The sequence below is a fragment of the Sphingomonas sp. CFBP 13706 genome (assembly GCF_014842355.1).
Lineage (GTDB): Bacteria > Pseudomonadota > Alphaproteobacteria > Sphingomonadales > Sphingomonadaceae > Sphingomonas > Sphingomonas aerolata.
The window spans coordinates 283,843-340,143 of record NZ_JACYVM010000002.1 but is presented as its reverse complement, the minus strand read 5'-3'; the positions used below and the strand labels follow the sequence as shown (position 1 = coordinate 340,143).

Genomic DNA, 56,301 nt, shown 5'->3' with positions numbered 1-56,301 from the left:
CCCGGTCATGAAACGGCTCGCGGATGCGGCGAGAAACACCACCGCGCCCGCGATTTCCTCGGGTTCGCCGATGCGTCGCAGCGGCACGCGGGTATTCGCCGCCGCGATCCGCTCGGGATCCTCCCAGAGCACGCGCGCGAAATCGGTGCGGATCAGTCCTGGCGCGATACAGTTCACGCGGACGCCCGACGGGCCGAACTCGACCGCGAGATTGCGTGCCAGCTGCATGTCGGCGGCCTTGCTGATGCAATAGGCGCCGATGACCGGCGATCCGCGAAGCCCGCCGATCGAGGAGATGATGATGATGCTGCCGTCGCGCTGCTCCGTCATGCCGGGGGCGACCATCTGGATCAGCCAGTGGTTGGAGACGATATTGTTGTCGAGGATCTTGCGGAACTGGTCGTCGCCGATCCCCGCCTGGGGTCCGTAATAGGGGTTGGAGGCGGCGTTGCAGACCAGCACGTCGATACGGCCGAACGCGCTGCGGGTCGTGTCGACGAGATGCTGGAGCGCCACCTTGTCGGCAATGTTCGCCGCGACCGCGATCGCGCGGCCCTCGCCGTAGCGCGCGTTGATCTCCGCCGCGACGGCATCGCACGCCTCCTGTTTCCGGCTGGAGATCACCACCCTCGCGCCATGTGCCGCCAGCTCGAAAGCGCTCGCCTTGCCGATCCCGCGCGACGATCCGGTGATGATCGCGACCTTCCCGCTCAGGTCGAACTGCGTCATGCCCTGCCTCTCCCCTTCCGCCTGCGGGACATGCGTCACGCGCCCGCCTTCACCGCAAACCCCCACGCCGCATCCGCCAGCGCATGGACCTTGGCGACAGTCGCCTCGGCCTGCGCGCTCGACGCGGTGCCGTCGATGATCCGCTTCTTGATTCCCTGGACGATCCCAGTGAGACGGAAGAGGTTATAGGCGAAATACCAGTTCAGATCCGGCACGCCGTCTCGCCCGGTCGCGGCGCAATAGCGCGCGACGACCTGCTCGATCGTCGGAATCCCGGTCTCCGGACCGGTCAGGCCGAGCACCCCCGACCGGCCTTCGGGCTCGGTCACCCAGCTCATCAGCATGTAGGAAAAGTCGGCGAGCGGATCGCCGAGCGTCGACAATTCCCAGTCGAGCACCGCGATCACCTTCGCGCCCGCGCCGTCCGTAGAGTGAGCGAAGATCATGTTGTCGATGCGATAGTCACCGTGGACGATCGACGTCCGCGTCTGGTCGGGCAAGGTGCGCGGCAACCAGTCGATCAGCCGCTCGACCGACTCCATCCGCTCGGTCTCCGCCGCGCGATATTGCTTGGTCCAGCGCCCCACCTGCCGCTCAAAATAATTGCCGGGCTTGCCATAGGATGCGAGCCCCGCCGCCGCGTAATCGGTGTTGTGGAGCGCGGCGAGCGCGTCGATCATCGCGTCATAATGTGCGCGGCGCTCGGCGGGCGTCGCACCCGGCATCGCGCCGTCCCAGATCGTCCGCCCTTCGACCATTTCCATCACATAGAATGGCGCGCCGATGACGTCGGGATCCTCGCACAGCCCGTACGGCCGGGGCACCGGAAAACCCGTCGGATGAAGCCCGGCGATCACCGCATATTCGCGCTCGACCGCATGTGCGGAGGGCAGGATTGGCCCGAACGGCTTGCGGCGCAGGACATAGGCGCGCGCTGGCGTATCGAGCCGATAGGTCGGATTCGACTGGCCGCCGGCAAATTTGGCGTAGCGCAGCGGCCCGGCAAAGCCTTCGACCGACTCCGTCATCCATGCCGTCAAACGGTCGAGATCGAGCCGGTCCCGCTCGCCGACCGGGATCGTACCGACCATCGTGCTGGCTGCGTCGCTGCTCATGCGAAGGTGATCACGCTGCGCGTCGTGTCGCCGCGGCGCAATTCGTCGAACGCGTCGTTGATTCGTTCGAGCGGCATGCGGTCCGCGATGATCGTGTCGAGATCGAGCAGCCCGCGCATGTAGAAATCGACGAGCCGCGGGATGTCGACCGGAAACCGGTTCGACCCCATGAACCCGCCCTGCAGGCGCTTGCCCGACAGCAGGTCCATCGCCGACAGCCCGACCTTCTCGCCGAGCGGCATCATCCCCAGGATCGTCGCGGTCCCGCCGCGCCGCAGCACCTTGACCGCGGTCGCCGCCGACTGCGTCCGGCCGACCGCCTCGATCGCATGGTGGACGCCGCCCTTGGTCAGCGCGACAACCTCGTCCGCGGCGGTCTCGGACAGCGCGTCGAAGCTGTGCGTGGCGCCAAGCTTCTCCGCCATCGCGCGCTTCTCCGGCACCGGATCGAGCGCGATGATCTTGCCCGCACCCGCGATCTTCGCCGCGTTCACTGCCGCCAGCCCGATCCCGCCGCACCCGACCACGCACACCGTCTCGCCCGGCGTCACGTCGGTCGTGTTGAACACCGCGCCCGCCCCGGTCGTGATCGCACAGCCGAGCAGCGCCGCACGGTCCATCGGCATGTCGCGGTCGATCGCGACGCAGGCATGTTCGTGCACCAGCATCATCTCGGCATAGGCGCTCAGGTTGAGCATCTGCGCGATCGGTCGGTCACCCAGCATCAGCCGCGGCGGCGCACCCTTGGGACGTCGCACCGAGCTGTCGACGCAGAGCGCCATGCGGCCGGTCACGCAGAATTCGCAGTGGCCGCAAAACGCCGAGAGGCAGGTGACGACATGATCGCCCACCTTGACCATGGCGACCTCGTCACCGACCGCCTCGACCACGCCGCACGCCTCGTGCCCCGGAATGGTCGGCATCGCATGCGGATAGGCGCCGTCGACGAAGTGCAGGTCGGAGCGGCACACCCCGACCGCGACGGTGCGGATCAACACCTCGCGCGGACCGGGCTTCGAGACGGTAACGTCCTCGATGCTGAGCGGCGTATTGGCTTCGAAAAGGACTGCGGCTTTCATGGGTGGTCTGGCTCCAGATTTGGCGGGCGCGCAATCAAAAATGCCGTTCGTCCTGAGCGAAGTCGAAGGACTGGCTCGTTCGGGGCATGTCCTTCGACTGCGCTCAGGACGAACGGGACAGGGTTAGCGGCTCACCCCGACATCCCCGCTCGACACGCCGCCTTTGCGAAAATCCCCGTATTTGCCGAATTCGTTGCGCGCGATCGACCGGTTGTGGACCTCGTCGGGACCATCGGCGAAGCGCAGCGTCCGCATTGCCGCCCAGTCGTGCGCGAGCCGGAAATCGTCCGACACGCCACCACCACCATGCGCCTGGATCGCATCGTCGAGGATCCGCAGCGCCATGTTCGGCGCGGCGACCTTGATCATCGAGATCTCGATCTGCGCGGATTTGTTGCCGGCCTTGTCCATCATGTCCGCGGCCTTGAGGCAGAGCAGCCGCGTCATCTCGATATCGATCCGCGCGGTCGCGATCCGCTCCTCCCAGACCGAGAAGTCGGCGATCCGCTTGCCGAACGCGACACGGCTCAGCAGCCGCTTCGCCATCGCCTCGATCGCGGTCTCCGCGACGCCGATCGTCCGCATGCAATGGTGGATGCGGCCCGGCCCGAGCCGCCCCTGCGCGATCTCGAACCCGCGTCCTTCGCCCAGCAGCACGTTCTCGACCGGCACGCGGACATTCTCGAGCACGACCTCGCCATGCCCGTGCGGCGCGTGATCATAGCCATAGACGGACAGCATCCGCTTGATCGTCACGCCGGGCGTGTCCATCGGCACCAGGATCTGGCTTTGCTGCTGGTGCCGCGATCCCTCGAAGCTCGTCTTGCCCATGACGATCGCGATCTTGCAGCGCGGATCGCCGACCCCCGACGACCACCATTTCGTCCCGTTGATCACGTAATGATCGCCGTCGCGGACCATCGACGTCTCGATATTGGTCGCATCCGACGACGCCACCGCAGGCTCGGTCATCAAAAAGGCGGACCGGACCTCGCCACGCATCAGCGGGCCGAGCCACGCCTCTTTCTGCTCACGCGTTCCATAGCGATGGAATACCTCCATATTGCCTGTATCGGGCGCCGAGCAGTTGAAACATTCGCTCGCCCAGCTGACCTTGCCCATCTCCTCGGCGCATAACGCATATTCAAGATTGGTCAGCTGCGTCCCCTCGAACACGAAGCTGTCATCGACGTGAGTCTGCCCGGAATGGGGGGGCATGAAGAAATTCCACAGCCCTGCGGCCTTGGCCTTTTCCTTCATCTCCTCGATCACCGGAATCACCTTCCAGCGCTCGCCGTGGTGGGCCTGCGCGTCGTAATCGGCCTGACGCGGGCGGATATTCTGATCGATGAAGTCGCGCACGCGATCTCGGAAATAGGTCTCTCGGTCGCTGAAGCTGAAATCCATGCGGGCTCTCCATCGGTCCACGGTCTGGCGGTCGATTAGACCATACCGCGTATTCGGTAAAGCATCCCGGAGCCTGCCGAAAGCCGGTTTTCCACTCGGCCACGAAAGCGCCTAAAAAGCACTGTAACTTCAAATCGAAGCTGTTAGGGTATTTTGATGAAGGTTCCGGCAGAGGCGATCGAAGACGGCGAACAGGGCACGAAGCGCTTCCGTGCCAAGCGTGACGCCATCCTCGCCGCAGCCGCAGAGGCGATCAACGAACAAAGCGCCAAGGGCATGACCTTCGCAGACGTCGCGCGGCGCGTCGGGCTCAACACGACGAGCGTTACCTATTACTTCAAGCGTAAGGAAGACCTTGCTGCTGCCGCGTTCGAGAACACGCTCGATTATCTGCTACGGATGCTCGACGAGGCGATGGTCGAACCGACCCCGCAGGCGCGCGTCGCCCGTTATCTCGCGCTCAACATGGCGCGGCTTGGCCGGATCCAGCGCGGCGAGGAGAAGGCGTTCGCGGTCCTGTCCGATCTGCGCGCCACTGAGGATCCGATCCGCAGCCGGCTGATGAACGGCTGGCGCGAGGTTTTCCGCCGCACCCGCCTTCTCTGGGGCCCGTCGACCGGCCGCGCACAGACCGACATTCAGAGCGCGCGCGCCCACGTCCTGCTCGAAAATACCTTCTGGCTGCCGATCTGGCTGACGCGCTACGAGCCTGACCAATATGCCCGTGTCGAGGCGCGGTTGATGGACGTGTTCGCGCACGGCATCGCCGGGCCCGGTGCGCGCTGGGCGCCGACGCTGCTCGATCTCAGCCATGACGATGCCGAGCCGGGGCGCGAGGCGTTCCTGCTGGCGGCGACGCGGCTAATCAACGAACTCGGCTATCGCGGCGCATCGGTGCAGAAGATCGCGTCCGAACTGAACGTCACCAAGGGCAGCTTCTACCACCATCTCGATGCGAAGGACGATCTGGTCATCGCCTGCTATCGCCGCAGCTTCGACACGATCGCCGATGCGCAGGGCCGCGGTGAGGCCGAGGGCGGCAGCTATTGGCACAAGCTGTCGAGCACCGTCGCGACTTTGCTCGACGTCCAGTTCGCCGAGCGCGGTCCGCTGCTCCGCACGACCGCGCTCAGCGGCCTGCCGCCAAGCGTCCGCGACGCGATGGTCGAGCGCTCGAACGGGATCGCGCGGCGCTATGCGGGGATGATGATGGACGGGATCGGCGAAGGCTCGATCCGCGCGGTCGATGCGCTGATCGCCGCACAGGCGCTGATGGCGGTCCAGAATGCCGCCTTCGACATGCGCAAATGGGCGTCGACCATGCCGCGCGAACGGGCCGTGGCGATGTATGCCTCGACGCTGATGTACGGCCTGTTCGACGATTGATCGGCAGAGGGGCGGCGGGGACCGGCACAGGCTGCGTGCCGCGCCGGTCCCCGCCCCCCCACGCCTCACGCCGCCGCGAGCGCGGCCTGATCCTCGGCGCGCTTGAGCAGCACGCCCGCACGCCAATAATGATAGAGCGCCCAGGGCGTCATCATCACGATGATGACCAGCGCATAGCGTAGTGATTCCTCGCCAAAGGTCGGCTTCAACAGGTCGCTCAGCCACCCGACCATCGTCGGGCCGAGGCCAAGGCCGACCAGGTTGATGACCAGCAGCGTGATCGCCGCCCACATCGCACGGGTCTTCAGCGGTGCGAGATGCTGGATCAGCGCGAAGCTCGGCCCCAGATAGGAGTTGGCGAAGATCAGGTAGATGAAATAGCTGCCGATCGCGATTACCGGCACGTCGATCAGGTAGAAGGCCAGCGCGAAGGGCAGCGACAGCCCCTTCATGACGAGCACGACCCGGCTCTGCACGTGAAGGCCGTGGCGCTTGGCGAGGACATCGGCGATCTTGCCGCCGGCAAGCGCCGAGATTGCCCCGAACAGGGCACCCGGCAGCGCGATATAGCGCGATACGTCGAGCATCGAGATACCCAGCGATCGCTGCATGAAGCTCGGCCCCCACCCCGTCAGCGCGTACCCGATCATCGAGGTCAGGGTCACGCCGACGACGAGATGCCGCGCGGGCGCGCTCGCCCACATCGAGGCAAAGCCCTGCGCGACGCTCGGCATCGGCGCTGGCGCAGCGACCGGACCGGCGTCCGAAAGGCCGCGACGCGGTTCGACCATGAACAGCCGGACGAGCACCGCCAGCGCGATACCGGGCAGTCCGACGGTCATCATCGCCACCCGCCAGCCATAGCTGTGCGCAACGACGCCGCCGATCAGCGTCCCGAATCCCGCCCCCAGCACCACGCCGAGCGAATAGACCGCCATCGCGCCCGCACGCTTTTCGGGGGGATAGAGATCGGCGATGATCGAATGGCTGGGCGGGCTGGACCCGGCCTCGCCGATCCCGACGCCGATGCGGAACAGCATGAGTTGCGTGAAGTTTTGCGCCAGACCGCACATCGCGGTCATCGCGCTCCAGATCGTCAGGCTCACCGCGATGATGTTGCGGCGGCTCGTCCGGTCGGCCAGTCGCGCCACCGGGATGCCGAGCGTGGCGTAGAAGATAGCGAACACCAGTCCCGAGAGCAGCCCGAGCTGCGTGTCGGTCAGCACCAGGTCCGCCTTGATGCGTTCGAGCAGGATCGCGAGGATCTGCCGATCCATATAGCTGAAGAAATAGGTGAGCGTGAGCAGGGTGAGCGTCAGGCCGCGGCGCTTCATGGCCAGGGAATCGGCGATGTCGGAATGCGTCTTCAACGCTGTCGCCATGGTCATCCTCTCGTATCGTTGCTGGCCTTGCGACCTTGTTGGGACCGTACCCAATCGTTGAAAGCAAGGCCAGCGCCGAGAGCAATCAGAATTTTTGCGACAAACCGAGTTTTGCGGTGAACCCGAGCGGCGAGGCGGTGAACGGATCGTAATTCTGGTCCAGCCGCGCGAAGGGCGGTGCGCGATCGAAGATGTTGAGCGCGGACAGCGACACCGTCGATCCGGTCGGCAACGCGATCCTCAACGTGGCATCCATCGTCTTGAACGCGCCGATCTCCTTGCCGCCCGTCACCGATCCGCCGGCCAGCGCACCGAAGTTCGGCCCGAAGATCGCCGCGCCGCGCTGATCGGTATAGCCATCGATATAGTTGAACTGCACGCGCAGGCTGGCGACGTCGTAATCACCCTGCACATACCAGTTGCCCTTGATTTCGGGCACCGGATAGGCGGTCGTCTGGTAGTTGAGCAGGCCGACACCGTCGAATGCGGGCTGCACGACGATCCCCTCGACCGTCACGTCCTTGGTCTTGTAGTCGATGACATAGGTGCCGGTCGCGCCCACCGTGACGGTCGCCAGCCCGAGTTCGCCGCGAAAGCTTGCCTGGACGTCGAGACCCGAGGTCGTGACATTGGCGCTGTTGACATAGACGGTGCGCAACCGCTGGACATTGCCGACGCCGCAGCCCGCACCGGTGAAGGTGAAGCGCTGCTGGAGCGCGGCAAAGGCGGCATTGCCGCAATTCGCCGCGCCGCTCGCACCGAACAATGCGTTGACGATGCCCTGTGTCGGCTCCTGCTCGATCGGCCCCTTCAGATCGTACCGGAAATAGTCGACGCTCGCATTGAACCCGCCCGCGTCGAGGATCACGCCGCCGCTATAGGTCGTCGCCTTTTCAGGCTCGAGGTCCGGATTGCCGTTGATGTCGACCGCGCGGAACGAGGTGCCGATGATCTGCAGCGCGGTCAGATTGCCTTCGAGCTGCTGCGCGGGCGGTCCGCGGAACGTCGTCCCGGCCCCGCCGCGCAACGCAAGCCACGGCGCCACCTGGATGCGCAACCGCCCCTGCGGATTGAAGGTCGATCCGACATTGCCACCATAATCCTCGTACCGCGCGGACAGCTGGGCGTTGATCGCCTCGAGGATCGGCAGCTGCAGCTCGGCGAACAGCGCCTTCACGTCGCCCACCGAGGACGCGTTCCGGTTGGTGCCGAGGAAGCCCAGCGCACCCGTCTGGGGCGTACAGGTCGCGCGCGGATTGAGCGGGGTCCCCGGGCAGGGATTCACCGCCAGATTGCTGTCGGCATTATAGTTCACGGCATAATAATTGCGCCGATACTGGCCGCCGATCGCAAAGCCGACATCACCACCGGGCAGTCGCAGCCCGGTCCGCCCGCCAAGCACGAGGTCGCCGACGAACAATTGCGTGTTGTAGACGGTGCGCGTCGTCCGGAAGAAATTGTCGACCGTCGCAATGTCGTTGACCAGCCCCGCACCGGGCGCGGTGCTGAGCCCGTTGGTGCCGCGCGACCCGGCGTAATTGGGGTTCACCTGACCCGTGACCGGATTGGCCGCCACCGCGGTCGAGAACGGGTTGAAGAAGGTGCAGCCGTTCGTTCCGGCAAGCGAAGCGATCTGCGCAGCGGTCAGCCCGGCGCGCGACGCGGTGGTCGCATAGGCGCAATTGGGGCCACCAAAGCCCGCGATCGCGTTCTGCAGCAGGTCACCGAACGTGTCGGTCCCCTCATTCTCGCGGACATATTGTGAATAGGTCCCGCTCGCGGTCAGGTTGATCCGGTCGGTGACCTCCCACGACAGGTCCGCGGTAAAGCGCATTTCCTCGGACTGGCGCTTCGAGAATGCCGATCCGCGGTCATTGTCCCCGCCCCGCATGACCGGATTGCCACCGAGCAGTGCCGGACGGAACAGCACGGGGAAGGCGAGCGCGGGTGCGAGCGGCGTGCCGTTCGCAGTTAGGCAGCCCGCGGCCGCACCATAGACCTGGCAATAGTCGCGCAGTGCCGGTGCATAGGTCGGCACCTGGAAGAAGCCCGCACCGCCGCCCGCCGCATTCGCCGATGGCGGCAGCGTCGGCAGATAGGTCGGCGACGTCGTGATCCGCGTCGAGGTCGCTCCATAGAGCGCGGTCGCGGTGAACTGCAGCGAACTGGTGAGGTCGATCGCGACCTCGGCATAGGCCTGATACCGGTCCTCCGGCTCGACGAGATTGCCGAACTGGCCGTAATTGTTGAAGCATCGATCGGTCGGCACCGCGATCGTCCCGACCGCGGTCGGCGTCGGTGTGGTCGAGCCCGCGACGCTGCGGAATCCGCCAAGCGATTCACACCCCAGATCGCGAACGAAATTCACCCCGTTCGACACGCCGTTCGCGCCATAGCCGGTGAACAGACGCCCGCTGACCGGGTCGAGAAAGGGGACGGTCGCGTTGAAATCGAGGTTGCCGGGATTGCCGCCGCCGGTCCAGCCGCCTTGGGGATTGTTGGCATAGGGCTGAATGGTGAAGTCCCGATCGGTCGTACGGAGCTCCGACCGATGCTGATAGCCAAACGACGCCAGCATCCGCACGCCGTTACCGCTGTGGCCATAGCTCATGGCCGTGCCGTAATCGCCCTTCGACCCGTCGATATAGCGGTAGTCGCCCGACACCAGGAAACCCTGCTGGTCGGTCCGTGTGATGAAATTGACCACGCCCGCGATCGCGTCCGAGCCATAGGTGGCGGCGGCGCCGTCCTTGAGCACCTCGACACGACCGATCGCGGCCGACGGGATCAGGTTGATGTCGACGATCGGAATACCGCCGCCGACCGGCACCAGCCGCTTGCCGTTGAGCAGCACCAGCGTACGTTGCGGCCCCAGTCCGCGCAGATTGACCGACGCGACGCCCTCATTGCCCTGACTGCGGCTGTCGAACTGGTTCGCGTCGCCGGTCACGCCGTTCGAGGTCGGCAGGTTCTTGAGCAGCTCGACCGCAGTCGGCGCGCCCTGTTTCGCGAGTTCATCACCCGAAATCACGTCGACGGGTGCGGCGGCATCCTCGGACGACCCGCGGATCAGCGAGCCGGTGACGATAATGTCGGCATTCTCGGACTGGGCGACGGGAGACTGCGCGGGGTTCGCCGTGACCTGCCCTGCTCCCGTCGTTCCCAGTGGTTGTGGATCACCCCCGATTTGCGCTGCCGCCGGAACGGCAAGGGCCCATGCAAGTACGAAAAACGCGGACGCGACGAAATAGCGCTGCTTGGCCACATCACTCTCCCCTGTTCGGCCGAAGCACTTTGGCCCGTACCGCATCATCGAATAGATTCTTCTACGCCTTACGCGTCAAGCGGGAAAATCGTAGCATATTACCACTAATCCCTGCCAATACTGTCATGTAGACGGCTTTCGCCAGTTCCGGATCGGCCAGAACCATTTTTCGATCTTGCGATAATGTGGCCCCGGGGAGAGGGCCTTTGCCGCAGCGGTCCGGCCCTAAGGAAACCAGCCGCCGCCGGCCTTCAAGCGCCGAAGTCAGGTGACGCCAGAAATGACGCAAAACGGAACAGCGCACGCGGCGTCAGGCCGGGTCGCACAACGCTCGCTGATGCTGGGGTTTCAGGAAGGACGGCGGAAGGTACGGCCTTGCCGTCCTTCCGCCTTATCCCCTCTCCAAACTCGTCAAGGCGGCGACCTGTTGGACTGCCTGCCTGTCGATACCGAGCACTGCGAGAGTGCTTCAAGGCTCAACCACCCTAAGTCCGTCTCTTTCCGAAACTGAACATCAGGTATGGGCAGCTCTTGGCATGATTCGCCGGGGGATGCAAAGGGAAGTTCGGGCGCCGTCGCGGATGCCGGACTAAAGTCCGGGATGCCGGCCTGAGAGCCCTCCGACCACGTCCGGCCGGTCCGGAGCACGAGGCCGGGGCCAGGACCCGGGACGCCAGCGGCGCCAGGCCTGAGCGCTAGGCCTGAGCGCTGGGGCGGCCCGACGCGCGGTCGTGCCAGGCCCTGAGATGCGTCAGCTCGTCCGGGATGGGAATGCCGACGAACCCGGCGAAGTCGATCGTCGTCAGCAGGACGATGTCGGCAATGGTATAGCGCACCCCGTCGAGCCAATCGATGCCCGCCAGCGCCGCGTCGAACTCGGCCATGGCCGACCGGACACGCGGCCGCTGGGTTTCGCCGAATTCGGTATATTGCGGCTTCACGATCCGCGCCGTCCAGGGATGCGTATGCTGCCACACCAGCGACAGCGGCGTCATCAGCCGCAGCTCGACCCGTCGCGTCCACATGTCCACCTCGGCGATATTGTGCGCGCCGTGCCCGAACAGCGGCGGCTCCGGATGCAGTGCCTCGAAATATCGACAGATCGCGACGCTCTCGGTCAGCACGCGGCCATCGTCGAACGCCAGTGCAGGCGTCTGGCCATAGGGGTTCACCGCGAGGAACGGCGCCGCCTTATGCTCCGCCTTAGGTATCGACACCTGCACCATCGGGATGCGCACCTGCTTTTCGGCGAGGAATATCCGGACGCGGCGCGGGTTGGGCGCCGGCGAGGCACTGTCGTAGAACAACATCGGCTGATCCTTTTGCGAGTCGCCTTTTCGAATATCGCGTATGGCATTCGACGCGCACTTCGCCTAGCCACGCGGATATGACGATCGCCTCCGATTTGCTCGCTACCGACTTCGCGACCCTGCCGGATCTGATCCGCGCGCATGCCCGTGAACGGGGATCATCGACCGCCATCGCGGACTCGCAGGGCAATGTCGACTATGCGAGGCTCGATCGGACGATGGACCGCGTCGCGGCGGCGCTGCAACGCGACGGCATCGCCGCGGGACAGGCGATCGCGATCGTCGCCGCGCCGTCGACCAGCTATCTTTCCGTTTTCCTTGGCGCGGTACGGGCCGGCTGTGTCGCGACGCCAATCGCGCCGTCGGCAACCCCCGCGGCGATCGCGGCGATGATCGCGGACAGCCGCGCGCCGATCGTCGTTCTCGACGAGGCCATGGCGCAGGCTCTGGCGGACGAACGCATCACCGCGCGGATCCTGCTCCTGTCGGACGCCGACCTGCCGCCTGAGGGGCCGTCCAGCGACGCCGAGCTGTTGGAGCGCTGGCTCGCGCCCGATGGCGCACGCCCCACGCCCGTGGCGATCGCGCCTGGCGATGCGTTCAACATCATCTACTCGTCGGGCACGACCGGCACGCCCAAGGGGATCGTCCAGAGCCATGCGATGCGCTGGGCACATATCGCGCGCAACAGCGCCGCAGGGTTCGACACCGCGGTCACGATGATCGCGACGCCGCTCTATTCGAACACCACGCTCGTCAGCGTCCTGCCGACGCTCGGCTGGGGCGGCAGCGTCGTGCTGATGGGCAAGTTCGACGCGCGCGGCTATCTGACGCTCGCCGAGCGCTACCGCGCGACGCACACGATGCTCGTCCCCGTCCAGTATCAGCGGATCATGGCGCTCCCCGATTTCGACGCGTTCGACCTGTCGGCCTTCCGCTTCAAGACGAGCACAAGCGCGCCCTTCTCCGCCGCGCTCAAGGCCGACGTCGTCGCGCGCTGGCCAGGGTTGCTCGTCGAGTTCTACGGCATGACCGAAGGCGGGGCGAGCTGCGCGCTCAACGCGACCGCGCATCCGACCAAGCTGCATAGCGTGGGTCAGCCGATGCCGGGACATGAGATCCGGCTGATCGACGATGACGGTGTCGAGGTGCCGCCGGGCGAAATGGGCGAGGTCGTCGGCCGCTCGCCCGCGATGATGAACGGCTATCACGGTCGCAGCGACGCGACGCGCGACGCCGAATGGTATGACGCCGAGGGTAACCGCTATATCCGCCACGGCGATGTCGGTCGGTTCGACGAAGACGGCTTCCTGATCCTGATGGACCGCAAGAAGGACCTGATCATCTCGGGCGGGTTCAACATCTACCCCTCCGACCTCGAGGCGGTGCTTGGGCAGCATCCCGACGTCGCCGACTGCGCGGTCATCGGCATGCCATCCGAGGCGTGGGGCGAGACGCCGGTCGCGGTCATCGTCCCTCGCTCGCCCGAAGCTAACCCGGCGGAAATTCTGGCGTGGACCAACGCGCAGCTCGGCAAGACCCAGCGCCTGTCGGGCATCCATCCGGTGAGCGAGCTCCCGCGCAGCGCGATCGGCAAGGTGCTCAAACGCGAGCTGCGCGATTCCCTGACGGGCACGCCGGCATGACCAGTCTGCGACAGGCGATCGACGCGCTGCAACCGACCGAGGGCGGCTGGCGCGGGACCGTGCCGGACAATTGGCTGCAGGGGCGCACCGCCTATGGCGGGTTCTCGGCCGCGCTCGCGCTGCATGCGGCGCAAATGTCGGACACCGACCTGCCACCGCTCCGCTCGGCGCAGGTCGCGTTCATCGGCCCGCTCTCGGGCGACATAACGATCCGCGCGACGCGGTTGCGACGCGGCCGCAATGCAGCGTTCGTCCAGGCGGACGTCGAAAGCGCGGCGGGACTCGGGCTGCGCGCGACCTTCGTCTTCATGGGGCCGATCGCCTCGCGCGTCGACCACCACACCGGCACCGCGCCCGCCTTCGCGGTACCCGACGCCGACACCGCGACCTATCGCGGCCACAGCGCAGTCGCCTTCTCGCGCAATTTCGATCTGCTCGACCGGCGCGACGACAGCGTCGGCCCCGCCGAATGGCTGCGCTGGGTCCGGCTGGCGGATCGCGAGGGGCTCGATCCGATGGTCGAGCTGATCGCGGTCGCCGACTGCCTGCCACCCTCCGCGCTCAAGCTGCTCGGCGGGCCGGCACCGCTCAGCTCGATGACCTGGCTGCTCAACATCCTCGGCCCGCAGCCGGTGACGCAGGATGGATGGTGGCTGCTGCGCGCGACGACCGACTATGTCCGCGACGGCAGTTCGAGCCAGTCGATGGCGATCTGGAACGCGCAAGGCCTACCAATCGCCGAACAGATGCAGAGCGTCGCGATCTTCGCCTGACCGCCACGTCAGGTCGGCCGCGCGCGAATGTGACGTGCACGATACAGATTGCGACAGTTTATCCGTCACCTGACAAAGCGTCGCGACAGCCGATCGTCATAACCGGGACATTCGATGGGGATCAGCCCCGTCCGACCGGAGATACGCGATGCGCAAGACCCTGCTCACGCTGGCGCTGACCGCCAGCAGCTTTGCCGCCACGGCCTGCGGCGCACAATCCGCCCCCGCCGACCGCGCCGACGCCGCCGCCACCAGCGCCGCCAATCGCGCCGCGCTGCAGACGACCATCGCCGGCCAGGCGCAGGCGGCGCCCGAAGTTGCCCCCCGCGGTCCCGGCCCGCAGCGCGCTGGCCGGATGCGCGGCGGGCCGATGATGCAGGCCGACACCGATCGCGACGGCGTCCTCACCCGCGCCGAAGTCGTCGCGCAGGCCGAGGCCCAGTTCGCCCGATTGGACGGCGACGGCGACGGCATCGTGACGGCGGCGGAACGCCAGGCGACACGCGAAGCGATGCGCGACCGTCGCGAGGCCCGGATGGCGGCACGCGGCAAGACGCTTCCGCCCGAGCGCGCAGGCATGGCGGACGGCAGGAAGGGCCAGATGATGCGCGGCAGGCGCGGCGGCGGTGACGGCGTGCTCACGCGGGCCGAATTCATCGACCGTGCCGGGCAGCGTTTCGACCGGATGGACGCCAATCATGACGGACGGCTCGACGCGAGCGAGCGGCCCGATCGCCGTGCGATGCGCCATGGTCGCGGGCACCGGATGGACCGGCCGGGCGGCGACACCGATCAGTAATCTGCTCCCCTGCCCCTGCGCGCCGGACGGTCTGCGATCGTCCGGCGCTTCCTTTGGACACGCACCATGCTAGACGTCGCCCCCATGGGAGACATGCCGCATCTGTTGCTCGTCGATGACGAGCGTTCGATCCGCGAGCCGCTGGCCGCCTATCTGACCAAGCAGGGATTTCGCGTCACGCAGGCGGGCGACGCGGAGGCCGCGCGGACGCGGCTGACCGCCTATGCGATCGACCTCGTCATCCTCGACATCATGATGCCGGGCGAGGACGGGCTGAGCCTGTGCCGCCACATCGCCGCGACCAGCGACGTGCCGGTCATCCTGCTGACCGCGCGCGCGGAGGAAACCGATCGGATCGTCGGGCTGGAAATGGGCGCCGACGACTATGTCGTGAAGCCTTTCTCGCCGCGCGAACTCGCGACGCGGGTGAAGGTCGTCCTGCGCCGCGCCACCGCGGGCGGCGCACGTCAGCATGCGCCCGAGGCCAATTCCTACGCCTTTGCCGGCTGGGTTCTGAAATCGGGCGAACGCGCGCTGGTCGACCGCGAAGGCGTGTCGGTGCCGTTGTCGACCGGCGAGTACAACCTGCTGCTCGCGCTGGTCACGCGACCGCGTCAGGTCCTGACCCGCGACCAGCTGCTCGATTTGACCCAGGGGCGCGAAGCCGCTGCGTTCGATCGCGCGATCGACAACCAGGTCAGCCGGCTGCGCCGCAAGATCGAGGCGGATGCCAAGACGCCCGAACTGATCAAGACGGTCTGGGGCGGCGGCTATACGCTGGCGGCCGAGGTCATCCGTCTGTGATCCCGCACCCGTGACGGCGTCCCGGCCCTGGCCGCGCAGTCTGGCAGGGCAGATGGCGCTGCTGATTGCGCTCGCCCTGTTCGTCGCGCAGGCGATCAATTTCGGGCTCATCCTTCGCGACCGGACCGAATTTCGTCTCGCCCAGGCGACGCGACCGGTGGCGACGCGGATTGCCGACGCGCTCGAACGCGAGGCGCATGCCGGGCGACCGCTGACCGCCGACCGCGGCCGGGTCCGTCGCCTCACCACCAATCCGCTCGCCCCCTTCGCCTATCAGCGGCATCCGGAGGTCGCGGCGGAACTCCGTCGCCAGCTTGCCGACCAAGGGCTGACGGTGGGCCGGATCGATACCGGTCTGCGCCCGGTTTCTGACGACGATGCCGGGTCCCGGCGGCGGGAGGGTCGTCGCAACGCCGACCGGCGGGGCGACCTGCAGGGCCCCACGCTGATGATCGCGGTCGAACAGCCGGGCCGCGGGTGGCTGGCGATCACCGCGCCGTGGCCGCAGCCGGGCTGGCGGCTGCTGTTCGCACTGTTGAGCCAGACCGCAATCCTGTACGTCATCGTTCTGTTGCCGGTGCTGTGGATCGTCCGGCGGATGTCGCGCCCCTTGCGCGATCTGCGCGCTGCGGCAGAGGCGTTCCGGCCGGGCGAGCCGGGTATCGCACTGTCGGTTCGCGGCCCCGACGACGTCGCCGCGCTGGTCGCCGCGTTCAACGCGTTGCGGCTGCGCGTCACCGCGATGCTCGACGAGAAGGATCGGATGCTCGGTGCGATCGGCCATGACCTGCGCACGCCGCTGGCAGCACTGCGTGTCCGTATCGAATCGGTCGAGGACGAGACCGATCGCACCCGGATGGCGGACACGATTGCCGAGATGAACCGCACGCTCGATGACATCCTGTCGCTTGCCCGGCTCGGCCGTCCGAGCGAGCCGCCGACCGATGTCGATCTGGCGGCGCTGGTCGACGCGGTGGTCGAGGATTTCCGCGATATCGGTGACAATGTGACGTTCGTCGAGGCGGGCCGGCTGCGGATGCACCTGCGCCCGTCGCTGATCCGGCGAGCGGTGCGCAACCTGATCGAGAATGCGGTCAAATATGGTGTTTCGGCAGAGGTCCGCGTCGAGGCCGACGCGCGCCGCGTCGCGATCGTCGTCGCCGATCAGGGACCCGGGATCCCCGAGGATCGCATGGGCGACGTGTTCGACGCGTTCACCCGGCTGGAAACGTCGCGCAATCGCGAAACCGGGGGCATCGGGCTGGGCCTTGCGCTCGCCCGCGCCATCATCCGCGAGGCCGGCGGCGAGATCCGCCTCGTCAACCGCACGGGCGGCGGCCTCGACGCGATCATCGAACTCCCGCGCTGAGGCGTAGTCGGGCGCACACGTCCACCCAAACCCCATCATCCTGGGCTCGACCCAGGATCCAGAGCCACGCATGCTACGACATTGGGCTCTGGATCCTGACTTTCGTCAGGATGACGGAGGTTCTGGGGCGAGCGGGCCGAAGCCCCTAGTCCTCGACGATCTGGCTGTTGGTCCGCGTATCCTTCATCCGCAGATACACGATCAGCGACACCGCGATCATGCCGGTCACATACCAGTAGAAGCCGCGCTCGAACCCGGAATCCTTGAACTTGAGCGCGACATATTCGGCGGTCCCGCCGAACAGCGTGTTGGCGAGCGCATAGGGCAAGGCCACACCCAGCGCACGGATATGCGCAGGGAATAACTCAGCCTTCACGACTGCGTTGATCGAGGTGTAGCCCGTCACGATCAGCAGCGCCGCCATCACGAGCAACCCGGCATAGACCGGGTTGGTCGCCGTCTCGAGCGCGGTGAAGATCGGATAGGTGAACAGCACGCCTGCAATGCCGAACGCGATCATCAGCGGCTTGCGGCCGACCCGATCCGACAACCCGCCCGCGATCGGCTGGAGCAGCATGAACACGAACAGCGTCGCGGCATTGATCTGGCTCGCCACTTCGCGGCTGAAACCGCTCGTGTTCACCAGGAACTTCTGCATGTAGATCGAGTAGGCATAGAAGGCGAGCGTACCGCCTGCGGTCAGAAGCATCACCGTCATCGTCTCGCGCGGATGCTTGGTGATCAGCTGGAGGAAGCCCGACTTGGGCTTGCCGTCGCCCGCCTCGGACTTGGCATTCTCGAAGCTCTGCGTTTCGGCCAGCCCGCGACGGATGTAGAACACGACCACGGCCAGGACCGCACCGATCGCGAACGGAATGCGCCAGCCCCAGGAATCGAGTGCCGCCTCGCTCATCGTCGACTGGAGCACCAGCAGGACGCAGATCGCGAGCAGCTGGCCCGAGATCAGCGTGACATACTGGAACGACGAGAAGAACCCGCGGCGATCCTTGCCTGCCATCTCGGTCAGATACGTCGCCGACGCGCCATATTCACCGCCGACCGACAGCCCCTGCATGAGGCGCGCGATCACCAGCATGATCGGCGCGAACACGCCGATCGTCTCGTATCCCGGCGTGCATGCGATGATCAGCGAGCCTGCGCACATCAGCGTGACCGCGACCGTCAGCCCCGCCTTGCGGCCGTGGCGATCCGAATAGACTCCCATGATCCACGCGCCGATCGGCCGCATCAGGAAGCCGACGGCGAAAATCGCCGCCGCGCTCAGCAGCTGCGCGGTGCGATCCGTTGACGGGAAGAAATGCGGTGCGAAGTAGAGCGTGAAGGCGGAATAGACGTACCAGTCGAACCACTCGACGAGATTGCCGGTCGATCCGCCGATGATCGCCTTCAGGCGCGTTTTCTGATCGGGGGCCATTATTTCGCGTCCTGTGCGGCTTGAGTTGGGGCAAAGCCGCGCTTCTTGAGCAACGCGTTCACATCCGGGTCGCGACCGCGAAAGGCGCGGTACGCCTCGGCACGATCGGTCTCGTTACCCGTCGACAGCAGGAGCCTTGCGAACTTGTCCGCGGTCGGCTTGTCCCAGGGGCTGCCCGCCTCCTCGAACGCAGCGAACGTGTCCGCGTCCATCGTCTCGGACCAGAGATAGCTGTAATAGCCCGCCGAATAGCTGTCGGACGAGAACAGATGCTGGAACTGCGGCACGCGGTGCCGCATCACCAGCTGCTTGGGCATGCCGATTTCGGCGAGCGTCGCCGCCTCGAACTTGTCCGGGTCGATCACGCCATTGGCCACGGTGTGGATCTTCATGTCGACGATCGCCGACGACAGATATTCCGCGGTGGCAAAGCCCTGGTTGAACGTCCGCGACTTCTCGATCTTGTCGAGCAGGTCCTGCGGCATCGCCGCCTTGGTCTGGTAATGCCGCGCATATTTGTCGAGCACGTCACGGGTGAGCAGCCAATGTTCGTTCACCTGGCTCGGATATTCGACGAAGTCGCGCGGTGTGCCGGCAAGGCCCGGATACTGGACGTCCTGCAGCATCGCGTGGATCGCATGGCCGAATTCGTGGAACAGCGTCTGCGCATCGTCAAGGCTGATCAGGATCGGCTCGCCGGGTGCGCCCTTGGCGAAATTATTGTTGTTCGACGACAGCACCAGCTGCGCCGGGGCAAGCCCGCGCTGCCCGCGATAGGTGTTCGCCCAGGCGCCCGACCGCTTGCCGGTCCGCGCGAAATCGTCGCGGTAGAACAGCCCGACATCCTTGCCGGCCTTGTCCGTCACGCTCCACACACGCATGTTCGGCTCGAACACCGGCACCGTGCCGGTGATCTCCTTGAAATTCAGCCCGTACAGCCGGTTGGCTGCGTAGAGCGATCCCTGGATGATATTGCCGAGCTCGAAATACGGCTTGAGCTGCGCCTGGTCGAGATCGTAGCGGCTCTTGCGGACCTTCTCCTGATAGAAGCGGTAGTCCCAGGGTTCGATCGTCAGCGACGCGCCGGCGATCTTCTGCATGTCCGCGACTTCCTCGGCGACACGGCCCTTGGCGGCCGGCCAGACGCGCATCATGAGGTCCATCGCCGCGGCGGGCGTCTTGGCCATCGTGTCCTGCATCCGCCAGTCGGCATGCGTCTTGAACCCGAGCAGATGCGCGCGGTCGGCACGCAGCTTGACGATCTGCGCGATCGTCGCGTTCGTGTCGTTGGCATCGCCGTTATCGCCGCGATTGACGAACGCGCGCCACACCTTCTCGCGCAGGGCGCGGTCGGTCGCGTAGGTCAGCACCGGATCGACCGCCGAGCGCGTGTTGACGATCGCGAAGCCCGGCAGCTTGCGCTCAGCCGCCGCGGCCTTGGCGACCGCCTTCACGCTGTCGGGAAGCCCGGCCAGCTGCGCCTCGTCGGTGACCGAGATCGCCTTGCTCTCGTCGGCGAGCAGCTTCTCGCCAAAGGTCGAGAACTGCGTCGCGAGCTGCTGGTTATACTGAGAAAGCTGCGCCTTCTGCGCATCGTTCAGTTTCGCGCCCTGGCGCACATAGCTGTCATAGATCCGCGTCACGAGCCGGATCTGCTGCGCGTCCAGCCCACTTGAGTTGCGCGCGTCGTAGATCGCCTGGATCCGCGCAAACAGCGGCTTGTCGAACGTGATGGCATCCGACGCAGCGGAGAATTTGGGCGACCATTCGCGGTCGAGCTTCTGATAGGCGGGCGTGTTCATGTTGCCCGTCATCACGCCGAACAGTGTCATCACCTGCCCGTAGCGCTTGCCCGCAAGCTGCATCGGCACGATCGTGTTCGCGAAGGTCGGCTTGGCCGGGTTATCGGCGATCTTGCGATATTCGGCGGTGCGCTCCGCCAGCGTCGTCTCGAACGCCTGCGGGAACAGTTCGGGGCGGACCTTGTCCCAGGGCGGCACCCCGCCTGCGGGGCCGGTCCAGTCGGCAAGCAGCGGATTGGCGGAGGGCGCGACCGCGGTCTGCGCCATGGTAGATGCTGACGCCATCAATGCGGCTGCACTGATTGCGAGGGGTAGAAAATGCACATGGTTCTCCCGGACGATGTTGACGCCATCATAGAGACAATGTGCAGATGCGGAACCCCGCGTGCCGCGGCGGCACCCCCCGGCCCGCGCTGGCAGGCCGTGTCCAAGGCGCCGAAGGACCGGTCAGGCTGCCCGGGACTAGACGTCGTCAGACGCCTCTGAATGCCCATCCATAGCGTTTGAAGGCGGGGTCTGCTGTTCAGCTAGACGTGCCGCCTCGATCAGCCGGCGGCCCGTTTCGGCCGCCGCCGCGGGCGTCATCGCGATTGCCAGGCCATTGGGACCATCGAGCGTCACCTGCCCCTGCTCGGCCGCCGCTACGCCCGGCTCGTCCTCCGGCTTCAACCTGTCGTTCATGCAAAGGCTCCGGCGGGGGTGGCGCTCGTCCCGTAAAGATAGTCGGGATGAAATTCCCCAACACTCGCCAGCCCGGCTGGATCCATGATCTCGACGGTATTTGCCCGGAATGTCACCAGCTTGCGCTCTCGCAGCAAGCGCAGCACGCGATTGACGTGGACGCCGGTGATGCCGCAGGCCTCCGCCAGATCGGGCTGGGTCATCGGCAGCGTGTAGCAGCCGTCCTTCGCCAAGCCGACCATCGACAGTCGTGCGTAGATCTCGCAGAACAGATGCGCCACGCGCCCCTCGGCGCCGAGCCGCCCCATCCGGAAAATCCATTCGCGGTGCATCGCCGCATCGAGCAGCGTGCTGAACCAGAGCCGCTGCGTCAGATGCGGATGCCGTTCGGTGATCGTCTTCAGCGTCTCATGTTCGAACGTCGCGACCTTTACCGGCCCCAATGTGGCGACGTCATGATCCAGCCGCTTCATCGGGAAGGCGTGAAGATCGACAAAATCCCCCGGGATATGGACGGCGACGAGCTGCCGCAGACCATCCCGATCATCCATATAACGGCAGATGAACCCTTCGAGCAGCAGCGTGCTCGTCTGGACGGGCTGGCCGGCACGCACGAGGCGATGGCGCGGCGGCAGCGACCTTACCTCGGCGACGCTGTCCTCTAGGATCTGCTTTTCCTGTGCGCTCAGGTCCTCGCGGCCTCGGCCCAGCAAAAATTTTTCCGTCAGCATGCCTGTTTCCCCACCGCAATACCGCGCGCGTGACGCGCTCATCAGCGGATTCATATTGATTGAGATGAGTCAATCGCATCGAAGGCGAAACAAAGCCGCCGTCCATCTGTTCCTCGTCGACCATGTATCAGCCGCAATCCCAAAACGACCATCCGCTCGCACGCGCGTTCATCGCGACGATCAAGGACACTGCCTTCCCGTGTGTCGGCGCCAAGTCGGCGCTCGCGAAGGGGCAGATGGACATCATCGTCGCGCGCGACCTTCGATCGGCGTGGGACGACCTGCGCATCCTGCCGATGCTGGGTGACACGGTCCGCAAATATCATGAAGACCGCGCGATCTTCCGGACGCTCGTGGTGCTGTTCGAAGGCCCTGCCGACAGCGCGACGCACCTGAGCGAAGAGGAATTCGAATCGCACCTCTGGGCGCGGGCCCAGTCGCTGAGCGACAAGGACGCGTGGCTTGGCCATCGTCCCGATCCCTCGGTCAGCGCCGATCCCGACGATCCGCATTTTTCGCTGAGCTTTTCTGGCGAGGCGTTTTTCGTTGTCGGCCTGCACCCGCAGGCTAGCCGTCCCGCGCGGCGTTTCGAGGCACCAGCGATGGTGTTCAACCTCCACGACCAGTTCGAGGTGCTGCGGACGCAACAGCGCTACGACAAGCTGCGGACGTCGATCCTGGCGCGCGATCTCGAGCTGGCGGGGTCGATGAACCCGATGCTTGCGCGCCACGGCGAATCGAGCGAGGCACGCCAATATAGCGGGCGGGTCGTCGACGATTCCTGGAAATGCCCGTTCAAGCGGAGCAGTGCACATGGTTGAGACGATCAGCCCCCGGTCGGGGACCGCCTTCACGCTCGATCGCGGCCAGACGCTGACCGTGATCGATCCCGAGGGCCGGCAGGTCGCCGATCTTCTGGCTTATAGCCGCGCCGACACGCGCGAGGTGATTTCGTCGGGGCGGACGCTGGACTATGCCAGCCGGCTCTATCTCACCACGGGCGACCGGCTCTATTCGAACCGCAGCACCGTGATGCTCGACATCATCGCCGACGATGTCGGCCGGCATGATTTCCTGCTGACGCCGTGTTCGAAGGAAACCTTCGCGATCATCTACGGCGACACCGACCCACACCGGGGATGCTTCGGCAATCTCGCGGCGGCGCTCGCGCCTTATGGTATCGAGCCGGATGCGATCCCGGTCGCGTTCAACTGCTTCATGAACGTGCCGATCGATGGCACGACGGGGGCGTTCACGGTCGAACCACCGCTCAGCCGCGCCGGCGACACCGTCACGTTCCGCGCGGAGATGGACCTGATCATCGCCCTGACCGCCTGTTCCGCGCTCCAGTCCAATGGCGGCGCGTTCAAGCCGATCCAGTACCGGATCGACTGACGCCGTCTGCCCTTTGGCGCCGAAACGCCGGAGGTGCGCTCACAACAAGGCGTCGAGCAGTCCGATCAACGGCCGGTCGGCAGGTGGCATCGGCAGGTCGTGCATGTCCGCCGGGCGGACCCAGCGTAACGCGGATGCTTCGAGCGCGCGCGGCACGCCGGTCCATTTGCGGGTGATGTACAGCAGCAGGAGCAGATGCCCGTCGTCGAGCGGCGCACTGGCAAACGCGGCGGGGGCAAGGCAGGCCTGCGGCACGGTGATCGCCAGTTCCTCCTCGAGCTCGCGGATAAGGGCGGCTTCGGGCGTTTCGCCCGGCTCGACCTTGCCGCCCGGAAACTCCCACAGCCCGGCCAGCGAGCGGCCCTCGGGGCGCTGCTGCAGCAGGACGCGGCCATCCGCATCGACCAGCGCCGCGGCGACGACCGGCAATAAGTAAGCGGCTTTGGTCATTCGTTAATCTCCGCGCTGTATAGGGCACGCCATGAGGCCGAAGCTGATCGTCGTAAAGACCATGCGTCGCAAGATCCGCGCCGCTGCGGCCGCGCTCATCACCGACCGGCGCGGCGCTACCGCAGTTGAATACGGGCTTATTCTTGCGCTCGTCGTTCTCGGCATGATTGCCGGACTCGTCTATCTTGCTGATGGCACTACCGCGCTTTGGGGCATGCTGCACAACCGAGTGGCTAACGCGCGCTAACCATAGCAAAAATCCGCCCGTTTAAGCTTTTCTCAATGGGTCACGTCTAGTCACGGAATTGCTGATCCGGTGTAGCCCCGGGCGGCCGGGTGACTGATGCTTTTAACGATGGAGACCGGAATGCAGACGCTTCGGAAGATTTTCAAGAACACCAAGGGCGCAACCGCAATCGAGTACGGCCTGATCGCCGCGCTGATCGCCGTCGCAGCCATCGCCGCGATGCAGGGCCTGGGTGGCAGCCTGAACAAGACGTTCAACAACGTCTCGACCAAGCTCAACACGTCGGGCTGATCCAGTCGATCCTCGGATCGAACTGGCGCATCGGGCGGCGGACCTCCGGGTTCGCCGCCCTTTTGCTATGGGGGTCAGAGACGACCCATCTTGAGGAACTTGGACTGGCGTTCCTTGCGCAGCTCGACCGGCGACAACGGAACGAGCGAGTCGAGTGCATCCGTCAGCGCGCTGCCCAGCGCGTCGATCGCCACCGCGCGGTCACGGTGCGCGCCACCCAGCGGTTCGGGGACGATCGTGTCGATCACGCCGAACGCCTTTAGATCCTGCGCCGTGATGCGCATCGCCTCCGCGGCCTCGGCCGCCTTGTCCGCGGTACGCCACAGGATCGACGCACAGCCTTCGGGGCTGATCACCGAATAAATGGCATGTTCGAACATCAGCACGCGGTTGCCCGCCGCCAGCGCGACCGCGCCACCTGATCCGCCCTCGCCGACGATCGCCGAGACGATCGGCACGCCTGCGTTCAAGCAGGCTTCGGTCGACCGGGCGATCGCCTCCGCCTGTCCGCGCTCTTCCGCCTGGATGCCGGGAAACGCCCCCGACGTGTCGACCAGCGTCACGATCGGCAGGCCGAAACGGTCCGCGAGTTCAACGAGGCGGATCGCCTTGCGATAGCCCTCGGGCTTGCCCATGCCGAAATTGTGCCGCAACCGGCTCGCGGTATCGTCGCCCTTCTCATGGCCGAGCACCATGATCTTGCGGCCGCGGAACGTCGCAAAGCCTCCCAGGATCGCCTGGTCGTCGCCGAACGCCCGGTCACCGGCGAGCGGCACGAATTCCTCGAACAGCGCGGCCGCATAATCCTTGAAGTGCGGCCGCTCGGGATGGCGCGCGACCTGCGTCTTCTGCCACGGCGTCAAACGGGCGAATGTGTCCTTCAGCAGCTTGTCGGATTTCGCCTGCAACCGCATGATATCGGCGGACAGATCGAGATTGCCATCGCTGGCGGTCTCACGAAGTTCGTCGATCCGCCCCTGCAGTTCGGCGATGGGTTTCTCAAAGTCGAGGAAGCTTGGCATCCGCGTCGGTTACGGGGCGCGCGCCGGAACGTCAACGTGAGGTCGCGTGCTCAGGATCGGTCAGGGGGTGGCGGGTGTTGACGAGCTCGATGAGTTTGCTCGCCTCGACATGCGTATAGATCTCCGTGGTCGCGATATCGGCATGCCCGAGCATCGCCTGCAACGCCCTCAGATCGGCGCCCCCCGCGAGCAGATGCGTCGCGAAGGCGTGGCGCAGGACATGCGGGCTGACGCGGTCGGGGGGCACCCCCGCCTCTGCCGCCAGCGCCTTGACGATCTGGTACAGGCGAATTCGTGACAAATGCCCCTTGCCTGAGGGGAACAGCCAGGGCTGATCCGCCGCGACGTGCGTGCGCCACAGCGCGACGGCGGCACGCGCCCGGTCCGAGATCGGCACGAGCCGCTCGCGTCCGCCCTTGCCGCGCAGGATCAGGAACGGCCGGTCGGGGTGCACCGCGGCGCGTGGCAGGCTGACGAGCTCGGTCGCACGCAGCCCCGATCCGTAAAGAAGTTCGATCAGCGCGGAGAGCCGCAGGTCGACCGGATCCATCGGATCGCGCGCCACGCGCTCGACGATCGCGGCGAACAACCGGTCGACATCGGCGTGGCTGAGGATCTTCGGCAAGGACCGTGCCGTGCCCGGCCGCGGGAGCGCCTTGCCCGGATCGTCACTGCGATGGCCTTCGTCGGCAAGAAATCCGAAGAACCGGCGCAAGGCTGCGGACTTGCGGCCGACCGTCGCGCGCGACAGGCTGCTCCAGCTGTCCGCCAGCCGCCCCAGCGCATCGCCGTCCGCGCGGGCCAGCGCGCCATCGGCAACGCGTGATGCGAGCATGAGATCGCTGCGATACGCCGCGATCGTATTCAGCGCAGCGCCCGATTCCGCCGCCATCATCTCGAGGAACCGCTCGATCAGCGCCCGGTCGCTCGCCGCCGGCGGCGCGCAGTCGATCGCATCCGCCCCGGCGACCACATCGGTCATGATCGAGACCGCGTCACGCGCGCGCGATCGCCTCGGCCGCGATCATCCGCGCTTCGCCCTCGAGACCCACGGCGCGCAGGGCCGCGACGATCCGGTACAAGGCCTCGGGCGGCATGCCGTGCCAGCTGGCGGTCTGCATGCCCGTCGCCGCGAGCAGCGCGACCGTCCCCGTCTGGCCCGCTCGCGCTGCCTTGTCGAGCGCACGCGTCCAGCCATTTTCGGTGCCGATCGGAACCGCCAGCGCCTGCGCGGCGCGTTCGATATCGCCCGCGCTCAAACGGCCGAGACCGGCCAACCCAGCGAACAGCAGACGCTGCTTCAGGGCCGAATCGCCGCGGCCACCGCTATAGGCCGCCAGATCGCCATAGCTCAGGCGACCGGTCGCATCGGGATCCGCCAGCGCGATCATCGCCCAGCCATCGCCACCCTTGGCAACCGTGCCGCGCCAGCGGGCCGCGGTCCGGTCGAGCCCCGCGGACAGCATCGCGGCGACCATCCGGTCGGCATCGCGCTTGCCATTTGCAGGCGGGATCCGTGCCGCCGCCCGCGCGGTCAGCACCATCCGGGCATAGGATGGCCAAGCATCTTCCGCCTTGCCCCAGATCGATCGCAGCGCGGTCATCCGGCCTTCGGCATTGCGGTCGGCATAGGCGGTGCGCAGGTCCTGCACGGTCGCGGCCACCGCGCTCTGCACGCTGTCGTCCGCCTCCGCCGCTGCGTAGAGATCGACCAGTGCGGCGCTCGACAGCACGCCTTGCGCCGCCGCAGCGTCCGCGGCGGGCAGGCGGTCGGCGATCGTCATCGCTGGGGACAGCGCCCGCCAATAGGTCGCCTGCACGCCGACGGTCCGGTACAGCGCATCGGGAACGGCAACACCGGTCGCCATCGCCAGGCCGAACCGCCACGAAGTCAGCTGGTCGACCGAATCCCATTCGATCGTGACCGCCTGACGCCCCTGCCCGCCCGCGCCGACGACCTTCTGCGCGAGCAGCATGTCGACGCCCGACGCGACGTTGCGGCGCCGTGCCGCGGTGATCAGCGTGCCGGCCTGGGTCGGCGATCCCGACAGCCCCGCGCACATCGCCTGCGCCATCGTCCAGCCACGCGCCGGTGCGCGTTGCATCGCGCCCTCGACGAGCGGGCACAGTGACCCCGGATCGCCCGCGGCGAGACCCGCGTTCATCGCCACCTGATAGAGTTTGGGTGTGTAATTGCCGGTATCGACGCCCTGCACCACCGCACGAGCGGCGACGGACTCGCCCATGCGCAGCAACAGCCAGGCGCGCTCGGCGGCGAAATCCGCGCCGTTGACGCCGACCGGGGTCTCGACCCGCGACACAAGCGCCCGTCGCAACAGGATCGACATCCAGCGTGACGGGAGCGGCACGCTCAACCGCCGCATCAGCGTCTCGAGATAGGGGCCCTCGGCATCACCGAACGCGTCGGCCGCGAGGCCGCCCTCGCCGGGGCCGATCGGCCCCACACGGTCGAGCGAACGGCGGGCCGAGGCCGGCATTTCATATTGCGCGAGCACCGCCGGATCGATCGGTGGCGGCGTGTCAGCGGCAGGCGTCGCCGTCAGCGGCGCAATGCTCCTATCAGGTGCGGGCAGCGGCTGGATCGTCGCCATCCCGGCCGGCGGCGCCGGAACGGGAGCGCCGGGGGACGCGGTCGGGCCCGAAGACGGGGTCGTCGGTGCAGGCCGCGCTGGCGCCGACCCGTTGGGCTGCGATTGCGCCGGGCTGGCGGCCGGCGGAGTCCGGCGCGGCGCAGGGGCTGGCGTCGTGTCACCGAAACCGGGCGGCAGGAGTGATTCCGGTCGGTCCTGCCCGATCGCCGGCGCGAGCGCGGCAAGGCTGCAGGCGGCGGCGAGCGCCGCCAGCGTGACCTTAGGACAGGTTCGCAAGCGTCACGGCCTTCTCGACTTGCGTCTGCGGACGCTCCGTTGCGCGGCCGGCGAGCAGGAACAACCCACCGACGACGACGACCAGGATAACGACGACCGAGACTATCAGGCGGGACATACGCAAAACCTTGTAAAGACTGATAGGACATTGGTGACGGATGCGAATAGGCATGCGGATGCCGTTTCCCCCCGCGCAGTGCCGCTGTATAGCGCGGACCGCGATGTTGCAAAGCCACAACCCGATTGCCCCCTGGAGCGGCCCCCCGATCGTGCTCGTCGGCCTGATGGGCGTGGGCAAGACCACCGTCGGCCGCCGCCTCGCGCACCGCTTGCGGCTGCCCTTCGTCGACGCCGATCACGAGATCGAGGCGGCGTCCGGCATGAGCGTCAGCGAGATCTTCGCCAAATATGGCGAGGCCTATTTCCGCGACGGCGAGCGCCGCGTGATCGCGCGGCTGATCGACGGCACGCCGAAGGTCATCGCGACCGGCGGCGGCGCGTTCATCAATGACGAGACACGCAGCCTGATCCTTGCCGAAGCCACAGCGATCTGGCTCAGCGCGCCGCCCGAGATCCTCGTCGAACGCGTCGGGCGTCGCAACACCCGCCCCCTGCTGCGCAACCGCGACGCAGGCCAGGTACTTGCCGAGCTCGCGCGTGTCCGCAACCCGATCTACGCCAAGGCGCATATCCATATCGCCAGCAACAAGGCGCCGCACGAGGCGACCGTCGCCTCCATCCTGAAAGCCATCGGCCTATGACCGTCATCACCGTGAACCTGGGCGCACGGACCTATCCGATCCATATCCGGGCCGGCCTGCTCGAGGAGGCCGGCGATCATCTGGCGCCGCTCGCGCGCGGTCGGACGATGGCGATCGTCACCGACGAGAATCTGAGCGGCCATCTGGCGACACTGCAGGCGTCACTCACGGCGCACGGCGTCGCGAGCGAGGCGATCGTGCTTTCGCCCGGCGAGGGATCGAAGAGCTGGGCGACGCTGGAACGGCTGTGCGACCGCCTGCTCGACATCGGCATCGAGCGCGGCGATCACGTCGTCGCGCTCGGCGGCGGGGTGATCGGCGATCTCGTCGGCTTTGCCTGCGCCATCCTCAAGCGCGGCTGCCGCTTCGTTCAGATCCCGACCACGTTGCTCGCGCAGGTCGACAGTTCGGTCGGCGGCAAGACCGCGATCAACACGCGTGCGGGCAAGAACCTGATCGGCGCCTTCCACCAGCCGGCGATGGTCCTGATCGACCCGCAGGTGCTCGACACGCTGCCGATCCGTGAGTTGCGCGCGGGCTATGCCGAGGTGGTGAAATACGGGCTGATCGACGACCCCGCCTTCTTCGCCTGGTGCGAGACGAACGGCGCGGCATTGCTCGCCGGCGACATCGCGCTGCGCGAATACGCCATCATCCACAGCGTATCCGCCAAGGCGCGCATCGTCGCGGCGGACGAGCATGAGACGACCGGCACGCGCGCGCTGCTCAATCTGGGCCACACCTTCGGCCATGCGCTCGAGGCCGAGACGGGCTTCTCGCAGACGCTGATCCACGGCGAGGGCGTCGCCGCGGGCTGCGCATTGGCATTCCGCTATTCGGCGGCCCACGGGCTCTGTTCGCGCGACGAGGCCGATCGGGTGGCGGCCCATTGGCGCGCGGTTCAGCTGCCCGACGGATTGGCCGGCGCGCATGTCGCCGCGGATGGCGCGACGCTCGTCGATCATATGCGCCACGACAAGAAGATGGCGGCGGGCACGCTGCCCTTCCTGCTCGCCCGCGGGATCGGCCGGACCTATCTCGACACGACCGTCGACCTCGCCGATGTCGCCGCCTTCCTCGACGCGGAGCCCCGCTGATGCCCAATGGCGTCGCCAAGCAGAACCTGCCGACGAAGATTTGCCCGGCCTGCGAACGGCCGTTCACCTGGCGCAAGAAATGGGCGCGCGACTGGGATTCGGTGATCTACTGCTCGGATGCCTGCCGCAAGAAACGCTAGCCCAGCAGCACCGTCAGGTGCGCGCTGCGCTCCACGCCAGCCACAGCCAGCCGCCGATGAGCAACGCGCCGCCGATCGGCGTGATCGCACCGAACCAGCGCGGCGCCCCCAGCGCCATGGCGTAGAGCGTGAGCGCGAAGATCGCCGCGCCGATGACGAACAGCCATGCTGGCCCCCGCGCCTCCATCCGCACCGCGACCAGCGCCGCGACGACATGGATCAGCTGATACTGCGCGCCCGTCTTCAACCACTCCACCGCGGGACCGCTTGCACCATGCGCACCGAACGCGCCCGCCGCGACCGCGATGGCGCCTGACAGTGCCGCTAGAACGACGAGCATCATTGTGGATCATTCCCCCATGGAAAGCGCTGCGCGGTTTCGGTGCGCGCCGCGCGAATGTCGCCGGCGGCGATCTGGATCCGCAACCGCTCCTTGTCGCGCGCCCGGTACGCTTCCTCCGCGCGATCGATCTCGGCCGGCGCGACGCCGAGCCCGCGCAGCGCAAGCCGCGCCATCTTCACCGCCGATTCGAGAACCTCGCGAACGACATAGGTCGCCGGGCCGTTCTTCAGCTTGACCAGCGTGCGGCGGTCGAACGCGCGGACATAGATCTCGGCCTTGGGAAACGCCTCGTGGATCGCTGCGATCGTCTCGGGTTCGATCTGATCGCCGTCGATGCACATGCAGATGAGTTCGGCGTCCGCCGCCCCCGCCTGACGCAACAGGTCGAGCCGGGTGCCGTCGCCGTAATAGACCTTGGCGCCGAACTCGCCCGCAATGTCGATCATCTCGATATCGGTATCGATCAGCGTGACCGGGATGCCCTGTGCCAGCAGCATCTGACCGACCGTCTGCCCGAACCGGCCATAGCCGACGATGATCGCATTGGCGCCGTCGGCGACCGGGCCCTCGCGATCGGTACCGGGTGCGATCGGCTCGGTCCGGAACCGGCGGGTGATCCCCATCAGGAACGGCGTCGTCGCCATCGACAGCGTGATGATCGCGCCGAACAGGCTTGCCGCTTCCGGATCGATCAGCAGCCCCGCCTGCGCCTGTGCGAACAGCACGAACCCGAATTCGCCGCCCTGGCTCAGCAACAGGCCGAGCGCGAAGGCCTGCCGCCAAGTCATCTTGAACGCCATGCCGATCGCCATGATCACGCCGGTCTTCGTCGCGATCAGCGCCGCGGCCATCGCCAGCACGAACAGCGGCCGCTCGGCGATCGCGCCGAGATCGAGCAGCATGCCGACCGCGAGGAAGAACAGTCCGAGCAGGATCGACCGGAACGGCTCGACATCGGCCTCCAGCTCATGCCGATACGGACTGTCCGCGAGCATCACGCCGGCGATGAACGCGCCGAGCGCGGTCGACAGGCCGAGCCATTCCATCACTGCGGCGCTGGCGATAACCGTGAACAGGCCGGCGAACACGAACATCTCGCGCTCGCCCATATTGCCGATCAGCCGGAAGAACGGCCGCAACAGGAATCGCCCGGCGATGATCAGCCCGACGACCGCGGCGACCGTGTAGAGCGCGAGCAGCCATCCGGGCGGCGCATTCGCATCGGCGGGATTACGGCTCATCGCCGCGACGATCGTGATCAGCGGGACGATCGACAGATCCTGGAACAGCAGGATCGAGAAGGCACGCTCGCCAAAGGGCGTCCGCATCCGCCCCGAGGATTGCAGCATCGGCAACACCTGCGCGGTCGACGACAGCGCGAGCGGCAGCCCCAAGGCGAGCGCGGCGGGCAGCGAGAAGCGCGCGCCGAGCCACACGATCGCGGTGATCGCGAGACCGCAGGCAACCACCTGCATCAGGCCCAGCCCGAAGATTTCATGCTTCATCCGCCACAGCCGGCTCGGGTTGAGCTCGAGCCCGACGATGAACAGCAGCAACGTGATACCGAGTTCGGCAAACCCGAGCTTGGCCTCCGCGTCACCCACCAGCCCCAAGACATGCGGTCCGACGACCGCCCCTGCGACGAGATAGCCCAGCGTCGCGCCGAGGCCGATCCTTCGGAACAGCAGCACGAACACCAGCCCGAAGCCGAGCAGGACCACCCCGTCCCGCAACAGCGACGTCGGCGTGCCGTCATGCATCAGACATCGGTCCCGGCAGATGCGCTCGCGGGGGCCGTGACCGACACCTCCGCATGACCCGACGCATTGGTCGCCGCGGCCTCGGCCGCCTCCGCCGCCGCTTCGAAAGCGAGGCGGATCGACGGATGCCGCGCGGTATAGTCGAGTGCGGGTGCGAAGACATCCATCCCGGGCCAGTCGGGCGCATTGCCGGTGCGCGCGAGCCAGGCGGTGATCGCATCGCGGGCCGCCGCCAGCTCCGCAGGCGTCCGCCCTACGATGCTCGAGGCGAGTAGCGATGAGGACGCCTGACCCAGCGCACAGGCGCGCACCAGCAGCCCAACCGCGGCGACGCGCCCATCCGCGCCCATATCGACGTCCACCGTCACGCGGCTGCCGCAGATCGGCGAGCGGCGTTCCGCAGTCGCCATCGGCGCGGTCAGGCGCTCATGATACGGAATCGACGCGGCAAGACGCAGGATCTCGGCATTGTAGAGGGGGGCGTTCATGGGGTCGGCTCACTTGCGGTATCGGATCGGGACGCGTTCGGCTTCGTGCCGAACACCGGTTTGCCGCGACGGCGGCGATCGACGAAATCGGCGATGCTCGCGCTCGTCGCATTGAGCAGCGGATAGGTGCGCGAGCGGGTCATCCATTCGGGCCGTCGCGCCGCACCGCCGCTCATCGTGTCGATCACCAGCGTCGCCAGCAGGAAGACGAGGCTTGCGAGGATCAGTCCCTTCAGCGCCCCGAACCCGAATCCGAGCGCGCGGTCGACCGGTCCCAGGATCGACGTCCGCGTCCGCGCGCCGATCGCGTTGGCGACGAGCCGCCCGCCGATATAGGTCAGCCCCGTGATGAGCGCGAAGGCAAGGACCGCCGCACCGCTGACCGTACCGATGACCGGGGTCAGCGCGGCCGCGACGGGGATGTGGAACAGCTTGAGCATCGCCACCATCGCGACCCAGGCGAACATCGAAAGCACCTCGGTCACGAACCCGCGAATTAGGCCGAGTACGGCGGCGCCAGCAACCGCGAGCAGGACGATGACATCGAGGGCGGTGAGGTTCATGATGTCTGGAATAGGGACGAGTGCCGCGAACCGCTAGTGCAGCCGCGCGAACCGCCGGATCATGGCCACACCATCGTCGTTCACCGCAACGCCGGACGCCGCGTCCCGCCCCGGCTCATCCCCGCCCGAGCATGTGGTCGACGAACGCGGCGAGCGTCTTGAACCCCAACAGCCGCATGCCGCCCTTCTCGTCGCTCATCGACGTGGGGACGAGCGCGCGCTCGAACCCCAGCTTGCTCGCTTCCTTCAGCCGTAGCGGACCGTGCGCGACCGGCCGGATCTCGCCCGACAAGGCCACCTCGCCGAACGCGACCGCGTCGACCGGTACGGGACGCTCCGCCATCGCCGATATCAGCGCCGCGGCGACCGCGAGATCGGCGGCGGGATCCTGCACGCGGTAGCCGCCGGCGATGTTGAGATAGACCTCGGCCGACGAGAAGCTCAGCCCGCACCGCGCCTCGAGCACCGCGAGGATCATCGCCAGCCGCCCCGAATCCCATCCGACGACCGCGCGCCTCGGCGTCGCGCCGCTCGCCAGCCGCACCGTCAGCGCCTGGATCTCGACCAGCACCGGTCGCGTCCCCTCCAGCGCCGGGAACACCGTCGCGCCGGTCATCGCGTCGTCGCGCGTCGTCAGGAACAGCGACGACGGGTTGCCGACCTCCGCCAGCCCCTCGGTCTGCATCGAGAAGACGCCGATCTCGTCGGTGCCGCCGAAGCGGTTCTTGATCGCGCGCAAGATCCGGTACTGATGACTGCGCTCGCCTTCGAAGCTCAGCACCGTGTCGACCATGTGTTCGAGCACGCGCGGCCCCGCGATGCTGCCGTCCTTGGTCACATGGCCGACCAGCACGACCGCGGTCCCACGCTCCTTGGCGAACCGGATCAGCTCCTGCGCCGATGCCCGTACCTGGCTGACCGTGCCGGGTGCGCCTTCGATCAGGTCGGAATGCATCGTCTGGATCGAATCGATCACCAGCATCGCCGGCGGTCTTGTCTGCAGCGTCGTCAGGATGTCGCGCGTCGAGGTCGCCGCCGCGAGCTGCACCGGCGCGTTGCCGAGCCCGAGACGCCGCGCGCGCAGCCGGACCTGGTCCGCCGCCTCCTCGCCCGAGACATAGGCCACCGACTGGCCGGCAAGCGCCATCTTCGCTGCCGCCTGCAACAGCAAGGTCGACTTGCCGATCCCGGGATCGCCGCCGATCAGCGTCGCCGATCCTTCTACAAAGCCCCCGCCCAGTGCGCGGTCGAGCTCGGCGATACCGGTCGCCATCCGGTCCGGCAGCTTGATCTCCGCATCCAGCCCGACGAGCTGGATCGCGCGGCCGCCGGTCTGCAGATTGTGCTTCGAATGAAACGGCGTCGCGGCGGTATTCGCCTCCTCGACCAGCGTGTTCCATTCGTGGCAGTCGGCGCATTGCCCGGCCCAGCGCGATGCGACCGATCCGCACGCCTGACACACATACCGTTTCTGAATTTTCGCCATCGCCGCGGTGTAGCCAGATAGGAACGATAAGGGAACAGCGATCACCCGCGCGGCGAAACGCCACCGCCTCGGCGACCGAGGATTGTCTGGCGCTAACCGACGGGCAACGCTATCCGCCCGAGCGATGCAGCCGACCGACCTCCGCGTGGCCCTGTTTAGCGGCAACTATAATTACGTCCGCGATGGTGCGAACCAGTCGCTGAACCTGCTCGTCGGCCATTTGCTGTCGCGCGGCGTGAAAGTGCGGGTCTATTCGCCGACGGTTGCGGAGCCCGCCTTCCCCGCGATCGGCGATCTGGTCGACGTGCCCGCGATCCCGCTGGTCGGCGGACGCGGCGAATATCGCGCCGCACTCGGGATCACGCCGCGCGTCCGCCGCGACATCGACGCGTTCGCTCCCAATATCGTCCATGTCTCGGCGCCCGAGTTTCTCGGCCATGCCGCGGTCGCCTATGCGCGCAAACGCGACATCGCGACCGTCGCCTCCTTCCACACCCGGTTCGAGACCTATTTCCGCTATTACCGGCTCGGCTTCCTCGAGCCGATCGCGAAGAAGCGGCTGACGCGCTTCTACAACCGTGTGGAAGAGGTCCTGGTGCCCGGACCCAGCATGGCCGAGCTTCTCCGCGGCTGGGGCGTGAAGTCGTCGATCGGCATCTGGTCGCGCGGTATCGATCACGCGCGGTTCGACCCGGTACGGCGCGACACGGCCTGGCGCCGATCGCTCGGCATCGCGGACGACGAGATGGTGGTCGGGTTTCTCGGCCGGCTGGTGAAGGAAAAGGGGCTCGACGTCTTTGCGGACGTGGTCACCGAATTGCGCCGCCGCGGCGTGCCGCACCGTGTCGTCGTCGTCGGCCAGGGTCCTGCGCGCGACTGGTTCGCGGGCCATGTCCCCGAGGCCGTGTTCGCCGGCTTCCAGTCGGGCGACGCGCTCGGACGCGCAGTCGCGTCGATGGACGTGTTCTTCAACCCGAGCATCACCGAGACCTTTGGCAACGTGACGCTCGAGGCGATGGCGGCGGGCGTGCCCGTGGTCGCCGCGCGCGCGACCGGCGCGGTCGACCTGATCGAGGACGGCACGACCGGCTTCCTCGTACCACCCACCGATATCGGCGCCTATGCGGATGCGATCGGCCGGATCGTGTCGGATCCCGCGCTCCGGCAGTCGATGGGCGAAGCCGGGCACGCCAAGGCCGCGGGCTATCGCTGGGACACAATTAACCAGACGGTGCTCGACACCTATTCCGCGGTGATGGCGCGCCGGCACCGGTGATTGAATGCGACGCGCGACCGTCCGGTTACGCGTCTACCCAGTCGAACGTCAGCGGCGCCTCGCGAAACGCGAACCGGTCGAGATGGCTCGACACCACGTCGCGCATCCGTTCGACATCCCCGCCCTCGGGCACCGTCAGCGCGACGTCGAGCGTCTGGCTGTCCGCGCGCATTTCGAGCACCGCGCCACCCGGAAACGCGATACGCCCCTCCTCTTCGGTGAAGCGCACCTCCATCTTGTGGCTCCAGTGCTTGGCGAGCTGCTGGAGATACCGGCTGGCCGATTGCGTCGGCACGCGTGCGACCGACACGCTCACTTCACGCGCTCGATCTTCTGGACGACCTCGTCGATCAGCGCCGCCACCTGGTGCGCCGCCTCTTCCGAGAACCCGTCGCCGAGCAGCCGGTCCTGCACTGCGTGGCGCAGATTGCCCATCGCGCGCCGGATCGGAGCGCGATCCGCGCGTTCGCGGTGCTCGCCGACCGCCGCCAGCCGCGCCATCAACGCCGCGACCTGCTCTGCATTCTCGTCGAGATGCGTGGTGCCGGCCGGCGTGATCGCAAAGCGCTTCTTGGCGCCCTCGGACTGCTGCTCCTCGATCAGCCCCATTTCGTCGAGCAGCGTGATCGTCGGATAGACCACGCCCGGACTCGGCGCATAGGCGCCCCCGGTAAGCTCCTCGATCGCGCGGATCAGGTCATAGCCGTGGCGCGGCGAATCCGCGATCAGCCTGAGCAGGACGAGGCGCAGTTCGCCCCCGTCGAACATCCGCCGCTGCCGTCCGCCCCCCGGCCGCTCACCCTCACCCGGCCCCCAGGCGAAGGCGAAGCGCCCGCCGCCCCGACCGCCGCCATAGCCGCCGCCCATCGCGGCATGGTGTCCGTCACGATGACCGCATCCGCGGCCGTGCATGTGCATGAACATTCGAATCTCCTGTCGAGCGCATCCCGATACGTGCAAGATATATCTTCAGCTGTGCTTCGCAAGATCTACCAAGATATATCTTTCGCATGTCTTGGGCAGAGGACGCGTGGTCAGACAGCGGAACGCGAGGCTAGGCCCAGGGTGGCACAGTCGTGCGTATCGACTACATTGCGAGCATGGCCGACCTTTTCGCGGGTTTCGAACCCGCCCCCCCACCCGACGCGCATCCCGAAAACGCACCGCTCGCTGATCGCCTGCGTCCGCGGACGCTCGACGAGGTCGTTGGGCAGGATCACATCACCGGCGCAGGCGGGGCGATCGGGCGGATGGTGGCGGCGGGACGGCTGTCGTCGATTATCCTCTGGGGACCGCCCGGCACCGGCAAGACGACGATCGCGCGCCTGCTCGCCGACGCGGTCGATCTGCGGTTCGTCGCGATCTCCGCGGTCTTCTCGGGCGTGGCCGATCTGAAAAAGGCGTTTGCCGAAGCCCGCGACCACGCGCGACTGGGCAAGCGTACGCTGTTGTTCGTCGACGAGATCCACCGCTTCAATCGCGCGCAGCAGGACGGGTTCCTTCCCTATGTGGAAGACGGCACGGTGACGCTGGTCGGCGCGACGACGGAAAACCCGTCCTTCGAGCTCAATGCGGCACTGCTCAGCCGTGCGCAGGTCCTGATCCTCGAGCGACTGGGCCGCGGCGCGCTCGAGCTGCTGCTGACCCGCGCGGCGGCGCTGATGGACCGTCCGCTCCCGCTCACGCCCGAGGCGACCGATGCGCTGATCGCCAGTGCCGATGGCGACGGACGGTTCCTGCTCAATCAGGCCGAGACGCTGTTCTCGGTCGACCTGCCCGAACCGCTCGATCCGGCGGGGCTGTCGAACTTTCTTCAGCGCCGCGTCGCGGTGTACGACAAGGATCGCGAAGGGCATTACAACCTCATCAGCGCGCTGCACAAATCGATCCGCGGCAGCGATCCACAGGCGGCGCTCTATTATCTCGGGCGGATGCTCACCGCGGGCGAGGAGCCGCTGTTCCTGCTGCGCCGCCTGACGCGCGCCGCGGTCGAGGATATCGGTCTCGCCGACCCCCAGGCGCTCGTGCAGTGTATCGCCGCCAAGGACACCTATGATTTCCTTGGCAGTCCGGAAGGCGAACTCGCGATCGCCCAGGCCTGCGTCTATCTCGCCACCGCGCCCAAATCGAACGCGGTCTACAAGGCGCAGAAGGCGGCCTGGAAATCGGCGCGCGAGACGGGGTCGCTGATGCCGCCCGCCGCGATCCGCAACGCCCCCACCAAGCTCATGCGCGATATCGGCTATGGCAAGGGCTATGCCTATGACCATGATGCGGAGAACGCCTTTTCGGGGTCGGACTATTGGCCCGACGAGATGACGCCGCAGACCTTTTACGCGCCGACCGACCGCGGGTTCGAGAAGCGTATTGCCGAGCGCCTCGCCTGGTGGGACGAGCGCCGGCAGGCCAAGGACGCCTAGCCCGACATGAACGTCTGTGAGACGACTGGACGGCCCGCGCCCCGCCGGGTCGATGTGCCCTGCGTGCGTCTTCGATGACCCCCGATCACTTCGCGCAGTTCGTCGCGATCGACTGGTCCGGCGCGAAAGGACAGCGGCATAAGGGGATCGCCGTTGCGATCTGTGGCCGTGATCACGCCGCCCCGACGCTTGTCCCCGCGCCGGACGGGATCTGGTCACGCCAGGCGGTGCTCGACTGGCTGGTCGCCCGCCGCGACCTGCCGTTGCTCGCCGGGTTCGACTTCAGCTTTTCCGCCCCCTTCGTGACCCGTGGTGCGCATCTGCCCGGTGAGGCGCCGACCGCCGATGCCCGCGCGCTTTGGGCAATGGTCGACGCGCAGAGCGACGATCCCGATCTCGGCGCGACATCGTTCATCGAGCGCCGCCGCGGCACGCATTTTTATCTCGGCGCGTCGGACGGGACCAAGGCGGATTTCCTGCACTGGCGTCGGTGCGAGATGCCGGACGACGGCAGCCGCAAACCTTCGACCGTGTATGACGCGATCGGCGCGGCGCAGGTTGCCAAGGCGAGCTTTGCCGGGATGCGCCTGCTGCACCGTCTCGACGGGCGGATCCCGGTCTGGCCGTTCGATGCCCCGCCGCGATCGGGCGCCGCGATCGTCGAAATCTATACCAGCATCGCCGCGCGCGCCGCGGGGCGCCCCGTCGGCCGCAGCAAGATGCGCGACGGCGCGACGCTCGACGCCGCGCTCGCCGCGCTCGGCTCCGCACCGCACCGCCCACTCGCGCGCTATGACGACCATGCGACCGACGCGATCCTGACCGCGGCCTGGCTCCGCGCCAATGCGAAGAATGCCGATTTCTGGTGTCCTCGGGCGATGACTTCGCTTATTGCTGCAACCGAAGGCTGGACGTTCGGCGTCACCTGACGCATGAGGCGCCCGCTGCCGGTTTAGCTCAGTTGGTAGAGCGCCAGTTTTGTAAACTGGATGTCGCGGGTTCGATTCCTGCAACCGGCACCATTCCTCGATCCGGCCATCCCACCTCGCGCGCCCTCAGATCGCTGTCGCGTAAAGCGCATGGTGGGTGAGGATGAACAGCGTGTGGTTGTCGGGGCCGCCGATCACCAGCTGCAGCGGGCGGTCGGGCACGTCGATCCGCCGGACCAGCGCACCCCCGGCATCATAGACGAACACCTGCCCATTGGCGACATAGAGCTGGCCCGCGGCATCGCGCGCGACGCTTTCGCCACCGCGATCGGCCACCGGCTTCAGGTCGGTGACCTTGCCCTGCGCACCGACCAGACCGCTATAGGTGCGGTTCTCCGACGCGTTGGTCAGGACGACGCGCTCGCCGGGCCGCGCGGCAACGAAGCCGTTCGCATTGAGCGTATCCGACCAGCGCCATCCCTGATGATCGTCCGGACCTTGGTTCCACACGCGAAAGGCGGGCAGCGCGAGCGAACCGTCGGGTGACACATATTGCGCCACCTTGGCCTCGCCCATCTTTGCCGCGAACAGGTCCGCCATCGTCGGATACCGATAGCTGACGGGATCGATCCGGTCCGCGAATTCACCGTTTTCCCAAACGTTGACCGGCAGCACGGTGGCGGCATCCTTGTTCGCCGGGCCGGACTCGGCGATCGCGGTCGGCGCGATGACCCGGACATCGGCGGGCTTTGCCGGATCGATGCTGTAGACCGTGGCATCGCGCCCTGCCGACGACAGGACGAGCAGCCGCCCCGATCGATCGACCATCAGATTGACCGGATCGAGTGGTGCCTCCGCGACGATCGAGAGCCCTTCGCGCTTCGACCAGCCATGGATGCGCTGGAAATGGCGGTCGATGAAGTAAAGCTTGCCGTTCGCGTCGACTGCACCGCCGGCGATTGAATAAAAGCCGTCGGCGAGCTTCTCGACCGCCGCCGGAGCCGGAGCCTTGGGCGCGGGGGTCGCAGGCACGTCGAGCCGGGCGAATTCGCGCTCGCGGACCTCCTGTCCGCCGGTGATGTCCTTGATCGCGTTCTCGAACGGATATTTGCTCGCTCGCAGGAAGGTGCCGCAGCCCTTGGCATCGCAGCTCGCAAAGCCGCTCTCCGCGTTCACATGGACGTTGCGGAAGCGGATATCGCCCGACTCGTAGAGCTTGATCGCCGCATCCATCGGCTTGATCGAGCGAGTGACGCGGTAGCCGTGATAATTGGCGAACAGGATGTTGCGCGAATGGCGGATCTCGGTCGAGATCGCGTCGACGCCGTCCCGAACCTCCTGCTCGGTCTGCGGCGCGAGGAATTCCCAGTTCGCGACATGATCGAGCACGATTTCGGCGCGATAATGATGCTCGGCCGACAGCTGGTAGACATGGCCCGGCGTGCTGGTGTTCGACACGTGAAACCCCGCCGATGCCAGCGTGTTGGGGGACCACAAGGCGGCGAAGGTGCCGCCGCCGCCGTCCGTCACCCAGATGCTGGGATATTGCCCGTCGAAGCGCGCGCGCGGATCGCCGAAGCCGATCGGGCTTCCCTTCGTCAGAGCGGTGCCGCCGCCGCCCTGGATCTTGACGTCGTTGACCATCGACGCCTCGCCCGCCTTCCACAGCAATGCGGTCGCGCGCGGGTTGACGCCGCCGGTCCACAGCCCCAGCCCGGACACGATCGCATCGCCCCCCTTGGCGCTTTCGATCAGCGCCTTGGGGCCCCCGACCCCCATGAAGGCCGGTGTCGCATCGGCGAGATAGAGATGCGTGAGCCCGGGATGGAGCGCGATCAGCACGGTGTCGGGCCGGAGGCGGATCGTGTCGGTGACGCGGTAGCGCCCGGTCGGGAAATACAGCACGCGGTGCGTGTCGACCGCGCGCTGCAGCGCGGCGGTATCGTCGGTCTCGTCGTCGCCTTTGACGCCGAGATCATGGACATTGGCCCAGTCCTGAACCGGCGGCATGGCCCGGATTGCGCGCGCGGGCCGAGCGGGCGAGCGAGCGAGCGGCGTCATCGCGACATCGGTCGCATAGTCGCCGATCGCACCCAGCGCCGGCAGCTTCAGGCCATAGGAGAAATCGCTGACCCGGTAGCGCGCGCCCGATCCCGCCACCGTCTTGCCGCTGTCGCGAAACCGCACGAAGACCGGGGTATCGACCGCCACCGCATTGTCGAACCCGATCTGCGTGAAGACGCTGCCCTCGTTCGAGACGACGATGCCTGCGCGCGTCACCTTCTCGAACCGGACGTCCTTCCCCCACAGAGAATCCGAATAGCCGCGATCGATCTCGATACCGACCGGCGTGTCGCGGATAACGACGTTGACCAGAGTCAGGTCGACCTCATGCTCGCGGATCGCGGCATCGCGCTGCCCGGAAAATTCCGAATCGAGCAGCGTGAACTGCCAGGCGGGCGACGTCTTTTCCGACATGATGCCATAGCGCCCACCGAAGAAGCGCAGATTCTCGAAGGCATTGCCCGCCTGATAGACGCCTGCCAGGCCCGATCCGATATGAAAGTCGGCATGCCGCAGATAGCCATGCTGCGCGACGCGGAAGCGCACCGCGACCGCGCCCGCATTGCCCGCGCCGATCCGGAAGTCGATGTTCGACAGCGCCGAGTAGAAGGTGCTCGACGTCGCGTCGAAGATGCTCGGATCGAACGGCACGCTGGTCCGCGGCGGCACCGGTGCCTTGCCGACCCGGTATTGATCCTCGCCGGTGAAGCTGACCATCGCGGCCACCCCGGATGCGAAGCCTGCACTGTTATCGGCGAGCAGGATCTCGGGCCGGGTCGGTCCCACCCCGAACAGGCGAACCGCGGAGCGGACGAAGATCGTCCGGCTGATCCGGTAGCGCCCCGATGGCAGGAAGACGACGCCGCCCTTGCCGCCCGCCGCCGCCGCGTCGATCGCCTGCTGGATCGCGGCGCTGTCATCGGCGCGACCATCGCCGACCCCGCGGACCGTGATCGCCCGCGGATCGGTCGGCGCGGTGCGATAGACCGATGTCGTCCCGGCGAACGCCGGGGTCGCGAGCAGCAGCAGCGCCGTGCCCGCCAGCCATTTCACGTCCATCATTCATCTCTCCGTGAGTGCCGCCTGGGTGCCGGCCTAATGCAGGCCGCTGATCGCTTCAGGCGCGACAAAGGTCGTAGCCGGGTCAGGCCGCCTGCAGCATCAGCGTGTGCGCGAGCACCGCGACCTGCGTGCGGTTGCGCACGTTGAGCTTGCGCATCAACGCGGTCATGTGCGCCTTCACGGTCGCTTCCGCGATGCCGAGATCGAAGGCGATCTGCTTGTTGAGCAATCCCGAATGCACCCCGCGCAGGACCTTGATCTGCGTCGGCGTCAGCCGCGGCAGCGGCGCGCGCATGGCAAGCGCCTGGCCCGCGTTCGAGATCGCGTTCGAGGTCGCGGGGGCGTGCTGGATTTGCCGTGCGGTCTGGGCAGTCCCGTCCATGGTCATCCTCCTTTGCTGTCGGCTTTTCACGCCCCGGTCGATCGCCGCGGTCAAAGGCTTCTCAGTGCCCGCCCACCCATCTCTCTTGCGGAGTCGGTTGGACAGGTCCTCACTATGCCTCCGCATTTTCGCGGCGATCAAGCCTTTTCGGTGTCGTCAGACAGAAACCTGTCCTACAGCTGTTATCAAACCGACAGGCGAACGCGTCGTCGGATCATTGGGAGTGATGTCGATGATGCAGTCACAGCGCGGTCGCACGCGAACGAACGGCACCCATCCGTGATCGGCGGCGACCTGAGGCTCGTGATCGCGGCGCTGGCGGGCATCGCCCTGGCCGTCGTGATGATCGTCCGCGGCCGGCTGCATCCCTTTATCGGCCTGTTGTGCGGCGCGTTCACCGTCGGGCTGCTGGCCGGCCTGCCGCTGCCCGACGTCGCCAAGGCGGTGCAGAAGGGCGTCGGCGACATCATCGGCGGGACCGGGCTCGTCGTCGCGCTCGGCCTGTCGCTTGGCGCGATGCTCCATCTGTCGGGGGCCGCGGCGTCGCTCGCCCGGAGTGCGCTGCAGATGACCGGCGCACGCGCCGCCCCCTGGGCGACGCTGGGCATCGCGATCGTCGTCGGCCTGCCGCTGTTCTTCGAAACCGGGCTGGTCCTGCTGCTGCCGATCGTCGTCGCCGCCGCGGAGGAGATGACGGGCGAGGACGGCCCGGCACGCGATGCCGCCAAGCTCCGGCTGATCATGCCCGCACTGGCCGGACTCGGCGTCGTCCATGCGCTCGTCCCGCCGCATCCGGGTCCGTTGCTGGGGGTCGAGGCGCTGGGCGCGGATCTGGGGCGGACGATGCTGTACGGCATCCTGATCGCGATCCCCACCGCGGTGATCGCGGGTCCGCTGCTGGCGAAGATCACGACGCGCGGCGTCCGGCTGGCGTCACCGGTCGCGACCGACGCCGGGCTCGCCATCACGCCGCCGCCGCGGCTCTGGTCGCTGCTGATCGTGCTGCTGCCGGTGCTGATGATCTCGACCGGTGAGCTGGGGCAGATGATGCCCGCGCTGAAGGGGGCGGGATGGCTCGTCGCGGCGAGCAACCCGGTCGTTGCGCTGCTGCTGACCAACCTCGTCGCGCTGCCGCTGCTGTTCGGGCGACGGCTGCGCGAGGCAGCGATCCAGGACGCGGTGTGGCATGAAACGATGGGCGCGGCGGGGGCGATCCTGCTGGCGATCGGCGCGGGCGGCGCACTGAAACAGGTGTTGGTGACCGCCGGGCTGTCCGACCTGCTCGCCCGGACGGTGCTGATGTATGCGATCTCCCCGCTGCTGCTGGGCTGGCTCGTCGCGGTCGCGATCCGGCTCGCGGCGGGGTCGGCGACGGTCGCGACGATCACCGCGGTCGGGATCATGCCCGGCGTCGTTGCGAACTCGGGCGTCTCCCCCGAACTCGTCGTGCTCGCGATCGGCGCGGGCTCGGTCTTCTTCAGCCATGTCAACGATCCCGGCTTCTGGCTGGTCAAGAGCTATGTCGGCACGAGCACCGCCGACACCTTCCGCACCTGGTCGCTGCTCGAGACCGCGATCTCGGTGGTCGGCCTCGTCCTCGTCCTGGCACTGAGCTATGTCGTCTGAGATGGGACAGGATGCGGTGACGAGAGAGGGCGGGTGCCCGTGAGCGAGGGGCGGCTGGCGGATCGCGCCTATACCGCGATCGTGCGGATCATCACCGATGACGAACTCGCGATCGGCGACCGGCTGCCATCGGAGGCGAAGCTCGCGGCGATGTTCGGCATGTCGCGGACGATCGTCCGCGAGGCGCTGGCCCGGCTCGCCTCGGACGGCATCACCCAGGCACGGCTTGGCGCCGGCTCCTATGTCAAGCGGCGGCCGTCCGCACGGCTCGGCACGCACATGCCGATGGACGCGCTCGCCGCAACGCTCGGCACCTATGAGGTCCGCTTCGTGCTCGAGGCGGAGGCGGCGCGGCTGGCGGCACAGCGACGCTCGGACGAACAGCTCGCGGCGATCGAGCAGGCGCTCGAGGCATTGCGCGCGGCACTGCTGTCGAATGCGCCGGCGCATGACGAGGACTGGCTGCTCCACCGCGCGATCGTCGAGGCGACCGCCAACGCGGCGTTCCTGCCGGTGTTCGAGCATCTCCAGGATGCGGTGATGAGGATCCTGCGCGCCGGCGTGGACATATCGCGGTCGCGCGCGCCGGAGGTGATCGGCGCGATGATGGACGAGCATGACGCGATCGTCGAGGCGATCCGGGCGCAGGACGCGGACGGTGCCGCGCTGGCGATGCGCTGGCATTTGTCACAGGGCCGCAAACGTCTCATGCCCTGATCGCACCCCGAACGTTGCGACGATGGTCGTAGATGTTCCCCCCGCCGGTCCACGATAGGATCGCCGCATAACGGATTGCGGACCCGGACCGGACAGACGGCCTGGGCCATGACCGAAAGGGGATGGGATCATGGCGAAGGCCAGGCACGACCGAGATTTTGCCGCACGCATCGGCGGCACCGCGACCGGGATGATGGTGTCGGCGATCGCGCTGATCGGAACACCCGTTCTCGCCCAGACCGCCCCCCCGGCCCCGCCCCCGACCGTGACGCCGGCGACGCCGCTTGCCGAGGACAGCCCGCCGCCGGTGTCTGCGGCGGACATCGTCGTCACCGGCACGCGCATCACCACCAGCGGGTTCAACGCGCCGACGCCGACGACCGTGATCGGCGAGGAACAGATCCTCAAAAATGCCCAGCCGAACATCTTCAACGCGATCGCGCAGTTGCCGTCGCTGCAAGGCTCGACCGGCGCGGCGACCGGCACGTTCAGCACGTCGAGCGGCACGCAGGGGCTCAGTTCGTTTTCGCTGCGGGGTCTCGGGCCGATCCGGACGCTGACCCTGCTCGACGGGCAACGCGTCGTCGGCGCGAACGTGACGGGCGTTCCGGACATCAGCATGTTCCCGCAACTGCTCGTCAAGCGCGTCGACGTGGTCACGGGCGGTGCGTCCGCCTCCTATGGCTCGGACGCGGTCGGCGGCGTGGTCAACTTCATCACCGACACGCGGTTCACCGGGTTCAAGGGCAATATCCAGGGCGGCATCACCAATTACGGCGACGATCAGCAGGCGCTGGTCCAGGCGGCGTTCGGCAAATCTCTGCTGGGCGACCGGCTGCACCTGATCGTCAGCGCCGAATATGATCATGAGGACGGCGTCGGGCCGGGTGATTTCGGCACCGATCTCGCCAAGGGCCGCGATTGGTACCGCGCGACGACTTTGGTCAATACCGGCCAGGCGAACAACGGCCTGCCGCAGTTCAACTATCGCGACTATGCCCAGCCCTATCAATATGCGCGGTTCGGGCTGATCAACAACGGCCCGCTACAGGGGATCGCGTTCGACCAGAACGGCGCGCCGTTCAACTTCAACTACGGGTCGAACGGACGCCCGACCGGGACGGGTGGCGTGACCGGCTGCTTCCCCGGCAACAGCTTCTGCGTCGGCGGTGACCTGTCGGGTGCGCCGGGGTCGGGCGCGTCGCTCAAATCCTCGCTCGAACGCCTCAATGGCTTCACCCGCGTCGGCTTCGACTTTGCCGAGAACAACGAGGCCTATGTCACCGTCAACCTCGCTCAGGTGAAGACGAGCAACCAGCCGAGCCCGGGCTATAACCGCCCCAGTCTGACCGTGCAGTGCGCCAATCCGTATCTGCCGCAGCTGATCCGCGATCGCTGTGCGACCGCCGGGATCACGCAGTTCGGCTTCGGCACGAGCAACGGCAATTTCCCCGATCCGCTGGTGCAGACCGACCGCCGCCAATACCGGTTCGTGGGCGGGCTTAAGGGGCGGTTCGATCTGGCCGGCACCGACTGGAATTATGACGGCTATTACGAACATGGCATCACGATCGCGCATATCGATGTCGAGAACACCGTGTTGCAGAACCGCTATGTCGCGGCCGCCAACGCGATCACGCTGAACGGCGCGATCGTCTGCGCCGACGCCGCCGCGCGCGCTGCCGGGTGTCAGCCGATCAACATCTTCGGCGGGTCGCCCCCCTCCGCCGCAGCGCTCGCCTATGTCACGCCGGTCAACGGACCGTTGCAGCGGACCAAGCTGACGCAGGACGTCGCCAGCCTCAACTTTTCAGGCGAGCCGCTCGGCCTGTGGGCGGGGCCGCTCGCGGTCGCGTTCGGCGGCGAATATCGGCGGGAATATTACCGCGTCCACGGCGATCCCTATGGCGCCGGCGTCACGGCGCTCAGCCCCAACAGCGCCGACTATCCCGCGGACCCGCTGCTCAATTCGACTTTGGGCAGCAACTGGGCGGCGGGCAACTACAAGAACGGTGGCGGCAAATACGAGGTCTATGAAGGCTTTCTCGAGCTGAATCTGCCGCTGTTCAAGGGCGATGCAATCGGCCGCGCGAACCTGAACGGCGCGGGCCGCGTCACGCATTACAGCACGTCGGGGACGATCTGGGCGTGGAAGATCGGCGGCACCTGGGAGACGCCGCTCGACGGCATCCGCCTGCGCGCGGTGACGTCGCGCGACGTCCGCGCACCCAATTTGTCCGAACTGTTTGCCGCACCGACCGTCACGACACTGCCCAACTTCACCAACCCCTTCCCCCCCGGCGGCGGCGTCCAGGCGTTCCAGAACACCATCGGCAATCCGGACCTGAAGCCCGAGATCGCGCGCAATACCGAAGCCGGCATCGTCCTGTCGCACCCGTCCTGGCTGCCCGGGCTCGGCCTGTCGTTCGACTATTACAGCATCAAGCTTGACGGCGTGATCTCGACGCTGTCGGCGGACCAGATCGTGCGCTTCTGCTTCGAGGGCAATCAGGCCTTCTGCGGCGGCTTTGTCCTGAACAGCCCGACCCAGGGCGGCAATTTCATCAACGTCCAGCCATTCAACCTCGCCTCGTGGAAGACCAGCGGGTTCGACATCGAAGCGAGCTACCAGTGGAAGCGGCCGCTCGGCCTGCCGGGCAATTTCACCCTCCGCGCGCTCGGCACCAATGTTCGCGAGTTCCTCGTGAAGGCGGGCATCGCCGGTGTCGCGACGGTCGACCAGGCGGGCGCCAACAATGGTGCGACACCCGACTGGAAATGGCTCGCCACGCAGAGCTACGACAATGATCTCTTCAGCCTGACGTTGCAGGAGCGCTGGTTCTCCGACGGCAATTTCGGCAACCAGTATGTCGTGTGCACGACCGCCTGCCCCGCTTCGACCGCCAATAACCCGACGATCGATTACAACACGATGAAGGGCGCCTTCTACGTCGATCTCGGCGGGTCGGTGAACCTGTCCAAGCAGGTCAGCCTGTTCTTCAAGGTCGACAACATGTTCGATCACGATCCCGAACCCGCGCCGCAGACCAATACCGGCCTCGACGTGAACCCGGCGCTCTACGACACGCTCGGCCGCATCTACCGGCTTGGCATGCGCGCCCGCTTCTAGACCGGGACCCGCCCCAGACCCGGCTGGTCGGTCCTACCAGCTCGGCCGGGTCAGCGCGGTGATCGCCGAGGCGGGCAGCCGCCGGGTATCGCTCGCCAGCGTATAATGGTCGCGTCCCCCCGTTGCCGCCTGCGCCGCCGAGGCCGGTGCCGCCTGCCGGACCCCACCGCCATCGACGACGAAGCGTTGCGCGTGCTGCGCGAGCAGCTGGACCTCCTGCGCGAGCTGCCGCGCCGCGGCGGACGTCTGCTCGACCATCGCCGCGTTCTTCTGCGTCGCCTGGTCCATGCTGCCGACCGCGGCGCTCACCTCGGTGATCGCGAGCGCCTGCGCCTGGTTGTCGGTCGCGATCTGCCGCGAAATATCCGCCGCCTCACGCCCCGAGGCGACGATCCCCGACAGCGCCTGATCGACAAGTTGCACCGCGTCGACCGCCGCGCCGATATCGACCTGCGTCACGGTCAGCTGGTTACGCGCACGCTTGGCCTCCTCCTCGGCCCGCATCGCCAGCGCGGACACCAGATCCGCGACCACCGCAAAGCCGCGTCCGGCATCGCCTGCGCGTCCCGCCTCGACCGCCGCGTTCATCGCCAGGACGCGGGTCTGGAACGCGATCTTGTCGAGTCACTCGATGACGCTGTCGATCCCCTTGGCACTGTCGCTGACGCGCTCCATCGCCTGGACCGCCGTGTCGGTCTTGTGGCGTCCATGATCGAGCGCGCTCAGCGCCTGCTCGGAGGTCGCCACCGACCGCGTCGCGCCCTGCGCGGTATCCTTCAGGCGATTGTCCATCTGATGGATCGCCGCCGACGTCTCCTCCAGGCTCGCCGCGGTGCTCTCGGTTCGCCGCGCCAGATCCTCGGACGCCTGCGCAATCTCGCCCGAGCCGATCTGGATCCTGGAGGCGCCCTGCGCGACCGAGCGGATCAGGTCGCGCAAGCTGGCAAGCGCGATATTGAAGTTCGCTTTCAGGTCCTCGTAGATCGCCGGATAGTCCTCGGTGATGTCGACAGTCAGATTGCCCTCGGCCACCTGCTTGAAATTCTGCGCCATGCGGTTGACCACATCGGCGTTACGTGACGCCTCGACGTTCAGCGCAATCTGCACCCGCGCGTTCTCCTGGAACGTTCCCATCGCCTTGGTCATGCGGCCGACGCAATCGCGAAAGTTCGTGAACTCGATCGGGCTTTCGAGATCACCCGCGGCCAGCGCCTCCATACGAACGACGGTGGTGACATAGGGCACTGCGATCATCTCGCGATAGGTATAGCCGAGCCCAACCGCGATCAGCGTTGCCGCAACGCCCGCGCCGATCAGCGCGGTGCCCTTAAGGACCAATCCCGCAATTGCGGTGCAGGCGACCAGAACGACGAAGCTGGAAAAGGCGATCAGCAGTTTCAGGCGGATAGGCGCGTCGGCTTTGAACCATAGCATTCGGGTTATCCTTTGGGAGAGATCGAGCGGGAAAATGGCGCGCGGAACGGCGGCGTCACGGAGCCCCTCGGGTGGATGGCGCGGTCGTCGCACACGGTGTTGCGGCCGGCTTCCTTGGCCCGGTAGAGCGCACGGTCCGCGCGCTCGACGAGATCATCGGCGAGGACGTCGGCGCTGCGGTGATCCCGGCTGAGCGATGCGTGACCCACGCTGACGGTCAGCACCGGGCGTGTCCCGTCCTGATGGTCGACGCGCAACGTCTCGACCGCCGCACGGATCGTTTCCGCCGCGGTCGCCGCAACATCGGCACCGGCACTGGGCAGCAGCACCGCGAATTCCTCGCCGCCGAAACGCGCGACCAGATCATTGGCGCGCCGCACCGCTGACCGAATGGCGGTCGCGACGATCCGCAGGCACGCATCGCCCTGCTGATGACCATGATTATCGTTGAACCGCTTGAAATGATCGATGTCGATGAGGATCAGCGACAGGTCGTCACCCGACCGGATCGCGCGGCGGACCTCCTCCGCCAGCGTCCGGTTGAACCGTCGCCGATTGGCAAGCTGGGTCAGCGCGTCGCTGAACGCGTGATGCGCGTTTTCGAGGCGCAGCTCGACCGATTCGGTGATGTCGGTCGCGATCTTGACGATCCGTGTCGGCTGGCCGCACGCGTCAAGGATGGGGTTGTAGCTCGCCTGCAGCCAGATCGGCCGCCCGTCCCGCCCGATCCGGCGGAATTCGGAGCGTATGAATTCCCCCTCGCGCAGCCGTTCCCAGAATCGCTCATAGCTGGGATCGCAGGCGTCCTCGGGGGACACGAACATGCGGTGATGCCGACCGCGAATGTCGGTCTCGGTATAGCCGGTGATTGCGAGATAGAGCGGATTGGCGGACAGGATCGTCCCGTCGAGCGCGAATTCGATCATCGCGGTCGATCGCGAGATCGCCTCGAGCATCTTGATGTGGTCCGCGGCGTGCTGATGCTCATGCGTGATATCATTGGCGAGCTTGAACACGCGCTGCGGGACGCCGTTGCTGTCCAGCACCGGCATATAGGTTGCCTGCAACCAGACTTCGCGACCATCCTTGGCGATGCTGCCGAACTCGGTCTGGATCAGACGCCCCTTGCGCAGCGTGTTCCAGACGGTCGCATAGTCCGCCGTCCCGGCCGCGGTCAGCCGGACGAAGCTGCTGTGATGGCCGCCGATCAGGTCCTGCGCCTCGCGACCGAAAATGCGCAGATAGCGATCATTGACCGCCAGCACCTCGCCTTCCATCGAGAATTGCACCGTTGGGATCGAACGTGCCAGCGCGTCGACGACGAACGGGGCGTTCGCCATATCCCATCTGCCGCCGCCGTCCGCGACGCTGATCTTCGTATCCATGCCGAAACTCTCGGAGTGACGGGCGTGCAACGACACGTCCGGCCTCCATTATAGGCCGGCACCATGGGGCCCCGGGCGTGTCGGCACTTTTTTGGCGCGGTCCGAGCTACGGACCGTGCGGCCTAGCGCGAGACGGCGCGCCCGGCGATCATGCAGAGGATACAGCCAGACCCGATGAGCATGCCGGGGAGGAACAGCATCGCTGCGGCGATATGGGGCATGTCCCGGTAGAGAAGATAATGCGGCCGGTCGGACACATAGATGCTGAACCCGCAGACGATCAGCGCCGTTGCCAGGCAAATCATGGCAAGCGAAACCTTGGGAACGGCGTCCCCGACATGTTCCTCGTCATGCTTCGACGGCCGCATCAGGATCACCGACAGGGCATAGGTTGCGGATATTCCAACGATAATTCCGACGATAAGTATCGTCACCGGCCGATCAAGTATAAGCGAGCATGCCAATATGAATCCAAGCGGGATCATTAAACCAAGCGCTAGCCCGAGCGCCATTGTAAGGAATCTCAATGTTCCGCTGTCATGATCAAAGGCCGCTCTCATGGCTGTCCTAATCTCTCCTCGTGCAGGACTTGCCACATTTACTGTGTTTTCGCTCATGATTTAGATCATCTTGTACGAATAACTTGAAATTTGCTGATCTGCATCATTGCGATGAAGGTGGAGACTTTCGGACTGCAATCGGTTGCATACTTGGCGTCGGCCGTTGCTGTGACCGCCTGGGTAGTCCCGACGCCTGGGAATGGCGGGCGCCTGCGCAGCAATAGCCACTGGTCGGTGCATGGGCTTGCACGAGCGGCACGCCTCGGCTATGCGCGCCAGCTTCCAACATCTGATGATGGAACCTGCGGGAGACGCGCGTCGAGCGTGCGTCGTTCGTACCGCTAGACTCGAAACCGGGCTGTGCGCGCGAATGCGGGCGGCCCCTATCAAGAGAGTGACATGGCTAAAAAGATTACCGGATACATCAAGCTGCAGGTCCCTGCAGGCGAGGCAAAGCCCGCGCCGCCGATCGGGCCTGCGCTGGGTCAGCGCGGCGTGAACATCATGGAGTTCTGCAAGGCGTTCAACGCCGGCACGAGCGAACTGAAGAAGGGCATGCCGATCCCGACCGTCATCACGGTCTATGCGGATCGCTCGTTCTCGTTCGAGACGAAGACCCCGCCGGCATCGTACCTGATCAAGGAGGCCGCCGGTCTCAAGTCGGGTTCGAAGGAGCCGGGCAAGGTCGTCGCTGGCAAGATCAAGCGCTCGCAGCTGAGCGAGATCGCCACGACGAAGATGAAGGACCTCAACGCCAACGATATCGACGCTGCGACGAAGATCATCGAAGGCAGCGCCCGCGCAATGGGCCTCGAAGTGGTGGAGGGCTGATATCATGGCAAAGCTGACCAAGAAGCAGAAGGCCGTCACGGTCGACACCGTCAAGCTGCACGCAATTGACGAGGCGATCGCGCTCGCACGTTCGGGCGCCACGTCGAAGTTCGACGAGACGATCGAAGTCGCGCTGAACCTGGGCGTCGATCCGCGTCACGCAGACCAGATGGTCCGCGGCGTGGTGACGCTGCCCAAGGGCACCGGCAAGACCGTTCGCGTCGGCGTGTTCGCCCGCGGCGCGAAGGCTGAAGAGGCTCTCGCTGCAGGCGCAGACGTCGTCGGCGCGGAAGACCTGATGGAAACCATCCAGGGTGGCACGATCGATTTCGATCGCTGCATCGCGACCCCGGACATGATGGGCATCGTCGGTCGTCTCGGTAAGGTTCTGGGCCCCAAGGGCCTGATGCCGAACCCGAAGCTCGGCACGGTGACGATGAACGTCGCGCAGGCGGTCAAGGACGCCAAGGGCGGCCAGATCGAATACCGCGTCGAGAAGGCCGGCATCATCCACTCGGGCATCGGCAAGGCGTCGTTCCCGGCAGAAGACCTGCGCGCGAACTTCGACGCGCTGGTCGACGCCGTGGTCAAGGCCAAGCCGTCGGGCGCGAAGGGCAAGTATGTCCGCAAGATCGCGGTTTCGAGCACGATGGGTGCCGGGATCAAGGTCGACACGACGGAAGTCGCCGGCGCCTGATCGGCGTTCGCGCTTTCGAGTGTTAGGAAAAGGGCCGGGAGAGCGATCTCCCGGCCCTTTTTGCGTCAGGGCCGCGTGGTGCGCTCAGCTCGCATCGGCTGGAAAGTCTGCACCCAGGCTGATGTCGCGCGCCGCCTCAATCGCGGCGAGCCGTTCGCGCAGCTTTGCGGTCACGGCTTCATAGCCGAATGCGCCGAGCACCAGATGGCGCGGCGGCACGTCCTGGCCGACCGCGGCGATGATCGCCTCGCCTGCCCGGACCGGATCCCCGGCCTGCGTCCCGCTGACGTCCTTCGTTCCCGCCATCCGCGCGCCCGCGGTATCGGCATAATCGGCAATCTGGCTTGGCGTCTGGCGCAGCGATCGCCCCGCCCAGTCCGTGCGGAACGGGCCCGGCTCGACACAGGTCACGCCGATGCCCAGTGGCCCGACCTCGGCGAGCAGTGAGTCGGACCAGCCCTCGACCGCGTGCTTCGATGCCGCATAATAGCCCGATCCCGGAAACCCGATGAGCCCGGCGACCGAGGTGAAGTTGACGATGTTGCCGCTGCCCTGTGCGCGCATGATCGGCAGGACCGCGCGGGTGATCGCGAACAGCCCGAACACATTGGTGTCGAACTGGGCACGGATCTCGGCCTCGTCCCCCTCTTCGGCGGTCGCCTGATAGCCATAGCCCGCATTGTTCACGAGCACGTCGATCTGGCCGAACTTGGCCTTGGCCGCTGCGACCGCCGCCTCGACCTGCGCCTGATCGTTGACGTCGAGCGCGAGGGCGAGCGCGATGTCGTCATGGCCCTCGACAAGGTCGGCGACCCGGTCTGCATCGCGCGCGGTGACGACCGCGCGCCACCCGCGATCGAGCACCAACCTTGCGAGATCGCGGCCGAAGCCGGTCGAGCAGCCCGTGATGAACCAGACGGGCGATGCGGGGAGAGTCATGGACGAACCTTTCCGGATACGCTGGATATGCGTTCGCTGGAGGTAACGCCGAAAGCCGGGGACGGGTCCGTTCTGCGACCCGCCCCCTGCCCTGCTTACAGCCCGATGATACCGCCATCGTTCTTGGTGATGACGATCGTCGACGAGCGCGGACGCGACGGGGTCGCGACCGCGCCGGCCTGGTTCGCGGGCCAGCTGCTGGTGATGTTGGTGGGACCACCATTCTCGCCAGGATGCTGGATGTTGACGAACAGCGAGCGGCCATCCGGGGTCGAATGAATGCCAGTGATCTCACATTCTTTCGGTCCGACCAGGAAGCGCCGCAGCGTCGTGGCCGGTGCCTTGCCGATCCGCGTCGTGACCGTGTTGCTGGTCCCGCCGAGCGTGCTCGTCACGGCGCGCGTGCCGCCGTCGCCGACACGGCCCGGGATCGCCGCGAGCAGCATGCAGTTGGTGACGTCGGTATAGGCGCCGTCATCGGTCTCGATCCACATCACCGGCGTGACGTTGCCGGTCGGATTGCTCGGCAGGCCGAACCACAGGCCATCGGGCGACGAGAAGTCGTTCGTCGCGTCGAGCCCCGACAGGTTGATGTTGGTCGCATCGAGATCGCTGCCCGCACCGAATGCGTAGATGTCCCACGTAAAGGCGGTCGCCTCCGACGTGTCGCCGGTCTCGCGCAGACGGATGACATGGCCGTTGGCGTTGCCCGTGGTCTGGCCACCGGTGGTCTTGGGATCGGTATAAGCACGCGGGTTCGACGCATCGACATTGGCCGCGGTGCGCGACGAGTTGTTGGTCAGCGTGCAGTACATCTCGCCCGTCGCCGGGTTCACCGCGGTCCATTCGGGACGATCCATCTTGGTCGCGCCCAGGACATCGCCCGCCAGACGCGCATTGATCAGCACATCGGCCTGATCCGCAAAGGGATAGGTCGTATTGGCGCTGGTCAGCGGCCCCTGCCCGAACACGAGCGGCAGCCACTGGCCCGAACCGTCGGCGTTGAGCTTGGCGACATAGAGCGTGCCCGAGTCGAGATATTTGTCGCCGATCGCGAGCCGGTTGGTCGCGGTCGCGTCTGCCGCCGACCAGGGTGTCGCGGACACGAACTTGTAGATATATTCGTTCTGCGCATCGTCGCCCATGTAGAAGGCCGGCTTGACGCCCGCGATCGTGCGGCCGATCTCGCAACCCTCATGGTTCATGCGGCCGAGCGCAGTGCGCTTGCGCGGGGTCGAGGCGGGATCGAACGGATCGATCTCGACCACCCAGCCATATTGGAACGCCTCGTTGCGGAAATCGCCGGTGGCATCGGTCGCGGCGGTCGTGGTGACGTTCCAGCGCGCATAGAGCGTGTTGGCGGAATCGGCCGGCACGACCGACGCCCAGCCGTAATTGCCGTTGAACGTGGTGGCGTTGGCCGTCTCGCGGATACCATAGCGGGCGAGCGAGACATTCTGCTTGGCGGTCGACCCGCCCCGCGCAGCGACGTCACCGAACTGGCGACGGAAATAGCCCGCCCAATTCTCCTCGTTGGTCAGATAGGTGTGCCACGGCATCGTGCCGTTCGCGCAATTGTTGATCGTCCCGCGGCCCGCCGTGCCGTCGGTCGAATAGCGCGTCCTGAGCAGCGCATTGCCGCGGACCGGACCACTGAAGCTCATCGGCGTCAGCGGCGTGATACGGCGGTTGAGCGCCGAGGCGGGGACATAGCTCCAGGCGGTGGCCGACCGGCTGATCTCGATCACCGAGACGCCGTGGCATTCCATCTCCTTCAGCGCCTCGGACTCGGGGCGGACACCGCCCGCACCGATCGCGCCGCCAGTGCTGGTCGCGCCATTGGGGTGCAGATAGGCCTGGGTGATATTCTCGTGATTGAGCACGAGCAGGCCGCGCGTGTTGCCGTTGGCGTCGTGGGTGCTGCCGGTCGCGGCCAGCCCGAAATAGCTCATGCCGTCATGATGGTCGCCCGCACGGCGTGCGAAGTTCGTGTCGCTGCCGTCATTGGCATAGGCGCCGACGCCGCTCGCGATCGGATCGCCCAGGCGGTAGAGCACGGTGACGCTGTAGCCGGCCGGCACCGAGACGACGTCGGCAAGGCTCTTGGGAACCGCGGTGAAGTCGAGCCGCGCCGGGCTGACCGTGACGCTGGTCGAGGTCTCGCTGCGGATGCCGTCGGTGCTGGTGCCGGTGAAGGTGAAGGTG

52 protein-coding genes and 1 tRNA gene (2 of these 53 cut by a window edge) are annotated in these 56,301 nt (G+C 66.7%); 22 read left to right on the top strand and 31 right to left on the bottom strand.

Annotated features, from left to right (window positions below):
• The 4 genes from IFS44_RS04910 to IFS44_RS04895 all read right to left on the bottom strand — a co-directional run.
• A protein-coding gene (locus IFS44_RS04910; RefSeq protein WP_192097710.1) for an SDR family NAD(P)-dependent oxidoreductase crosses the window boundary here: on the bottom strand, positions 1-729 show its 5' portion. Its footprint begins 36 nt before the window's first position; 729 of the gene's 765 nt are visible here — the first part of the coding sequence; the start codon lies at positions 727-729; its stop codon lies beyond the left edge, outside the window.
• A 35-nt stretch (positions 730-764) separates the two neighbouring features.
• The gene (locus IFS44_RS04905; protein ID WP_192097709.1) at positions 765-1,844 is read right to left on the bottom strand and encodes a phosphotransferase family protein; all 1,080 of its coding nucleotides are present in this window, start codon (positions 1,842-1,844) and stop codon (positions 765-767) included.
• Positions 1,841-2,923 (bottom strand): Zn-dependent alcohol dehydrogenase, encoded by a 1,083-nt coding sequence (locus IFS44_RS04900; RefSeq protein ID WP_107929763.1) that lies wholly within the window; start codon positions 2,921-2,923, stop codon positions 1,841-1,843. The genes IFS44_RS04905 and IFS44_RS04900 overlap by 4 nt, the downstream gene beginning before the upstream one ends.
• Before the next feature lie 123 nt (positions 2,924-3,046).
• On the bottom strand, positions 3,047-4,330 hold the full coding sequence (locus IFS44_RS04895) for an acyl-CoA dehydrogenase family protein (RefSeq protein WP_031394444.1): 1,284 nt from the start codon (positions 4,328-4,330) through the stop codon (positions 3,047-3,049).
• Positions 4,331-4,486: 156 nt separating this feature from the next.
• On the opposite strand from IFS44_RS04895, the gene IFS44_RS04890 reads away from it, so the two are divergent.
• The gene (locus tag IFS44_RS04890; protein ID WP_056406190.1) at positions 4,487-5,716 is read left to right on the top strand and encodes a TetR/AcrR family transcriptional regulator; all 1,230 of its coding nucleotides are present in this window, start codon (positions 4,487-4,489) and stop codon (positions 5,714-5,716) included.
• A gap of 65 nt (positions 5,717-5,781) precedes the next feature.
• On the opposite strand, the gene IFS44_RS04885 is transcribed toward IFS44_RS04890, so the two are convergent.
• From IFS44_RS04885 to IFS44_RS04875, 3 genes are all read right to left on the bottom strand, one after another.
• The gene (locus IFS44_RS04885) at positions 5,782-7,104 is read right to left on the bottom strand and encodes a spinster family MFS transporter (protein ID WP_244649935.1); all 1,323 of its coding nucleotides are present in this window, start codon (positions 7,102-7,104) and stop codon (positions 5,782-5,784) included.
• 79 nt (positions 7,105-7,183) lie between these two features.
• Positions 7,184-10,363: a TonB-dependent receptor domain-containing protein gene (locus tag IFS44_RS04880; protein WP_192097708.1), complete on the bottom strand. Its 3,180-nt coding sequence runs from the start codon at positions 10,361-10,363 to the stop codon at positions 7,184-7,186.
• 695 nt (positions 10,364-11,058) lie between these two features.
• Positions 11,059-11,673, bottom strand: coding sequence for a glutathione S-transferase family protein (locus tag IFS44_RS04875; RefSeq protein WP_056674751.1), 615 nt, complete (start codon positions 11,671-11,673; stop codon positions 11,059-11,061).
• Positions 11,674-11,750: 77 nt separating this feature from the next.
• Here IFS44_RS04875 and IFS44_RS04870 point away from each other — a divergent pair, with 77 nt between their 5' ends.
• From IFS44_RS04870 to IFS44_RS04850, 5 genes are all read left to right on the top strand, one after another.
• Positions 11,751-13,319 carry a class I adenylate-forming enzyme family protein gene (locus IFS44_RS04870; RefSeq protein ID WP_192097707.1) on the top strand — a complete coding sequence of 523 codons (1,569 nt, stop codon included), beginning with the start codon at positions 11,751-11,753 and terminating at the stop codon, positions 13,317-13,319.
• Positions 13,316-14,092, top strand: coding sequence for a thioesterase family protein (locus tag IFS44_RS04865; protein WP_192097706.1), 777 nt, complete (start codon positions 13,316-13,318; stop codon positions 14,090-14,092). Before IFS44_RS04870 ends, IFS44_RS04865 begins: the two co-directional genes overlap by 4 nt.
• Before the next feature lie 148 nt (positions 14,093-14,240).
• On the top strand, positions 14,241-14,891 hold the full coding sequence (locus tag IFS44_RS04860; protein WP_192097705.1) for a hypothetical protein: 651 nt from the start codon (positions 14,241-14,243) through the stop codon (positions 14,889-14,891).
• An 84-nt stretch (positions 14,892-14,975) separates the two neighbouring features.
• Positions 14,976-15,695, top strand: coding sequence for a response regulator (locus IFS44_RS04855; protein ID WP_031395033.1), 720 nt, complete (start codon positions 14,976-14,978; stop codon positions 15,693-15,695).
• Positions 15,696-15,747: 52 nt separating this feature from the next.
• Complete coding sequence (locus IFS44_RS04850; RefSeq protein WP_192097704.1) at positions 15,748-17,064, top strand: sensor histidine kinase; 1,317 nt, start codon at positions 15,748-15,750, stop codon at positions 17,062-17,064.
• Between the two features lie 145 nt (positions 17,065-17,209).
• Here IFS44_RS04850 and IFS44_RS04845 read toward each other — a convergent pair whose 3' ends face one another.
• From IFS44_RS04845 to IFS44_RS04830, 4 genes are all read right to left on the bottom strand, one after another.
• Positions 17,210-18,499, bottom strand: a complete 1,290-nt coding sequence (locus IFS44_RS04845) for an MFS transporter (RefSeq protein ID WP_031395035.1) — start codon at positions 18,497-18,499, stop codon at positions 17,210-17,212.
• The gene (locus IFS44_RS04840) at positions 18,499-20,586 is read right to left on the bottom strand and encodes a M3 family metallopeptidase (RefSeq protein WP_192097703.1); all 2,088 of its coding nucleotides are present in this window, start codon (positions 20,584-20,586) and stop codon (positions 18,499-18,501) included. The genes IFS44_RS04845 and IFS44_RS04840 overlap by 1 nt, the downstream gene beginning before the upstream one ends.
• A gap of 177 nt (positions 20,587-20,763) precedes the next feature.
• Positions 20,764-20,982 (bottom strand): hypothetical protein, encoded by a 219-nt coding sequence (locus tag IFS44_RS04835; RefSeq protein WP_159512369.1) that lies wholly within the window; start codon positions 20,980-20,982, stop codon positions 20,764-20,766.
• A complete protein-coding gene (locus tag IFS44_RS04830) occupies positions 20,979-21,713 on the bottom strand; it encodes a Crp/Fnr family transcriptional regulator (protein ID WP_192097702.1) in 735 nt (244 codons plus the stop codon). Before IFS44_RS04830 ends, IFS44_RS04835 begins: the two co-directional genes overlap by 4 nt.
• Positions 21,714-21,835: 122 nt before the next feature.
• Here IFS44_RS04830 and gntA point away from each other — a divergent pair, with 122 nt between their 5' ends.
• On the top strand, positions 21,836-22,534 hold the full coding sequence (gntA, locus tag IFS44_RS04825) for a guanitoxin biosynthesis heme-dependent pre-guanitoxin N-hydroxylase GntA (RefSeq protein ID WP_056674737.1): 699 nt from the start codon (positions 21,836-21,838) through the stop codon (positions 22,532-22,534).
• Complete coding sequence (locus tag IFS44_RS04820; RefSeq protein ID WP_192097701.1) at positions 22,527-23,108, top strand: DUF1989 domain-containing protein; 582 nt, start codon at positions 22,527-22,529, stop codon at positions 23,106-23,108. Before gntA ends, IFS44_RS04820 begins: the two co-directional genes overlap by 8 nt.
• A gap of 39 nt (positions 23,109-23,147) precedes the next feature.
• Here the strand turns inward: IFS44_RS04820 and IFS44_RS04815 are convergent, their stop codons facing one another.
• Complete coding sequence (locus tag IFS44_RS04815; RefSeq protein WP_192097700.1) at positions 23,148-23,558, bottom strand: (deoxy)nucleoside triphosphate pyrophosphohydrolase; 411 nt, start codon at positions 23,556-23,558, stop codon at positions 23,148-23,150.
• A gap of 31 nt (positions 23,559-23,589) precedes the next feature.
• On the opposite strand from IFS44_RS04815, the gene IFS44_RS04810 reads away from it, so the two are divergent.
• On the top strand, positions 23,590-23,805 hold the full coding sequence (locus IFS44_RS04810; protein ID WP_414711882.1) for a Flp family type IVb pilin: 216 nt from the start codon (positions 23,590-23,592) through the stop codon (positions 23,803-23,805).
• A 120-nt stretch (positions 23,806-23,925) separates the two neighbouring features.
• A complete protein-coding gene (locus IFS44_RS04805; protein ID WP_107929788.1) occupies positions 23,926-24,096 on the top strand; it encodes a Flp family type IVb pilin in 171 nt (56 codons plus the stop codon).
• Between the two features lie 74 nt (positions 24,097-24,170).
• Here the strand turns inward: IFS44_RS04805 and IFS44_RS04800 are convergent, their stop codons facing one another.
• Genes IFS44_RS04800 through IFS44_RS22585 form a run of 4 tightly spaced genes read right to left on the bottom strand, consistent with a single transcriptional unit; the run spans position 24,171 to position 28,124 of the window.
• Entirely contained in the window at positions 24,171-25,118 is a 948-nt protein-coding gene (locus IFS44_RS04800; RefSeq protein WP_192097699.1) for an acetyl-CoA carboxylase carboxyltransferase subunit alpha, read from the bottom strand.
• Between the two features lie 31 nt (positions 25,119-25,149).
• Positions 25,150-26,100: a tyrosine-type recombinase/integrase gene (locus tag IFS44_RS04795; RefSeq protein WP_192097698.1), complete on the bottom strand. Its 951-nt coding sequence runs from the start codon at positions 26,098-26,100 to the stop codon at positions 25,150-25,152.
• A 13-nt stretch (positions 26,101-26,113) separates the two neighbouring features.
• Entirely contained in the window at positions 26,114-28,006 is a 1,893-nt protein-coding gene (locus IFS44_RS04790) for a hypothetical protein (protein WP_192097697.1), read from the bottom strand.
• On the bottom strand, positions 27,990-28,124 hold the full coding sequence (locus IFS44_RS22585; RefSeq protein WP_260171443.1) for a hypothetical protein: 135 nt from the start codon (positions 28,122-28,124) through the stop codon (positions 27,990-27,992). The genes IFS44_RS04790 and IFS44_RS22585 overlap by 17 nt, the downstream gene beginning before the upstream one ends.
• Positions 28,125-28,227: 103 nt before the next feature.
• Between IFS44_RS22585 and IFS44_RS04785 the strand changes: the two genes are divergently transcribed.
• Genes IFS44_RS04785 through IFS44_RS04775 form a run of 3 tightly spaced genes read left to right on the top strand, consistent with a single transcriptional unit; the run spans position 28,228 to position 30,004 of the window.
• The gene (locus tag IFS44_RS04785) at positions 28,228-28,767 is read left to right on the top strand and encodes a shikimate kinase (RefSeq protein WP_031395245.1); all 540 of its coding nucleotides are present in this window, start codon (positions 28,228-28,230) and stop codon (positions 28,765-28,767) included.
• The gene (gene aroB / locus IFS44_RS04780) at positions 28,764-29,864 is read left to right on the top strand and encodes a 3-dehydroquinate synthase (RefSeq protein WP_192097696.1); all 1,101 of its coding nucleotides are present in this window, start codon (positions 28,764-28,766) and stop codon (positions 29,862-29,864) included. The genes IFS44_RS04785 and aroB overlap by 4 nt, the downstream gene beginning before the upstream one ends.
• The gene (locus IFS44_RS04775) at positions 29,864-30,004 is read left to right on the top strand and encodes a DUF2256 domain-containing protein (protein ID WP_081874135.1); all 141 of its coding nucleotides are present in this window, start codon (positions 29,864-29,866) and stop codon (positions 30,002-30,004) included. Before aroB ends, IFS44_RS04775 begins: the two co-directional genes overlap by 1 nt.
• A gap of 13 nt (positions 30,005-30,017) precedes the next feature.
• On the opposite strand, the gene IFS44_RS04770 is transcribed toward IFS44_RS04775, so the two are convergent.
• From IFS44_RS04770 to radA, 5 genes are all read right to left on the bottom strand, one after another.
• A complete protein-coding gene (locus IFS44_RS04770; protein ID WP_192097695.1) occupies positions 30,018-30,347 on the bottom strand; it encodes a DUF423 domain-containing protein in 330 nt (109 codons plus the stop codon).
• Positions 30,344-32,107, bottom strand: a complete 1,764-nt coding sequence (locus tag IFS44_RS04765) for a cation:proton antiporter domain-containing protein (protein WP_031439608.1) — start codon at positions 32,105-32,107, stop codon at positions 30,344-30,346. The genes IFS44_RS04770 and IFS44_RS04765 overlap by 4 nt, the downstream gene beginning before the upstream one ends.
• On the bottom strand, positions 32,107-32,595 hold the full coding sequence (locus IFS44_RS04760; protein ID WP_192097694.1) for an iron-sulfur cluster assembly scaffold protein: 489 nt from the start codon (positions 32,593-32,595) through the stop codon (positions 32,107-32,109). The genes IFS44_RS04765 and IFS44_RS04760 overlap by 1 nt, the downstream gene beginning before the upstream one ends.
• Positions 32,592-33,158: a CvpA family protein gene (locus tag IFS44_RS04755; RefSeq protein WP_166746045.1), complete on the bottom strand. Its 567-nt coding sequence runs from the start codon at positions 33,156-33,158 to the stop codon at positions 32,592-32,594. The genes IFS44_RS04760 and IFS44_RS04755 overlap by 4 nt, the downstream gene beginning before the upstream one ends.
• Positions 33,159-33,273: 115 nt before the next feature.
• Entirely contained in the window at positions 33,274-34,644 is a 1,371-nt protein-coding gene (gene radA / locus IFS44_RS04750) for a DNA repair protein RadA (protein ID WP_192097693.1), read from the bottom strand.
• 124 nt (positions 34,645-34,768) lie between these two features.
• On the opposite strand from radA, the gene IFS44_RS04745 reads away from it, so the two are divergent.
• On the top strand, positions 34,769-35,920 hold the full coding sequence (locus IFS44_RS04745; RefSeq protein WP_192097692.1) for a glycosyltransferase family 4 protein: 1,152 nt from the start codon (positions 34,769-34,771) through the stop codon (positions 35,918-35,920).
• 25 nt (positions 35,921-35,945) lie between these two features.
• On the opposite strand, the gene IFS44_RS04740 is transcribed toward IFS44_RS04745, so the two are convergent.
• Entirely contained in the window at positions 35,946-36,236 is a 291-nt protein-coding gene (locus tag IFS44_RS04740; RefSeq protein ID WP_037529002.1) for a DUF2218 domain-containing protein, read from the bottom strand.
• Positions 36,233-36,844 carry a PadR family transcriptional regulator gene (locus IFS44_RS04735; protein ID WP_416365528.1) on the bottom strand — a complete coding sequence of 204 codons (612 nt, stop codon included), beginning with the start codon at positions 36,842-36,844 and terminating at the stop codon, positions 36,233-36,235. Before IFS44_RS04735 ends, IFS44_RS04740 begins: the two co-directional genes overlap by 4 nt.
• Before the next feature lie 176 nt (positions 36,845-37,020).
• Between IFS44_RS04735 and IFS44_RS04730 the strand changes: the two genes are divergently transcribed.
• The 3 genes from IFS44_RS04730 to IFS44_RS04720 all read left to right on the top strand — a co-directional run bounded on the left by IFS44_RS04730 (position 37,021) and on the right by IFS44_RS04720 (position 39,362).
• The gene (locus IFS44_RS04730) at positions 37,021-38,340 is read left to right on the top strand and encodes a replication-associated recombination protein A (RefSeq protein WP_056674709.1); all 1,320 of its coding nucleotides are present in this window, start codon (positions 37,021-37,023) and stop codon (positions 38,338-38,340) included.
• Positions 38,341-38,414: 74 nt separating this feature from the next.
• A complete protein-coding gene (locus tag IFS44_RS04725; protein ID WP_192097691.1) occupies positions 38,415-39,269 on the top strand; it encodes a hypothetical protein in 855 nt (284 codons plus the stop codon).
• Positions 39,270-39,286: 17 nt separating this feature from the next.
• Positions 39,287-39,362 (top strand) — tRNA-Thr (locus IFS44_RS04720).
• Between the two features lie 33 nt (positions 39,363-39,395).
• Here IFS44_RS04720 and IFS44_RS04715 read toward each other — a convergent pair.
• Together IFS44_RS04715 and IFS44_RS04710 are read right to left on the bottom strand one after the other, a co-directional pair.
• Complete coding sequence (locus tag IFS44_RS04715) at positions 39,396-42,392, bottom strand: glycosyl hydrolase family 28-related protein (RefSeq protein ID WP_192097890.1); 2,997 nt, start codon at positions 42,390-42,392, stop codon at positions 39,396-39,398.
• Positions 42,393-42,477: 85 nt separating this feature from the next.
• On the bottom strand, positions 42,478-42,690 hold the full coding sequence (locus tag IFS44_RS04710) for a helix-turn-helix domain-containing protein (protein WP_037529849.1): 213 nt from the start codon (positions 42,688-42,690) through the stop codon (positions 42,478-42,480).
• 366 nt (positions 42,691-43,056) lie between these two features.
• On the opposite strand from IFS44_RS04710, the gene IFS44_RS04705 reads away from it, so the two are divergent.
• The 3 genes from IFS44_RS04705 to IFS44_RS04695 all read left to right on the top strand — a co-directional run bounded on the left by IFS44_RS04705 (position 43,057) and on the right by IFS44_RS04695 (position 48,250).
• Positions 43,057-44,403, top strand: a complete 1,347-nt coding sequence (locus IFS44_RS04705) for a GntT/GntP/DsdX family permease (RefSeq protein ID WP_342366334.1) — start codon at positions 43,057-43,059, stop codon at positions 44,401-44,403.
• 39 nt (positions 44,404-44,442) lie between these two features.
• Complete coding sequence (locus tag IFS44_RS04700; RefSeq protein ID WP_056406405.1) at positions 44,443-45,120, top strand: FadR/GntR family transcriptional regulator; 678 nt, start codon at positions 44,443-44,445, stop codon at positions 45,118-45,120.
• Positions 45,121-45,250: 130 nt separating this feature from the next.
• A complete protein-coding gene (locus IFS44_RS04695; RefSeq protein ID WP_244649933.1) occupies positions 45,251-48,250 on the top strand; it encodes a TonB-dependent receptor plug domain-containing protein in 3,000 nt (999 codons plus the stop codon).
• A 33-nt stretch (positions 48,251-48,283) separates the two neighbouring features.
• Here the strand turns inward: IFS44_RS04695 and IFS44_RS22135 are convergent, their stop codons facing one another.
• The 4 genes from IFS44_RS22135 to IFS44_RS04680 form a co-directional block, all read right to left on the bottom strand.
• The gene (locus IFS44_RS22135; RefSeq protein WP_342366356.1) at positions 48,284-48,865 is read right to left on the bottom strand and encodes a methyl-accepting chemotaxis protein; all 582 of its coding nucleotides are present in this window, start codon (positions 48,863-48,865) and stop codon (positions 48,284-48,286) included.
• 9 nt (positions 48,866-48,874) lie between these two features.
• Positions 48,875-49,684 carry a methyl-accepting chemotaxis protein gene (locus tag IFS44_RS22130; RefSeq protein ID WP_244649929.1) on the bottom strand — a complete coding sequence of 270 codons (810 nt, stop codon included), beginning with the start codon at positions 49,682-49,684 and terminating at the stop codon, positions 48,875-48,877.
• A gap of 5 nt (positions 49,685-49,689) precedes the next feature.
• Positions 49,690-51,069: a sensor domain-containing diguanylate cyclase gene (locus IFS44_RS04685; RefSeq protein ID WP_192097689.1), complete on the bottom strand. Its 1,380-nt coding sequence runs from the start codon at positions 51,067-51,069 to the stop codon at positions 49,690-49,692.
• A gap of 122 nt (positions 51,070-51,191) precedes the next feature.
• Positions 51,192-51,581, bottom strand: a complete 390-nt coding sequence (locus IFS44_RS04680) for a hypothetical protein (protein ID WP_056674699.1) — start codon at positions 51,579-51,581, stop codon at positions 51,192-51,194.
• A 447-nt stretch (positions 51,582-52,028) separates the two neighbouring features.
• Here IFS44_RS04680 and rplK point away from each other — a divergent pair, with 447 nt between their 5' ends.
• Both rplK and rplA read left to right on the top strand, forming a co-directional pair.
• A complete protein-coding gene (gene rplK / locus IFS44_RS04675) occupies positions 52,029-52,460 on the top strand; it encodes a 50S ribosomal protein L11 (protein ID WP_031392847.1) in 432 nt (143 codons plus the stop codon).
• Between the two features lie 4 nt (positions 52,461-52,464).
• Positions 52,465-53,157: a 50S ribosomal protein L1 gene (rplA, locus tag IFS44_RS04670; RefSeq protein ID WP_031439626.1), complete on the top strand. Its 693-nt coding sequence runs from the start codon at positions 52,465-52,467 to the stop codon at positions 53,155-53,157.
• 84 nt (positions 53,158-53,241) lie between these two features.
• Here rplA and IFS44_RS04665 read toward each other — a convergent pair whose 3' ends face one another.
• Together IFS44_RS04665 and IFS44_RS04660 are read right to left on the bottom strand one after the other, a co-directional pair.
• On the bottom strand, positions 53,242-54,096 hold the full coding sequence (locus IFS44_RS04665) for an oxidoreductase (protein WP_192097688.1): 855 nt from the start codon (positions 54,094-54,096) through the stop codon (positions 53,242-53,244).
• Between the two features lie 95 nt (positions 54,097-54,191).
• Positions 54,192-56,301: the 3' portion of a PhoX family protein gene (locus tag IFS44_RS04660; protein WP_192097687.1), read on the bottom strand. Its footprint extends 395 nt past the window's final position; the window shows 2,110 of its 2,505 coding nt (coding positions 396-2,505); its start codon lies beyond the right edge, outside the window; its stop codon occupies positions 54,192-54,194.

Excerpts from the sequence above, each read along its gene's own strand:
- rplK (WP_031392847.1), top strand. The coding sequence starts at position 52,029 with ATGGCTAAAAAGATTACCGGATACATCAAGCTGCAGGTCCCTGCAGGC.
- IFS44_RS22585 (WP_260171443.1), bottom strand. The coding sequence starts at position 28,124 with ATGTCCCGCCTGATAGTCTCGGTCGTCGTTATCCTGGTCGTCGTCGTC.
- IFS44_RS04785 (WP_031395245.1), top strand. The coding sequence starts at position 28,228 with ATGTTGCAAAGCCACAACCCGATTGCCCCCTGGAGCGGCCCCCCGATC.
- IFS44_RS22130 (WP_244649929.1), bottom strand. The coding sequence starts at position 49,684 with ATGCTATGGTTCAAAGCCGACGCGCCTATCCGCCTGAAACTGCTGATC.
- radA (WP_192097693.1), bottom strand. The coding sequence starts at position 34,644 with ATGGCGAAAATTCAGAAACGGTATGTGTGTCAGGCGTGCGGATCGGTC.
- IFS44_RS04685 (WP_192097689.1), bottom strand. The coding sequence starts at position 51,069 with ATGGATACGAAGATCAGCGTCGCGGACGGCGGCGGCAGATGGGATATG.
- IFS44_RS04860 (WP_192097705.1), top strand. The coding sequence starts at position 14,241 with ATGCGCAAGACCCTGCTCACGCTGGCGCTGACCGCCAGCAGCTTTGCC.
- IFS44_RS04770 (WP_192097695.1), bottom strand. The coding sequence starts at position 30,347 with ATGATGCTCGTCGTTCTAGCGGCACTGTCAGGCGCCATCGCGGTCGCG.
- IFS44_RS04870 (WP_192097707.1), top strand. The coding sequence starts at position 11,751 with ATGACGATCGCCTCCGATTTGCTCGCTACCGACTTCGCGACCCTGCCG.
- IFS44_RS04710 (WP_037529849.1), bottom strand. The coding sequence starts at position 42,690 with ATGCGCGCGCCGCTGCCGCGGCTGACGCCGACGCAGATCAAGGTCCTG.
- IFS44_RS04850 (WP_192097704.1), top strand. The coding sequence starts at position 15,748 with ATGGCGCTGCTGATTGCGCTCGCCCTGTTCGTCGCGCAGGCGATCAAT.
- IFS44_RS04905 (WP_192097709.1), bottom strand. The coding sequence starts at position 1,844 with ATGAGCAGCGACGCAGCCAGCACGATGGTCGGTACGATCCCGGTCGGC.
- rplA (WP_031439626.1), top strand. The coding sequence starts at position 52,465 with ATGGCAAAGCTGACCAAGAAGCAGAAGGCCGTCACGGTCGACACCGTC.
- IFS44_RS04815 (WP_192097700.1), bottom strand. The coding sequence starts at position 23,558 with ATGACCAAAGCCGCTTACTTATTGCCGGTCGTCGCCGCGGCGCTGGTC.
- IFS44_RS04775 (WP_081874135.1), top strand. The coding sequence starts at position 29,864 with ATGCCCAATGGCGTCGCCAAGCAGAACCTGCCGACGAAGATTTGCCCG.
- IFS44_RS04835 (WP_159512369.1), bottom strand. The coding sequence starts at position 20,982 with ATGAACGACAGGTTGAAGCCGGAGGACGAGCCGGGCGTAGCGGCGGCC.
- IFS44_RS04855 (WP_031395033.1), top strand. The coding sequence starts at position 14,976 with ATGGGAGACATGCCGCATCTGTTGCTCGTCGATGACGAGCGTTCGATC.
- aroB (WP_192097696.1), top strand. The coding sequence starts at position 28,764 with ATGACCGTCATCACCGTGAACCTGGGCGCACGGACCTATCCGATCCAT.
- IFS44_RS04730 (WP_056674709.1), top strand. The coding sequence starts at position 37,021 with ATGGCCGACCTTTTCGCGGGTTTCGAACCCGCCCCCCCACCCGACGCG.
- IFS44_RS04895 (WP_031394444.1), bottom strand. The coding sequence starts at position 4,330 with ATGGATTTCAGCTTCAGCGACCGAGAGACCTATTTCCGAGATCGCGTG.
- IFS44_RS04795 (WP_192097698.1), bottom strand. The coding sequence starts at position 26,100 with ATGACCGATGTGGTCGCCGGGGCGGATGCGATCGACTGCGCGCCGCCG.
- IFS44_RS04680 (WP_056674699.1), bottom strand. The coding sequence starts at position 51,581 with ATGGCGCTCGGGCTAGCGCTTGGTTTAATGATCCCGCTTGGATTCATA.
- IFS44_RS04900 (WP_107929763.1), bottom strand. The coding sequence starts at position 2,923 with ATGAAAGCCGCAGTCCTTTTCGAAGCCAATACGCCGCTCAGCATCGAG.
- IFS44_RS04885 (WP_244649935.1), bottom strand. The coding sequence starts at position 7,104 with ATGACCATGGCGACAGCGTTGAAGACGCATTCCGACATCGCCGATTCC.
- IFS44_RS04665 (WP_192097688.1), bottom strand. The coding sequence starts at position 54,096 with ATGACTCTCCCCGCATCGCCCGTCTGGTTCATCACGGGCTGCTCGACC.
- IFS44_RS04840 (WP_192097703.1), bottom strand. The coding sequence starts at position 20,586 with ATGGCGTCAGCATCTACCATGGCGCAGACCGCGGTCGCGCCCTCCGCC.
- IFS44_RS04745 (WP_192097692.1), top strand. The coding sequence starts at position 34,769 with ATGCAGCCGACCGACCTCCGCGTGGCCCTGTTTAGCGGCAACTATAAT.
- IFS44_RS04830 (WP_192097702.1), bottom strand. The coding sequence starts at position 21,713 with ATGCTGACGGAAAAATTTTTGCTGGGCCGAGGCCGCGAGGACCTGAGC.
- IFS44_RS04875 (WP_056674751.1), bottom strand. The coding sequence starts at position 11,673 with ATGTTGTTCTACGACAGTGCCTCGCCGGCGCCCAACCCGCGCCGCGTC.
- IFS44_RS04695 (WP_244649933.1), top strand. The coding sequence starts at position 45,251 with ATGGCGAAGGCCAGGCACGACCGAGATTTTGCCGCACGCATCGGCGGC.
- IFS44_RS04865 (WP_192097706.1), top strand. The coding sequence starts at position 13,316 with ATGACCAGTCTGCGACAGGCGATCGACGCGCTGCAACCGACCGAGGGC.
- gntA (WP_056674737.1), top strand. The coding sequence starts at position 21,836 with ATGTATCAGCCGCAATCCCAAAACGACCATCCGCTCGCACGCGCGTTC.
- IFS44_RS04820 (WP_192097701.1), top strand. The coding sequence starts at position 22,527 with ATGGTTGAGACGATCAGCCCCCGGTCGGGGACCGCCTTCACGCTCGAT.
- IFS44_RS04715 (WP_192097890.1), bottom strand. The coding sequence starts at position 42,392 with ATGGACGTGAAATGGCTGGCGGGCACGGCGCTGCTGCTGCTCGCGACC.
- IFS44_RS04805 (WP_107929788.1), top strand. The coding sequence starts at position 23,926 with ATGCAGACGCTTCGGAAGATTTTCAAGAACACCAAGGGCGCAACCGCA.
- IFS44_RS04800 (WP_192097699.1), bottom strand. The coding sequence starts at position 25,118 with ATGCCAAGCTTCCTCGACTTTGAGAAACCCATCGCCGAACTGCAGGGG.
- IFS44_RS04735 (WP_416365528.1), bottom strand. The coding sequence starts at position 36,844 with ATGTTCATGCACATGCACGGCCGCGGATGCGGTCATCGTGACGGACAC.
- IFS44_RS04755 (WP_166746045.1), bottom strand. The coding sequence starts at position 33,158 with ATGAACCTCACCGCCCTCGATGTCATCGTCCTGCTCGCGGTTGCTGGC.
- IFS44_RS04845 (WP_031395035.1), bottom strand. The coding sequence starts at position 18,499 with ATGGCCCCCGATCAGAAAACGCGCCTGAAGGCGATCATCGGCGGATCG.
- IFS44_RS04810 (WP_414711882.1), top strand. The coding sequence starts at position 23,590 with ATGAGGCCGAAGCTGATCGTCGTAAAGACCATGCGTCGCAAGATCCGC.
- IFS44_RS04725 (WP_192097691.1), top strand. The coding sequence starts at position 38,415 with ATGACCCCCGATCACTTCGCGCAGTTCGTCGCGATCGACTGGTCCGGC.
- IFS44_RS04765 (WP_031439608.1), bottom strand. The coding sequence starts at position 32,107 with ATGCATGACGGCACGCCGACGTCGCTGTTGCGGGACGGGGTGGTCCTG.
- IFS44_RS04760 (WP_192097694.1), bottom strand. The coding sequence starts at position 32,595 with ATGAACGCCCCCCTCTACAATGCCGAGATCCTGCGTCTTGCCGCGTCG.
- IFS44_RS04890 (WP_056406190.1), top strand. The coding sequence starts at position 4,487 with ATGAAGGTTCCGGCAGAGGCGATCGAAGACGGCGAACAGGGCACGAAG.